We start from the raw sequence: 55,120 nt of genomic DNA, 5'->3' as shown, positions 1-55,120 counted from the left end.
GCGACGGCGGCGACGGCGCGCGCTTCCCGTGGCGCTGCTGGCTGCCCGGCGAGCCGAGCGTCTCGGCCTATCGCGCCGCCGCACCCAGGCGCCGTCAGGCCACGTAGACCTTCGTGAGGTCCTCGTGGACGGTCCACTCGGTCCGCTCCCCCGCGCGCAGCGTCACGAGGTCGCCCGCCGAGACGTCGATCGACTCGTCGTCGCCGAGCCGGATGGTCGCGCGGCCGGCGAGCACGACGAACGCCTCGTCGACCTCGACGTCGCGCGCGACGCCCACGGTCATGCGCCACACGCCGACCTCCGCCTCGCCGACGGTCGCGAGCGCGACCGAGCCCGCCGCCGGGGCGCCGCGGACCACGTCCGCCGTCGGCAGCGGCGCCACGGGCACCTCCACGTCGGCGAGGCGCACCACCCGCGTCATGAGTCGAAGCCCAGGCCGAGCGCGTCGAGCGTCTGCAGCAGCGCGTTGCGACGACCGCGGCTGTGGTCGGCGCGGTCGAGCGACCAGCGCGTCGCCTGGATGCCGGCGGACGCGAACGGCTCGGGCGGGAACGGCAGCGCGGGCTGTCGCACCATCTGCAGCTGCGTGCGCTCGGTGTCGAGGCCGGTGAGACGGTCGAGGCTCACGTCGGCCGCGAAGCGCGTCGCGGCGACCCCGAGGCCCGTGAACCCGTTCGCGTACGCGACCTTGCCGCCGCGCGCGAGGCCGTACTGGGCGCAGAAGCGCGTCGACGTGTCGATGACGCCCGCCCAGCGGTAGGCGAAGCGCACGTCCTCGAGCTGCGGGAACGTCGTGAGGAAGTGCGCCGCGAGCCTGTCGAACGACGCCTGCCGCCGCTCGTGCTCCGGGCGGATGCGGCCGCCGTAGAAGTACACGGCGTCGTAGCCGCCCCACACGATGCGATCGTCGGCGGTGAGCCGGTAGTAGTGGAACTGGTTGGCGGCGTCGGAGATGCCGCGCCGTCCGCCCCAGCCGATCGCGGCCTTCTGCTCGGCGGTGAGCGGCTCGGTCGTCAGCACGTAGTCGTAGACCGGCACGGTCGAGAGCCGGTCGCGGCGCAGCAGGCTCGGGAAGGCGTTGGTCGCGAGCATCGCGCGCGGCGCCCGCACGCTGCCGGCGCTCGTGTGCACCGTGACGCCCTCGTCGTCGGAGTCGATCGCGGTCGCCTTCGAGCGCTCGAAGATCTCGACGCCGCGCTCGAGGCAGGCGCGCGCGAGCTCCTGCACGAGCCTGCCGGGGTGCACGAGCGCCGTGCCGTCCCGGTCGAGGTAGCCGGCGAGGAAGGTGGGCGAGTCGAGCTCGGCGCGCGTCTGCTCGGCCGAGAGGAAGACGCCGCGATCCTCGATCGCCTCGGTGCGCAGCCAGTCGACCTGATGCGGCTCGGTCGCGACCGTGAGCGATCCCGTGCGCTCCCACTCCACGGCGAGGCCCAGGCGCTCGACGTCCGCGCCCATGCCGTCGAGGTTGTCCATGCCGAGCCGCTCGAGCTCGTCCATCTCGTCGGGCCAGCGGGCCTCGCCGTTCGCGCGACCATGCGTGAGCGACGCGTCGCAGAACCCGCCGTTGCGACCCGACGCCGCCCAGCCGAGCCGATGCGCCTCGACGAGCACGACCTTCGTGCCCGGCTCGCGCTCGACGGCCTTGAGTGCCGTCCAGAGCCCGAGGTAGCCGCCGCCGACGACGACGAGGTCGGCGCGCAGGTGCGCGGTGAGGCGGGCGTGGCGCGGCGCGGGCATGTCGAGCCACACCGATCCCTCGCGGGCGGGCTCGAGCGCGCGAGCGACGAGCGCGGGGTCGACGGATGCGTCGAACGTGGTCTCCATGTGCGGAGCCTAGGACAGCGGCGGCGGTCGCCGCTGCGGGCGTCAGCCGAGGAGCCGGCCGCGCGGCGCCGGCCGCAGCGGGATGCGCGCGAGCAGCAGCGCCGCGACGGTGCCCACGACGCCGAGCACCGCGAGCAGGAGGTCGAGCCCGAGCACCATGACGAGGAACGGCGGAGCGATGAACAGGACGATCGCGACGATCGTGCGCCACGCGGGCGGCGCCTCCGCGAGCGGCGGGACGCGCTCGAAGCGCACGAGCTGCAGCGACATCGCGAAGACGATCGCGAGCACGACGAGGAAGAGGGGGATGCGCTCGAGCCACCACTGCCCCGTGCCCGGCATGGACAGCGGGATGGGCAGGACGAGCTGCACGCCGATGAGCAGCATGATGACGGGCAGGTGCCACAGGTAGACCGTCATGAGGCGCGAGCCGAGCAGCAGCACGACGGCCTGGGCGGGCCGCAGCGCCATGAGCGCCGAGAGCGGCCGGTGCAGCAGCTGCAGGAGGCACGCCTGCGCGACGCCGAGCAGCAGCAGCGGCACCGTGGGCGGGAACTGGTTCGCGAGCATGTTCGAGGAGTAGTCGCCGACGCGCACGACGACGAGCAGGATCGCGTAGACGGCCACGACGACGAGCGTCAGCTGCCACCACCTGCGGGCGCGGAACCAGCCGTCGTGCATCCAGAAGCCCAGCTGCTGCACCGCGAGCCACACGAACGCGACGTTCGGCAGGCCGACGAGCATCTCGCCGCTCGCGATGCGCGCGACGTCGGTGATGCACGCGAGCGCGACGAGCACCGCGAGGGTCGCGACGGGCCTGCGCTCGTGGCAGTCGATGAGGAAGGGCGCGAGCGCCTGCACGAGCATGTAGGACGCGAGGAACCACAGCGGCGACCCGACGCCCACGGCGACGCCGTCGACGAAGCCGGGGTCGACGGGCAGCAGGGCCGCGACGCCGAGCACGAGGGCGAGGAACGCGAAGACGGGCAGCGAGGGCCGTGCGAGGCGTGCCAGGCGCACGCGCGCGAAGTCCTCGGGATCGTCGCCGCGGCGGCGGGCGCTGCCGTAGCCGGCTGCGCTCGCGAACCCGCCCACGACGAAGAACAGCGGCATGATGAGGCCGAACCACGTCGCGGCGGGGAACCAGGGCTGCACCTCGAGGGTGCGCTCGAGCGTGATGCCGTCGTCGCCGACGACGACGCCGGCGAACAGCAGGTGGACGACGATGACGAGCAGCACGCACACGACGCGCGCGAGGTCGAGCGTCAGGTCGCGCTTCGCGAGCAGGCGCTCGGCCGCGGCGCGTTCGTCGGTGGTCACGCGGTCACTCTAGGACTCCTCGCGTGTCGCGCCCGGGAGGACGCCGCGCCCGGACGTCGTCGACCCTGGCCGTCGGATACCCCCTTGGGGTATGGTGGAGGCATGGAGCAGCAGACCCACGGATACGCCGACGACAAGCAGGCGATCCTGCGCAGGCTCAAGCGCGCCGAGGGCCAGGTGCGCGGCATCGCGCGCATGGTCGACGACGACGAGTACTGCATCGACATCCTCACGCAGGTCTCGGCAGCCACGAAGGCGCTCGAGACCGTCGCGCTGCAGCTGCTCGACGACCACCTGGCGCACTGCGTCGCCGAGGCCGCGAGGTCCGGTGGCGCGGTCGCCGACGAGAAGATCCGCGAGGCGAGCCAGGCCATCGGCCGGCTCGTCCGCTCATGACGACAGGGAGCACCACCATGCAGCAGGACGTCGAGATCACCCAGGCCCCCCGCGACGCGGTCGCGTCGGGCGGATGCTGCGGCGGCGGATGCTGCGGTGGCGACGCCGCCGCGTCGGCCGCACCCGCGCAGACGCAGGACTTCGCCGTGGCCGGCATGACGTGCGGGCACTGCGTCTCCGCCGTCTCCGAGGAGCTCGGCCGCATCCCCGGCGTGCGCGGCGTCGACGTCGCCCTCGTCGCCGGCGGCGCCTCCACCGTGCGCGTCGACGCCGACCGCCCCCTCGACCTCGCCGCCGTGCGCGCGGCGATCGACGAGGCCGGCTACACGCTCGCCGACTGATGCCCACCGAGGTCGTCGACCTCGAGATCCAGGGCATGACGTGCGCGTCGTGCGCCGCTCGCATCGAGCGGCGCCTCGCACGCATGCCCGGGGTCGAGGCGACCGTGAACTACGCGACCGAGGTCGCCCACGTGACGCTGCCCGCGGGCACGACCGTCGCCGACGCCATCGCGACCGTCGAGGCCACCGGCTACGCCGCATCCCTGCCCGAGCCCGATCGCGTGCGCTCCGACGCCGGCCTCGCATGGCGGCTCGTCGTCGCCGCGACGCTCGGCACGCCCGTCGTCGCCATGGGCATGGTGCCCGCGCTGCAGGTCGACGGCTGGCAGTGGCTCTCGCTCGTGCTCGCGACGCCGATCGCCGCCTGGTCGGCCTGGCCGTTCCACCGCGCGGCCGTCGCCGCGATCCGCCACGGCGCCACCACGATGGACACCCTCGTCTCGATGGGCGTCACCGCCGCGTACGCGTGGTCGGTGTGGGCGCTCGTGTGGGGCGGAGCCGGTGCGCCCGGCATGCACATGGGCGGGCTGCTCGACGCCGGCGGCACCGCGGGCCTCTACCTCGAGGTCGTCGCCGCCGTCACGACCTTCCTGCTCGCCGGCAGGCTCATCGAGCACCGCGCCCGCCGCGGCAGCGTCGACGCGCTGCGATCCGTCGCGAGGCTCGGGGCGCGCGAGGCGACGCGCGTCGTCGGCGACGCCGAGGAGCGCGTGCCCGTCGACGCCCTCGTCGTGGGCGACCGCATCCGCGTCGTGCCGGGCGAGAAGATCGCCGCCGACGGCGTCGTCGTCGAGGGCGTCTCGACGGTCGACGCGTCGCTCGTGACCGGCGAGTCGATGCCCGTCGAGGTGACCGGGGGCTCGACGGTCGTCGGCGCGACGATCAACGGCCCCGGCGTCCTGCTCGTCGAGGCGACCGCCGTCGGCGGCGACACCGAGCTCGCGCGCATCGCACGGCTGCTCGAGCAGGCGCAGGAGGGCAAGACGGCGGTGCAGCGCATCGCCGACCGCATCTCGTCGGTCTTCGTGCCCATCGTCGTCGTGCTCGCCGTGCTGACGCTCGTCGGCTGGATCGTCGCGACCGGCGACGTGCAGCGCGCCTTCACCGCCGCGATCGCGACGCTCATCATCGCCTGCCCGTGCGCGCTCGGGCTCGCGACGCCGACCGCGCTGCTCGCCGGCACGACCACGGGCGCACGCCTCGGCATCCTCATCCGCGACGCCCGCGTGCTCGAGGCCGCGCGCCGCGTGCGCGTGCTGCTCGCCGACAAGACCGGCACGATCACCGCCGGCCGCATGCGCCTCGAGTCGACGGTGGTCGCCGACGGCGTCGACGTCGACGAGGTCGTGCGGATCTCCGCCGCCCTCGAGCGCGGCAGCGAGCACCCCATCGCCCGCGCCATCGTCGCCGCGGCGCCCGACGCCCCGCGCGCGTCGTCGGTGCAGGCCGCCGCCGGCCACGGCATCCACGGCATCGTCGCCGGCCGTGCGGCGCAGGCGGGCTCCGCCGAGTGGATCGCGCAGGCATGGTCGGCACCGGTGGCGGCTCCGCTCGCGGCGGCGATCGACGAGGCGCAGTCGCGCGGTGCGACGACCGTCGTCGTCGCGTGGGATGGCGTCGCGCGCGGCGTCCTCGCCGTGCGCGACGAGGTGCGACCCACGAGCGCCGCGGCCGTCGCGCGCCTGGACCGCATGGGCGTGCGCGTCGCGATGGTGTCGGGCGACAACGCCCGCGCCGCCCGCGCCGTCGCGACCGAGGTCGGCATCGACGACGTGATCGCCGGCGCGACGCCCGCCGACAAGGTCGCCGCCGTGCGCGCCGCGCAGGCGCACGGCAGCGTCGCGATGGTCGGCGACGGCGTCAACGACGCCGCCGCGCTCGCGGCCGCCGACCTCGGCATCGCGATGGGCACGGGCACGGATGCGGCGCAGCACGCCGCCGACGTCACGCTCGTGGGCGGCGACCTCGAGACCGCGGCGGATGCGATCGCGCTGTCGCGCCGCACCCTCGCGACCATCCGCGTCAACCTGGTGTGGGCGTTCGCCTACAACGTCGTCGCGATCCCCGTCGCGATGGCCGGGCTGCTGACGCCCATGCTCGCCGGCCTCGCGATGGCGCTCTCGAGCGTGCTCGTGGTCGGGTCGTCGCTCACGCTGCGGCTCTACCGGCCCCGCCGCTGACCCTTCGAGGGCCGCTGCGCTCCCACCCCAGGGACAGTGACCCCCCACCCGCTCCCCGAGGTGCGAGCGCACCTCAGGAACCATCACCCCCCACCCGCTCCCCGAGGTGCGAGCGCACCTCAGAGACCGTCACCCCCTACCCGCTCCCTGAGGTGCGAGCGCAGCGAGCCTCGAAGGGCTACCGCAGCGTCGCCAGCTCCACCTCAGGGACCGTCACCCCCACCCGCTCCCTGAGGTGCGAGCGCAGCGAGCCTCGAAGGGCTACCGCAGCGTCGCCAGCAGCGCGTCGACCCGCGTGGCGATGCGGTCGCGCAGCGCGCGCACGGCGCCCGAGGCGAGGCCCGCGGGATCCTCGAGGTCCCACGCCTCGGTCCGCTGCCCGTCGTGCAGCGGCGGCGCGTCGCACAGCATCGTCACGACGAGGTCGGCGCGCGAGAGCACCTCGGGCGTGAGGGGCTTCGGGAAGCCGTCGTCCGCGACGCCCGCCTCCGCGAGCGCGTCCGAGACCGAGCGCAGCACCGACGCGACCGGCCGCACGCCCGCCGACGTCGCGAGCACCCGTCTGCCCGACGCCTGCACGAGCGCCTCGGCGATGATCGACATCCCGTCGTTGCGCGTCGACAGGAACAGCACACGCGGCACCCCGGGCGCGACGCTCGCGTCGAGCGCGTCGAGCCGTGCCGCCGCGAGGTCGATCGCCCGCTGGTCGAGGCCCTCCACCGCGGGGTCGATGCTCGCGAGCAGGTCGCGCGAGTGGTGCACGAGCGTCTGGACCGTGCCGGGATCGATCGCGGCGTGCGCCTGCGCGAGCGACGCGACGGCGGCGTCGAGCGACACGGGCTCGTCGCCCGACCTGCCGCGCCTGCCCAGCACGGCTCAGCCCTGCCGCTCGGGCTCGGCCACGGGCACGTGGCGTTCGAGGAAGTCGTAGAGCTCGGCGTCGTCGACGCCGGGGAAGGTGCCCGACGGCAGCGGGGCGAGCGTGTGCTGGTGCATGCGCGCCGACGCCCACGACTTCGTGCGCCAGCGCTCGGCGATGTCGGGCTCCGGCTGCGAGCAGCACGTCTTGTCGGGGCAGCGCGACTGCTCTCGCACGGGCGTCGCCGAGCCGCGGAACCACTTCGCGGTGTCGAAGGGCACGCCGACCGTGATCGAGAACTCGCCGTCGGTGCCCGCGCCCGTCTGCGACGAGCACCAGAAGGTGCCGGCGGGCGTGTCGGTGTACTGGTAGAACTCCGTCGTCCTGCTGGCCCGGTCGAACGCGGTGCGCGCCGCCATGTGCCGGCAGACGACCTGCCCCTCGATGGCGCCCGAGGCGTCCATCGGCAGCGGCAGCCCGTCGTTCTCGTACGCGCGCATGAGCGCGCCGTCGTCGCCGACCCGCAGGAAGTGGCACTCGAGCCCGAGGTCGACGGTCGCGAGGTTCGTGAAGCGCATGGCCGCCGACTCGTGCGTGACGCCGAACGCGTCGCGGAAGTCCTCGACGGCGATGTTCCGCTCCTTCTTCGCGCGCATGAGGTAGTCGACGGACTCGCTCCTCGGCATGAGCGTCGCGGCGGCGAAGTAGTTGATCTCGAGGCGCTGCTGCAGGAACTCGCGGTACGACGTGGGCTCGGAGTGGTCGAGCAGGCGGTGCGCGATGGCCTGGAGCGCCATCGACCGCAGGCCGTGGCCTCCGGGGATCGAGGCGGGCGGCAGGTAGATCCGGCCGTGCTCGAGGTCGGTCACCGAGCGCGCCGAGTGCGGCATGTCGGTGACGTAGACGAGCTCGAACCCGATGCGCTGCGCCATGTCGGCCACGGCGCGGTGCGTCAGGGCGCCGCGCTCGTGCCCGACGGCGGCGAGCTGCTCCTCCGCGAGGGCGTCGAGCTCGGGCATCGCGTTGTCGCGCTCCTGCATCTGCCTGCGGATCGCCGTCGAGTCGCGCCGTGCCTGCTCGGGCGTCGCGATCGCCTCGCGCGAGCGCCGATCGAGCTCGCGCTGCAGGCCGACGAGCGAGCGCAGCACGTCGTCGGGCATCGTCTTCGACGCGCGCACGTGCGGCAGCCCGAGCCGGGAGTACACGGCGCCCTCCTGGAGGCGGTGCAGCTCGAGCTCGAGCCGCGAGCGCTCGGTGGGCGGCTCGTCGGAGAGCAGCTCGGTCGTCGTGACGTCGAGCGCGGTCGCGATGGCCTGCAGCTGCGAGAGGCGCGGCTCGCGCTTGCCGTTCTCCATGAGCGACAGCTGGCTGCCCGCGAGCCCCACGATGTCGCCCAGGCCGTCGAGCGTGAGGCCCGCGCGGCCGCGGTAGTGCCGGATGCGGTGGCCGAGGACTGCAAGATCGCTCACACCGAGATGGTAGCGAAAGAACGGCCGAAGATTCACCCCGAATGCCGTCGCATGGGCGCGAAACCCGGCGCAGAGTGGAAGACATGACGATCCTTCCCCCGCCCCCGTCGCCCAGCGCCTCGGCCGCGAAGGCTGCGCGCCGCCTCGTCGACGCCCCCGACGGCACCGACCCGGCTGTCGTCGAGTGGGTCGCGAGCGTCGCCCGCCTCACCGAGCCCGCCCAGGTGCGCTGGTGCGACGGATCCGACGCCGAGTTCGCGTCGCTCGTCGAGACCATGCTCGAGGCCGGCACGATCGTGCCCGTGCCGAAGCGCCCCGGCAGCTACCTCGCGCGCAGCAACCCCGACGACGTCGCACGCGTCGAGGACCGCACGTTCATCTGCTCGGTCGACGACGAGGACGCGGGCCCCACGAACCACTGGCGCGACCCGGCCACGATGCGCGAGATCCTCGGCGGGCTCTTCCACGGCGCCATGGCGGGTCGCACGATGTACGTCATCCCCTTCTCGATGGGCCCCGTCGGCGGCCCCATCTCGAAGCTCGGCATCGAGCTCACCGACTCCCCCTACGTCGTCGCGAGCATGCACGCCATGACGCGCGTCGGCGGCGGCGTGCTCGAGGCGATCGCCGCGGGCGAGGAGTGGGTGCCCGCCGTGCACTCCGTCGGCGCGCCGCTCGTGGCCGGCCAGGCCGACTCCGCGTGGCCCTGCAACACGACGAAGTACATCTCGCACTTCCCCGAGACGCGCGAGATCTGGTCGTTCGGCTCCGCCTACGGCGGCAACGCGCTGCTGGCGAAGAAGTGCTTCGCCCTGCGCATCGCGTCGGTGCAGGCGCGCGACGAGGGCTGGCTCGCCGAGCACATGCTCATCGTCCGCATGACGCACGACGACGGCCGCCGCGTCCACATCGCCGCCGCCTTCCCCTCCGCATGCGGCAAGACGAACCTCGCGATGCTGCGTCCGTCGATCCCCGGCTGGAGCGTCGAGACCATCGGCGACGACATCGCCTGGATGCGCGCGGGCGCCGACGGCAGGCTGCACGCCATCAACCCCGAGAACGGGTTCTTCGGCGTCGCTCCCGGCACCTCCGAGTCGACGAACGCCACGGCGATGGCGATGCTCGACCGCGACACGATCTTCACGAACGTCGCCCTCACGGACGACGGCGACGTGTGGTGGGAGGGCATGACGAAGGAGGCCCCCGCCTCGCTGACCGACTGGCGCGGCCAGCCGTGGACGCCCGAGTCCGGCACGCCCGCGGCGCACCCGAACGCGCGCTTCACCGTGCGCGCGACGCAGTGCCCGTCGCTCGCCGCCGACTGGGACGCCCCCGAGGGCGTGCCGATCGACGCGATCGTCTTCGGCGGTCGCCGCCCCACGCAGGTGCCGCTCGTCATGCAGGCGCGCGACTGGGAGCACGGCGTGTACGTCGGCGCGACCATCTCGAGCCAGCAGACCGCCGCCGCCGAGGGGCCCGTCGGCGCCATCCGTCGCGATCCGTTCGCGATGCTCCCGTTCTGCGGGTACGACATGGGCGACTACTTCCAGCACTGGCTCGACGTCGGCCAGCGCCTGGGCCGCGATGCGCCGGCGATCTTCAGCGTCAACTGGTTCCGCCGCGACGCCGACGGCGGCTTCCTGTGGCCGGGCTTCAGCGAGAACGCGCGCGTCCTCGACTGGATCGCCGGTCGCGTCGCGGGCACGGCAGCGGGCGTCGAGACCGCGATCGGCGTGCTGCCGGCCGAGGGCGCGCTCGACGTGTCGGGGCTCGACCTCCCCGACAGCGTGCTCGACGAGCTGCTCGCGGTCGACGCGCCGGCGTGGCTCGGCGAGCTCGTCGACGTCGACGCGTTCTTCGGCCAGTTCGAGCGCCTGCCCTTCGGTCTGCGCCGCCAGCTGAACCACGTGCGGTGGCGCCTCGAGCAGCAGACGGCGCTCGTCGCGGCCTGACGCGCCCTGCCTCCTGCAGGGCGCCCTTCGAGACGGCTCCTCGCTGCGCTCGGGGCCTGCTCAGGGAGCGGGTGGGCGACGGTACGACCCAGCCGCCCCCGCCCGCTCCCCGCACCCACCCCACCTGCGCGGGCGACCACCCCACCCGCTCCTGAGCCCGCGCCGCCTGCGCGGGCGACCACCCGCCCGCTCCCTGAGGTGCGAGCGCAGCGAGCCTCGAAGGGCCCGTGCGGCGCCCTTCGAGACGGCTCCTCGCTGCGCTCGGGGCCTCCTCAGGGAGCGGGTGGGCGACGGCACGACCCAGCCGGCGACCCACCACCCGCTCCCCGAGCCCGCCCCACCACCCGCTCCCTGAGGTGCGAGCGCAGCGAGCCTCGAAGGGTGCGACCACCCGGTGGCGCGGCGGGCTTCGAGGCTCGCTCCGCTCGCACCTCAGCCACCGGGATGGGGCGATTCGCCGAGACGGCAGCGAGCCACCTCATCCACCGGGGGCGGGGTGGCTCGCCGAGACGCCAGCGAGCCTCGAAGGGCGGGTGCGAGGATCGACCCGTGCAGCCGAATCCCCAGTACCGCGTCGACGACGCCGCGTTCGTCCGTCGGCTCGTCGAGACGCATCCGTGGGTCACGCTCGTGAGCCACCTGCCGGATGGTCCCGTGGCCTCCCACACGCCCCTCCTGCTCGACGACGCCCCCGGCGCGAACGCGGGCGACGACCTGACGTTCGTGACGCACCTCGGGCGAGCCGACGCTCGGCTCCACGGCCTCGTGGGCGGCGACGCCCCCGGCCGCGGCACGATGCTCCTCGTCGTGCAGGGCGACCACGACTACGTCTCCCCCTCCTGGTACCTCGGTGCCGACGCCGGCAACGTGCCGACGTGGAACTTCGAGGCCGTCCACGCCGTGTGCGACGTCGAGGTCGTCTCGCACGCCGAGAACGTCGCGACCCTCGAGCGGCTCGTCGCGCACTTCGAGGGCGACCGTCCCGGCGCCCGGCGGCTCGACGTGACCGACGAGGTCGAGATGGGTCTCGCGATGGGCACGAGCGGCCTGCGGCTGCGCGTGCGGTCGTGGACGGCGAAGTCGAAGCTGTCGCAGAACAAGTCGGTCGAGACCCGTCGGAGCGTCGTCGCGCACCTGCGCGAGATCCACCCGGGGCTCGCCGCCCGCATGCAGGACGTGCTCGAGGCCGATCTCGCCACCACCCCAACCGAACCGCCCACCTCTGCGTCGTAGGGGGTAGGGATGGCTGCGCACTGGGAGCACGTCGTGACACGACTGGTCGCGGAGCGCGGGCCTGCCCTCACGAGGTACGCCGCCCTGCTGTGCGGCGACGACGAGGAGGCGAGGGACCTGGTGCAGGATGCGCTCGCGGCGACGTTCGGTCGCCTGCGGAACGGGTTCGAGGTCGAGCAGGCCGAGGCCTACGTGCGCCGCGCCATCGCCAACCGCTTCCTCGACCGTGCGCGGCGCAGGCAGCGCTGGCAGCGCATCCGCCCCCTCGTCGTCCCGCACGAGCGACTCGACTCCGGGTCGACGCGCACGGGCGCGCACCTCGACATGGCCGCACGGCTCGAGCGGCTCAGCCCGCGCGAGCGGGCGTGCATCGTGCTGCGCTACTACGAGGACCGATCGGTCGACGAGACCGCGAGGGAGCTCGGCATCGCGCCCGGCTCGGTGAAGCGGTACGTGAGCGACGCGATGGGCAAGCTGCGCACGCAGCTCGCCGACGAGGAGTCGGGCTCCGGCGGCGGCCCGCACCGTCGCGACGCGAGCGGGAGGGAGGCACGATGAGGGACGACGAGCTGCGCGATCGCCTGCACGCGATGCCCGAGCCGACGGCGAGGATCGACGTCGACGCCGTGGTCGCCGACGCCCGCCGGCGTCGCCGGCCCAAGGTCGTGGGCGTCGCGGTGGCATCGGTCGCGGGCTGCCTCGCGCTGCTGTCGCCCGTCGTGCTGCCGTCGATCCTCGGCTCCGGGGCGTCGACGGCGACGATGCAGGAGGCGGGCGTCGCGGAGCAGGGGGCGCCGGATGCTCCTGCCGCCCCGGGCAGCGACGCGGCCACCGCCGAGGAGCCGGGCATCCTGGGCGAGCCCGCTCCGTCCGGCCCGCCGGTCGCCGCGTGCGCGGCGGTGCCGATCTCGAGCGTCGCCGCGGGCCTGCTCGTCGTCGTCCGCGACGACGACGGCGACGGCGTGGGCACCGTGGACGTGCAGAACGTCGGCGACGCCCCCGTCGACGTCGCGATCGGCGAGGCAGGACTCGGGCAGCGCGCCGGCGACGTGCTCGTCGTCGCGCCGGACGTCGATGCCGCCTCCGTCGCGCAGGTCGCGCCGACGACGCTGCAGCCCCTCGCATCGGCGTCGTTCGACGCGACCGTCCTCCCGGCGACGTCGTCCTGCGGTGCGACGGCGGGGACGGCCGAGGGCGACGAGGCGGTCGCGGTCGCGGTCGGCGTCGTGGCGCTCGCCGTCGACGGCATCGTCGTCGCGCAGCCCGTCGTCGTCGACTGATCGACGTTCGCTGTCAGCATCCGTCTCCCCCGGCATCCCACGGCTCCGTCCAAGACCCGGCCGGTAGGCTCGCGCCGAAGGTGACGCCTCGAGGGGGGATGGATGCGCAGCAGCATCGTCAAGGGATTCGTGGCGGCCGGCATCGCCGGCGCGGCCATGCTGTCGCTGAGCGCGGGCGCGCTCGCGACGGAGGATCCGGTCGACCTGGGCGGCGACGTGTTCGTCGACGAGTCCGGGCAGCTCTCGGGAGACGCGGGCGAGATCGAGCAGGCGCTCGCGGCGGCGAACGCGTCGTCCGACGTGCAGGTCTCCGCCGTCGTCGTGTCGTCGTTCGACGGGCTGAGCCCCGAGGAGTGGTCGAACGAGTCGGCCGTGACGTCGGGCCTGTCCGACTCGTCGGTGCTGCTGTCGATCGCCATCGACGATGGGCAGTACGCGTACTCGATCGGCTCGGGCGTCGATCGGAGCGAGGAGCAGCTCGCCGATGCCGAGGACGACGCCCTCGTGCCCGCGCTGAACTCCGGCGACGTCGCCGGCGGCATCGTCGCCTATGCCGAGCGCATCGCCGAGGACGCGGCGCCGCCCAGCCAGGTCGCGCTCGGCACCGGTGCCGCGGTCGTCGGCGGCCTCGCGGTCGTCGGCGCCGGCGTCTTCGTCGGCACCCGCATCGCGAAGCGCCGCAAGGGACGGCGGGAGCAGCAGCAGGAGCTCGAGCAGCAGCAGCTGAGCCTCGACCAGCTGCGCCAGCGCGCCGACATCGCGCTCGTGCAGCTCGACGACACCGTGCAGCAGTCCGAGCAGGAGCTGCAGTTCGCCATCGCGCAGTTCGGCGCCGAGCCCGTCGCGCAGTACCAGCAGGCGCTCGAGCGCGCGAAGGGCGGCCTCCAGGAGGCCTTCACCCTGCAGCAGCAGCTCGACGACGCCTTCCCCGACACCGACCAGGAGCGGCACGACTGGTCGAGCCGCATCCTGCAGATCGCCGAGGGCGCCACGGCCGAGCTCGCGAGCCACGCCAAGGGGTTCGAGGAGCTGCGCGACCTCGAGCACACCGCGCCGCAGGCGCTCGAGGCGGTCGCGACCGCCCGCACCCGCCTCGACGCCCGCATCGCCGACGCCCGGCGCATCCTCGACCGCCTCGACGACCGCTACACGGGTGCCTCCATCGCCCCCGTGCAGCAGAACATCGACGGCGCCGAGCGCCTGCTGCCGGCGATCGACGAGGCCGTCGCGCAGGGCCGGGCGGCGGGAGGCGGCCAGGCGGCCGTCGCCGTGCACGCCGCCGAGGCCGCGCTCGCGCAGGCCCAGTCGCTCCTCGCAGGGGTCGAGCGCGCCGGCGACGACCTCGCCGCGAGCGAGCAGCAGCTGCGCGCCCTCGTCGACGACACCGTGAACGACGTCGCCGTCGCGCGATCGCTGCCGAGGGGCCGCACCGATCTCGCGCCCATCATCCAGCTCGCCGAGCAGGCGGTCGCGGATGCGCGGCGCACGCCCGTCGACGTCGCCGAGGTGCTCCCCCGCCTGCAGCGCGCGAACGACACGCTCGAGCAGGCCACGGGGCAGTCGCGCGACGAGTCGCAGCGGCAGGGCCGTGCGACGTCGTCGCTGCAGGGATGGCTCGCGTCGGCCAGGCAGAACATCGACGCCGCCGAGCAGTACCTCTCGACGCGGCGCATCGCCGTCGGCTCGCAGCCTCGCAGGCTCCTCGCCCTCGCCCAGGAGGACCTCGCGCAGGCGCTGCGCATGCAGCAGTCCGACGTGGTCGCGGCGACCGATGCCGCTCGGCGCGCCTCGGAGCGGGCCGAGGAGGCGCTGCGCGCCGCCGACGACGACATCTCCGGCTACGGCGGCGGCTCCCGCAACCCGTACTACCGCGGAGGCGGTGGTCGCGGGCGACGCGACCGCGACGGCTTCGACGCCGGCGACGCGATCGGCGGCATCGGCGGAGGCATGGGCAACGTCGGCGGCGCCGTCATGGGCGGCGTGCTCGGCTCGGTGCTCGGCAACATCCTCATGGGTGGCTCGCACCACGGCGGCGGCGGCGACTGGGGTGCCTCGGCATCCGGCGGCGACGGCGGCTTCTTCGGCGGGGGCGGCGACGGCGGCGGGTTCAGCGGCGGCGGCGGCGACTTCGGCGGCTTCTTCGGCGGCGGTGGCGGCTTCGGCGGCTTCGACGGCGGCGGCGGCGACTTCTAGCCCACCGGGTCCGGCGGGCCCGTCCTCACATCCATCCACGGCATCCAGACCACACGGCACTCGAAAGGGAGACCATGTCCAAGCAGTCCATCCTCGGTCGCATCGCCCAGCTCGCGCGAGCGAACGTCAACGCACTCCTCGACCAGGCCGAGGACCCGCAGAAGATGCTCGACCAGCTCGTGCGCGACTACACGAACTCGATCGCCGAGGCCGAGCAGGCCATCGCGCAGACGATCGGCAACCTGCGCATGCAGGAGCAGGACTACCAGGAGGACGTCCGCGCCTCGCAGGACTGGGGTCGCAAGGCGCTCGCCGCGAGCCAGAAGGCCGACCAGCTGCGCAGCGAGGGCTCGTCCGACGCCGACAAGTTCGACAACCTCGCGAAGGTCGCGCTCTCGAAGCAGATGCAGGCCGAGTCGGAGGCCCGCGCGGCCGAGCCGTCCATCCAGTCGCAGACGCAGGTCGTCGACAAGCTGAAGTCCGGCCTCGACACGATGAAGCAGAAGCTCGACGAGCTGAAGTCGAAGCGCTCCGAGCTCATCGCCCGCCAGAAGACCGCGCAGGCGCAGTCGCAGGTGCACGACGCCATCAAGTCGATCGACATCATGGACCCGACGAGCGAGATCGGCCGCTTCGAGGAGAAGATCCGTCGCGAGGAGGCGAAGGTGCTCGGCCAGCAGGAGCTGTCGGCGTCGAGCCTCGACGCGCAGTTCGAGGCGCTCGAGAACCACGACCGCGACACCGAGATCGAGGCGCGCCTCGCCGAGCTGAAGCGCGGCCAGCAGCAGGCCGTCACCTCGGGCTCGCAGCAGTCGGCGCTGACCGACGGCTCCGTCGACGCCGAGGTCGTCGACCGCTGACGATCGACGCATGAGCGAGGGGGCGAGCCTGCGGGCTCGCCCCCGTCGTCGTCCGCACGTGCCGCCTGGTCCCCGCGAGGCGCCTGGACGTTCCGAGGTACGCATCCCGTCACGAGGTGCCGAGATCGCAGCACCCGGCGTCGAGATGCGTACCTCGCGACGGGTGCGGGGCGCGCTGCACGTGCCCGCTGCGACGCGGACGAGCGGGCGGCGCAGGTCAGTCGGGGTCGGCGCCCAGTGCGCGGTAGACCTGGTCGAGGCGTTCGGCGGATGCCTGCCACGTGCGTCGCTCGACCTCGATGCGTGCGCTCGCCGAGAGCTCGGACAGGCGCACGGGGTCGTCGATGAGCCGGCGGCACGCCGCCGCCCACGCCACGGGATCGCGGCCTGCCACGAGCACGCCCGTCGTGCCGTCGACGACCGACTCGGGCAGCCCGCCCACGTCGGCGGCGACGACGGGGGTGCCGCACGCGGCCGCCTCGAGCGCGACGATGCCGAACGTCTCGGCACGGCTCGGCACGACGACGAGGCTCGCCGCCCCCATGAGCCGTGCGAGCTCCGGCCGGTCGAGCGAGCCGATCCGGCGCACGCGATCCTCGACGCCCAGCTCGATGGCCGTCGCCATGAGCTCGTCGACGAACGCCTCGTCGCCGGGCGGCGCCTCGCCGGCGATCGCGAGCACCGCGTCGTCGAGGTGCTCGAGCATCCGCACCGCGAGGTCCTGCCCCTTCGTCGGCTGCACGCGTCCTGCGACGACGACGAGCGCCTCGTGGTCGCGCACCCCGAGCCGCGCGCGCACGTCGTCGCGCACGTCGAACCCCGGAGGCGTGAAGGCGTCGGCGTCGACGCCCGGCCGCACGAGCCAGATGCGGGACGCGTCGACGTGCAGCCCGTCGATGACGACGTCGGCCTCGGCGTTCGACACGGCGACGACGGCGTCGGACTCGAGCGCGAGGTAGCGCTCGGTGAGCCTGCGACGTTCGGGCTCGGAGGCGCCGCCGGCCTCCTTCTGCAGCGCGAGCGTGTGGAAGGTCTGCACGAGCGGGATGCCGAGCGCGAGGCACACCGGCAGCGATGCGAGCCCCGAGAGCCAGTAGTGGGCATGGATGACGTCGTACGGCTCGGCGGCGTCGATCGCGACGCGCTGCAGCTCCTCGCCGAACTCGTCCGCGAGGTTCGGCAGGTCGTGCTTGCGCACAGCGCCGCCGCCCGTCTCGAGCGCGTAGAGGGTGACGCCGGGTGCGAGACGCTTCGTCCAGCGCGTGCCCGGCGCGCGCGTGAAGAGGTCGACCTGATGGCCGCGCGCGGCGAGCGCTCGTGCCGTCTCGAGCACGTAGACGTTCATGCCACCCGCGTCACCCGCGCCGGGCCTGTCGGCAGGCGAGGTGTGCATCGACACCATCGCGATCCGCATGGGGCGAGCGTAGTCGGAGGCGTCGCCGCCGGTCGAGGCTCCCCTGCGCACCCGAGGTGCAGGCGGCGGCGCGCGGCGGTAGCGTCTGGCGCATGGGACTGCGCTCGATCGGCCACGCCACGGGTCGGGCCGCGCACGCGGCGCTCGAGCCCGCGCGGCGGGCGCTGCTGTCGGATCGGATGACCGAGCCCGGATACCGGCTCGCGACGCGCGCGGCGCTCGCGTGGGGGCGGCTGCTCGGCGGCGACGTGCGCACCGCGGGCGAGCTGCACGTCGTCTCGGGCCTGCCCGCATGGGCGTTCGGCCGGGGTGGCACGACCGTCGGCGCGACCTTCCTGACGAGCACGAACGTGTCGCCCGGCATCCTCGCCCACGAGGAGGTGCACCGGCAGCAGTGGCGCCGCTACGGCCTCGCCTTCATCCCGCTGTACTACGCGGCCGGCATCGAGGCCACGACGAACCGCTTCGAGGTCGAGGCCGGGCTCGAGCTGGGCGGCTACGCCCCGAGGCAGCGCGAGCGGCGCACGCGGCGCACCCCGAAGGCGTCGTAGCCGGAGGCTGCCCGGATCGTCGGCGACCAGGCAGGCGTGCCGTGCGATCGGGCCCGCTGTCGTCGAACGGTCGCGTCTTGCGCCGACCGGTCACGTCCTGCGCCGACCGGTCACGTCCTGCGCCGACCGGTCTTCTCCTGCGCCGACTGGTCACGTCCTGCGCCGAGTGGTCACCTCTTGCGCAGACTGGTCACCGTTGCACCTCGACTGGTCACCACTGCACCTCGAGACTCCTGCAACAGGTGCAACGGCGACCAGTCGACGTGCGACGGTGACCAGTCGAGGTCCGACAGTGACCAGTCGAGGTGCAATCGTGACCAGTCAGGGTGCGACGGTGACCAGTCCGGCAGCCGGGCCCGTCAGGCGAAGCGCGCGAGGGTTCGCTGCTCCCAGGGGATGCGCCGCTCGAGCTGACGGCCGATCGCGAGGAGCGTCGCCTCCTCGCCCGGGCGGCCGATGAGCTGCGCACCCATCGGCAGGCCCTCGGCCGTCACGTGCACGGGCAGCGTGATGGCCGGCAATCCCGCGACGTTCACGAACGACGTCTGCGGCGTGTGCCGCACCTGCTGCTGGAACGACCCCTCGGGGTCGTCGCCGTACCAGTCGAGGGGGCGCGGCGGCAGCGCAGCCGTCGGCGTGAGGACGGCGTCGAACGGGGCGAAGGCTCCCACGATCGTGCGCTCGAACGCCGTGGCCTGCGAGACGGCACGGCCGACGTCGACGGCGGTGAGTCGACGTCCCTCCTCCACGAGCCAGCGCGTCAGCGGCTCGACGAGCGACAGCTGCCGGTCGTCGAACGGCACGCTCGCCGCCCCGAACTGCCAGATGCGGGCGAAGACCTCGGCGTACCCGGGCAGCGGCGGCATCGCGAGCTCCTCGAGGGCGTGGCCCGCGCGATCGAGCTCGCGCACCGCGACCGCGATGGCGTCGCGCGCCTCCTGCGCGATGACGACGTCGACGGCGTCGTCCCACGGCGTGCCCTCGAGCACCGCGATGCGGTAGCGGCCCTCGCCGCGCATCGCCGCGGCGAGCAGCGAGCCCTGGTCGTGCTCGGGCGAGCGCAGCGTCGTGCGGTGCGGCACGACGCCGTTCACGCGACCGAGCATCGCCTCCATCAGCAGGGCGGCGTCGATGACGGTGCGCGCGATGGGGCCCGCGACCGACAGGCCGCCGATCTGCCCGACGCCCGAGTGCGCCGGCACGCGGCCGCGCGACGGCTTGAGCCCGACGAGTCCGCAGACGGCGGCGGGGATGCGGACCGAGCCTCCGCCGTCGCTCCCGGGTGCGAAGGGCAGCAGTCCCGCCGCGACCGCCGCAGCCGCACCGCCCGAGGAGCCGCCGGCACCCAGGTCGGGACGCCCCGGCAGGGTCGTGTGCCCGGTGAGGGCGCTCGAGGTGTGCCCGGCGAAGCCGAGCTCGGGCGTCGCCGTCTTGCCGAGGCTCACGCCGCCGGCCTCGTCGAGCACGACGGCCATCGGATCCGAGACCGTCGGCACGAAGCCCTCCCGCGCACGCGAGCCGAACTGGGTGCGCACGCCCGCGCGCTGCACGAGGTCCTTGTCGGCGAACGGCAGGCCGAGGATGACGGGTGTGCGGTCGTCGGCGGCGTCGATGGCGTCGGCGCGGGCGAGCGCCGCCTCCGGCGTCACGGTGACGAACGCGTTCGACGCGTCGGCGTCGATGCGTGCGAGGAAGTGCTCGGCCACCTCGCGGGCCGACACGCGCCGGCGATGCAGGGCATCCCACAGGTCGATGGCCGAGAGCTCATGCAGCGCCGTCACGTGGTCGAGCCTAGGGGCGCCCTTCGAGGCTCGCTTCGCTCGCACCTCAGGGAGCGGGGCGGGGGCTCGCACCTCAGGGAGCGGGGTGGGGGCTCGGGGCGCCCTTCGAGGCTCGCTCCGCTCGCACCTCAGGGAGCGGGGCGGGGCTCGCACCTCAGGGAGCGGGGTGGGGGCTCGGGGCGCCCTTCGAGGCTCGCTTCGCTCGCACCTCAGGGAGCGGGGCGGGGGTCGCACCTCAGGGAGCGGGGCGGGGGTCGCACCTCAGGGAGCGGGGTGGGGCTCAGGGAGCGGGGCGGGGAGCGGGGCGGGCAGGCTAGGAGTAGCGGCTGCCGCGCCGCCGCTGCCGCGCGCGCTCGGTGCGCTCGCGCATCTGGTCGCGGGAGACGTAGTTCGTGAGCTCGCGGAACGGATCGCGCCCGTGGTACCTCGGCACCTCGGCCAGGAGCGCCGCGACGGCCTTGCCGAGCTCCCAGTACTCGCCGATGCGGGTGCCTCGGCCCGGGTCGACGTGGCGGAGCCGCGCCTGGAAGCGCAGCTCGCCTCGCACGTCGATCTGCGTGACGAAGCCGCGCGTGACCCCGGCGACCGACACCATCCACAGCCCGGGTCCGATGCTCGTGACGACGGCCTGGAGGCTCGAGGCGGCGGCGGCCGCCTGCAGGTCGGCGGAGACGCGCGCCGCCTTCCACTCGTCGTAGGTCGTCATGGTCGCGAGCATCGCACCGGGCACCGACATCGGGCACCGACTCGGGCACCGACTCTCTCGCCGCGCAGGCCCGGCGGGCACCCTGGTCGCGCCCGCCGTCGGCCCTGGGTACCACGGCATCCACCGCAGGCTCAGCCGCTCGGCCGATGTGCCGCGACGGCCACGCGGCCAGGCTGGATGCATGATCACCGCAGAGCACCTCACCAAGCGCTACGGCGCGAAGACCGCCGTCGACGACGTCGGCTTCGTCGTCCGCCCCGGCCTCGTCACCGGCTTCCTCGGGCCCAACGGCGCAGGCAAGTCCACGACGATGCGCATGATCGTCGGCCTCGACCGCCCCGACTCCGGATCCGTCACGATCGGCGGCTCCGCCTACCGCGACCTCCGTTCGCCGCTGACCGAGATCGGCGCGCTGCTCGACGCGAAGGCGTGGCACCCCGGCCGCACCGCCGAACGGCACCTGCTCGGCATGGCCGCGACGCACGGCATCGGCAAGGCCCGCGTCCGCGAGGTGCTCGAGGTCACGGGCCTGGAGTCCGTCGCCCGCAAGCGCGTCGGCGGCTTCTCGCTCGGCATGGGCCAGCGGCTCGGCATCGCCGCGGCGCTGCTCGGCGACCCCCACACGCTCATCCTCGACGAGCCCGTCAACGGCCTCGACCCCGAGGGCGTCGCCTGGGTGCGCCGCCTGCTGCGCTCGCTCGCGGCCGAGGGTCGCGCGGTCCTGCTCTCGTCGCACCTCATGAGCGAGATGGCGCAGGTCGCCGACCGCGTCGTCGTGCTGGGGCGAGGGCGCGTGCTCGCCGACCAGTCGATCGACGAGATGCTCGGCGGCCAGGGCGGCCCGGTCGTGCTCGTGCGCGGCGCCGGCGTCGACCGGCTGCCGCATCTGCTCGCCGCCGACGACGTCACCGTGACGCAGGTCGCCCCCGACGCCGTCGAGGTGTCGGGCGTCGCCGCGCCGCGCATCGCCGAGGTCGCCGTGGGCGCAGGCATCGGCATCGAGGAGCTCGCTCCCCGCAAGGCGACGCTCGAGGAGCGCTACATGGCGCTCACGAGCGACGCCGTCGAGTACAGGACGGAAGGCACCCGATGACCGCCACCACCCCCACCGCCGACGCACCCGAGGCGCGTCGCGCGACCTTCCGCGAGTCGCCGCACCGCGTCACCTTCGGCGGCGTCGTGCGCGCCGAGTGGATCAAGCTCACGAGCGTCCGCTCCGTCGGCTGGGCCATCGCGATCGCCGTCGTCATCACGGCGGGCTTCGGTGCGCTCGCCGCGTTCGCGACCTTCGCGACCGCTCCCGAGGGTGCGATCGAGCAGGGGCTGCTGTCGGACATCCCCGTCGCGGCGCTCGGCACCGCCGGCATCCTCGTGTCGCAGCTCGTGTTCGCGATCGTCGGCGTCATCGTCATCACCGGCGAGTACGGCTCCGGGCAGATCCGCTCGACGCTCACCGCCGTGCCGACGCGCCTGCCCGTGCTCGGCGCGAAGGCGCTCGTCGTCGGCATCGTGACGTTCGTCGCGAGCGCCATCTCGCTCGCGGTCGGCATCGGCTCGACGATCGCGATCGCGGCCGGCTACGGCATCCCCGTCGACGACATGGGCCTCGACGTCTCCGTCCTGTACACGGTGCTCGGCGGTGCGGTGTACCTGGCGCTGCTGACCGTGTTCGCGCTCGCCGTCGGCACGCTCGTGCGCTCCGGCGCCGGTGCGATCGCCATCGCGCTCGGCGTGCTGCTCGTGCTGCCGACCGTCGTGGGCCTCGTGCCCTTCGAGTGGGTGCAGGAGGCGTCGCCGTACCTGCTGCCGAACTCGGGCCTCGTGATCTCGATGCCGAACGCCGAGATGGACGGCGACTTCTGGCGCGCCCTCGTCGTCACGATCGCCTGGCCGGCCGTCGCCCTCGCGGGCGCCGCGGCCGCGCTCGTGAGGCGCGACGCGTAGGGTCGACCTCGATGACGACCGCGCACGGTGCCCCCGACGGCGACGTCGGGGGCACCGTCGCGCTCCCCCGCCCGCCGGGCGTGCTGCGCCGCTTCACCGCTCGGCATCCGCGACTCGTCGACTGGACGCTCGTCGTCGGCTCGCAGCTGCCGATCCTCGCGGTGGGCTTCGTGCTCGCCGCCTTCGAGCCGGCGCAGCGCATCGAGGGCGTCCTCATGCTCGCCGCGTCGATCGTCGCGGGCGCAGCGCTGCTGTGGCGCAGGCGGTTCCCGCTCGTCGTCACGATCGTCGTCGCGGCGATGCTCGCCATGCCGTCGTCGGCGGCCGCGGGCGCGTTCATCGCCGTGTACGTCGCGCTGTACTCGCTCGGCGCCTACGCGCGCACGGCGCACGTGTGGATCGGGGTCGGCGCCGCCTCCGCGGGCTCGCTGCTGTCGACGCTCGTCGTGCCGTCCGCCGACCGCCTCGACATCGGCCCCGTCGTGTCGATCAACCTCGTCGGGATCGCCTCGTTCGTCGTCGCGGTGCTGCTCGGCACCTCGGTGCGGGCCCGTCGCGCGTACGTGGCGGCGCTCATCGGGCGTGCCGACGACATCGCGCGCGATCGCGACCAGCAGGCGCAGCTCGCCGTCGCGGCCGAGCGGGCGCGCATCGCCCGCGAGATGCACGACGTCGTGAGCCACGGCCTCACGGTGATGGTGACGCTCGCCGAGGGCTCGGCGGCGCAGGCCTCGCGCGACCCCGATCGCGCCGCCGACACGATGCGTCGCGTCGCCGACACGGGCCGCGACTCGCTCGCCGAGATGCGCAGGCTGCTCGGCGTGCTGCGCGAGCCCGGCGTCGAGGATGCGCAGCGCGCACCGCAGCCGGCCGCAGGCGACCTGCAGGCCCTCGTCGCGTCGTTCCGCGACGCCGGGATGCCGGTGCGGCTCACGACGTCGGGTGCGGCGATCGCCGACCAGGCGCTCGCGCTCACGGTGCACCGCATCGTGCAGGAGTCGCTGACCAACGTCATGCGCCACGCGTCCGACGCCGCCCGCGTCGAGGTCGCCGTGCGCCACGACGGCAGCGTCGTCGACGTCGAGGTCGTCGACGACGGCACGGGCGCGCCCGCGACGACGACGGGTGCGGGGCGCGGGATCGTCGGCATCCGCGAGCGCGTCGCGATGTTCGACGGCGCCGTCGACGCCGGCCGTCGCGAGCCGACGGGGTGGCGCGTCGCTGCGAGGCTGCACGAGGCCGGCCGCATCGCAGCCGTGCCGGAGGCGCCGCTCGCGCTGCAGGCCACGGCGCCGCACGCCGCCGACGCGTCCGCCGCGGACGCGGCCGCACCCGAGACCATCGTCCCCGACCACCGCATGGAGCAGCCATGACCATCCGCATCGCCCTCGTCGACGACCAGGAGCTCGTGCGCCTCGGCTTCCGCATGGTGCTCGAGGCCGAGCCCGACGTCGAGGTCGTCGGCGAGGCGAGCGACGGCGCTGCCGCCATCGCCCTCGCGGCGCGCGGCGGCGTCGACGTCGTGCTCATGGACGTGCGCATGCCCGGCGTCGACGGCATCGCCGCGACCGAGCGCATCACGGCGGCCGGCGCGCTGCCGAAGGTGCTCGTGCTCACGACGTTCGACCTCGACGAGTACGCCTACGCAGCGCTGCGCGCCGGTGCGAGCGGCTTCCTGCTGAAGGATGCGCGCCCCGCCGAGCTCGTGGCCGCCATCCGCGCCGTGCACGCAGGCGACGCCGCGCTCGCCCCGACGGTGACGCGTCGCATGCTCGAGCACTTCGCGTCGTCGGGCCCGAGCTCGGCCGACGCCTCGGCGCTCGACGTCCTCACGCCGCGCGAGCGGGAGTTCCTCGTCGCGATCGCCGAGGGCCTCACGAACGACGAGCTCGCTCGGCGCTTCGTGCTGTCCGAGTCGACCGTCAAGACCCACGTCGGCCGACTCCTGCGCAAGCTCGACGCCCGCGACCGCGTGCAGCTCGTCATCCTCGCCTACGACCAGGGGCTCGTGCGCCGCTGACCCGTCCGGCCGACGCCAGGGTCGAGCCTCAGCGCCGCCGCTTCAGCGGCTTGACCATCGTGATCGTGCCGAGCCAGCGGCCGAACTTGCGGCCGACCTTGCCCATGCGGCCCGTCTCGCGGAAGCCGAGGCGCTCGTGCAGGCGCACCGAGGCATCCGCCTTCTCGTCGGCGATGACGGCGATCATCTCCTTGCATCCCGTCGCGGTGGCGGCGTCGATGAGCGCGACGAGCAGCGCCTTGCCGAGCCCCCTGCCGGTCGAGGCGGGCGACAGGAAGATCGAGTGCTCGACGATCTTGCGGTAGGCGCTCCGAGGCTTCCACGGCTCCGCGAGCGCGTAGCCGATGATCGTGTGCGTCCCCGACTCGGCGACGAGGAACGGCAGCCGCAGGCGCTCGAGGACGTCGAACGTGCGCCGCCACTCGGCGATGGTCTTCGGGCGATCCTCGAGCGTCACCGACGAGTTCAGCACGTAGTGCGAGTGGATCGAACGGATGGCGGGGATGTCGCGGATCGTCGCCGGGCGGATCGTGAAGGAGAACTCCGGCTCGGCGCGCACGGTGCGCAGATGCCTCGGCAGCACGCGCCGGCGGTCGTACTCCTCGGGCAGCATCACTACTCCAGTCGCCAGTCGATCGGGTCGGCGCCCTGCTCGCGCAGGAGCTCGTCGACGCGGGAGAACGGCTTGGAGCCGAAGAAGCCGCGCGACGCCGACAGCGGGGACGGATGCGGGCTCGACACGATGGGGGTGCTGCCGAGCATCGGGGCGAGCGCCTGCGCCTTCGCACCCCACAGCACGGCGACGAGCGGGCCGCCGCGGTGCGCGAGGGCCGAGATCGCCTGCTCGGTGACGGCCTCCCACCCCCAGCCTCGATGCGCGTCGCTCGCGCCCTCGCTCGTCGTGAGCACGCGGTTGAGCAGGAGCACGCCCTGGTCGGCCCACCGGGTGAGGTCGCCGTGCGACGCGGGCGGGATGCCGAGGTCGTCCTCCAGCTCCCGGTAGATGTTCTGCAGGGATCGCGGCACGGGCCGCACGTCGGCGTCGACCGAGAACGACAGGCCGACGGCATGCCCGGGCGTCGGGTACGGATCCTGCCCGACGACGAGCACGCGCACGTCGGCGAGCGGACGCTCGAAGGCGCGCAGGACCCGCGCGCCGTCCGGCAGGTACCGGCGGCCCGCCGCGGTCTCGGCGCGCAGCCGCTCGCCGAGCTGCCGGATCTGCGGCTCGACGGGGGCGAGCGCCTCGGCCCAGCCCGCGTCGACGAGCTCGGCCAGCGGCGCGATCATCGGCCTCCCAGCACCGCGACCTGCACGTGCGGGCCGCTCTTCGAGCACACGAACACGTTGCCCTCGCCGGCGGCGACGAGCGCGGAGGCGCCTGCGACGAGCGACGTGCGCTCGTCGATCGCGACGGCGCGGTCGGCGAGCTCGGCGTCGACGATCGCGACCGCTCGGCCGAGCGTGCCGTGCTGCGACGCGTGCACGTCGACGACGACGTCGACGAGCCCGAGGCCCTCGGCGAGCGTCACCTCGTCGAGCCCCTCGCCCGCGTGCTCCTGCGTCACCTCGACGCCGCCGATGCGCCAGCCGCCCAGCAGCGCGACGTCGCCGGCGATCATCGCGCCGGCCGAGAAGCCCGCGTACGGGGTGCCGTCGGCGACGAGCTCGCGGATGGCCTGCGCCGCCGGCATGATCGCGGCGTGGTAGCCGGGCGTCAGCCCGCCGCCGACGAAGATGCCGTCGGCGCCCGCGAGGTCCGACGCCTCGAGGGCGCGGTCGGCCGCGAGCTGCACGAACCGCACGTCGCAGTCGTGCGTGCCGAGGTCGTCCCGGTAGTCGGCGTGCCACGCCTCGCCCTCGGCGGCCGTCTCGGCCCACAGCACGACCGCGATCGTCGGCCGGCCGTCGGCGCGGTCGCGCGCCTCGGCGACGAAGCGGCCCGTCCAGGCCGTCTCGTCCTCGGCCCAGCCGCCACCGATGAGGTGCACGCTCATGCTGCGGCCCCGCCCGCGACCTCGGCGAACGCCTCGTCGTAGATCTCGAGCGCGCGGTGCGCCTCGTCGTCGGTGACGACGCACGGCGGCACGACGTGGATGCGGTTGTCGGCGGCGAACGGCAGCAGGCCGCGCCGCAGCAGCGCACCCTTCAGCGCCCCGATGACGTCGGCGCCGACCGGCGTGCGCGTCTTGGCGTCCGACACGAGGTCGAGCGCCCAGAACACGCCGACGCCACGCGCCTCGCCGATCATCGCGTGCCGCTCGGCGAGCGCTGCGAGGCCCGGGCCGAGCACGTCCTGGCCGATGCGACGCGCGTTGTCGACGATGCCCTCGCTCGCCATGGCGTCGAGCGTCGCGACGATCGACGCCGCCGCGAGCGGGTGGCCGGAGTAGGTGAGCCCGCCGGGGAAGACGCGGCTCGAGAAGGTCTCGTGGATCTCGGGGCTCACGACGACGCCGCCCACGGGCACGTAGCCCGAGTTGACGCCCTTCGCGAAGGCGATGAGGTCGGGGCGCACGTCGTGCGCGTCGTGCGCGAACCACTCGCCCGTCCGCCCGAAGCCCGACATCACCTCGTCCATGATCAGCATCGCACCGAAGCGGTCGGCGAGCTCGCGCAGGCCCGCGAGGTACCCGGGAGGCGGCACGATGACGCCCGCGGTGCCGGGGATGGCCTCGACGAGGATCGCGGCGACCGACTCGGGGCCCTCGGCCTCGATGACGCGGCGCATGTGGTGCAGGGCGCGCTCGCACTCCTGCTCGACCGACGCCGACCAGAACTCGCTGCGGTAGAGGAACGGCCCGAAGGCGTGCACGTGGCCGCGCGCGTACTCGTTGGGCACGCGCCGCCAGTCGCCCGTCGCGACGACGGCCGCGCCGGTGTTGCCGTGGTACGAGCGGTACAGCGACACGACCTTGTCGCGACCCGTGTGGAGGCGCGCCATGCGGATGGCGTTCTCGATCGCGTCGGCGCCGCCGTTCGTGAAGAAGACGCTCTGGAAGCCGGGCGCGTGCGCGAGCACCGCCGCGGCGGCCTCGCCGCGCACGAGGTTCGTCGTCGCGGGTGCGACGGTCGTGAGCACGTCGGCCTGGGCCTTGATCGCCGCGACGACCTTGGGATGCTGATGGCCGATGTTCGCGTTGACGAGCTGGCTCGAGAAGTCGAGGTACTCGCGTCCGTCGTGATCCCACACCCGCGTGCCGAGGCCGCCGGCGATCGCGAAGGGGTTCGTCTGCCCCTGCACGGACCACGAGTGGAACACGTGGGCGTCGAGCGCGCGTGCGCGGTCGCCCGCCGCCGGGTCGGACGCGATGGCGTCGTTCAGGACCGTGTCGGTCATGGATGCTCCTTCGAACCATGCTGGCGGGTGCGCCGGGAGGGGCGGGGTCTCCCCCGCCCTCCCACGCTAGGTCATGCGCGGGCTCGCGGGGCCTACTGGCCGCCCTCCGCGAGCTCGACCTCGAGGGGCGCGTAGCCCTCGCCCGTGACGTCGACGCCGTCCTCCTCGAGGTTCGCGAGCGCCGCCTCGACGTACGTCGTGTCGTAGGCGGTGTCCGGCGGGTCGGTCGTGATGACGGTCGAGCCGTCCTGGTTGGGCGTGCTCATCGAGATGTCGACGGTCTGCGCCCACGCGTCCTCGTCGATCGAGCCGATGCCGGACGTCGAGGGCCAGATGAGGCCGTTGACCTCGTTGACCATCCACAGCTGGTGCGAGGCGCCGAGCTGGCTGCCGGCGTCGACGACGATCTGCGCCGCCTCCTCCGGGTTGTCGCGCGCGTAGATCCAGCCGAGGATCGACGCCTGGATGAAGGCGGTCGTCGTGTCCTGGAAGGACTCGTCCTCGAGCTGCTCCGTGTTCGCCCAGATGGCGTCCTGCAGCATCGCGGTGCCGACCTCGTTCCAGTCGAGCACGGTGAAGTCGTCCTCGGTGTAGAGCTCGCCCGTGGCGGGATCCACCGTCTCGAGCAGCTGGGCGTACTCGTTGTAGACCATCGCCTGCGCGGCGTCGATGTCGCCCGAGAGCAGGCCCGACATGTCGAACGCCTGCTGCACGAGCGTGACGTCGGACATGGGGTCGAGGCCGCCCTCGCCGAGGCCCGCGAACAGCTCGAACTCGTTGCCGAAGCCCCACGAGCCCACGTTCGCGCCCTCGAGGTCCTCGACCGAGTCGATGCCGGCATCCGCGAACGACACCTGCAGCGTGCCCGAGCGCTCGAAGATCTGGGCGACGTTCGTGATGCCGGCGCCCGCCTCGATGCTCGCGAGCGCCTTGGGCACCCACGCGATCGCGAAGTCGGCCTGGCCGTCGGCGAGCACGGTCTGCGGCACGATGTCCGCGCCGCCCTCGACGATCGTCACGTCGAGGCCGAGGTCCTCGTAGAAGCCCTGGTCGACGGCGGCGTAGTAGCCGGCGAACTGGCCCTGCGCGAACCACTGCAGCTGGAGGGTGACGGGCGTGAGCCCGTCCTCCCCCTCCTGCGGCACGTCGCCGCCCCCGCCTGCCGAGCAGGCGCCGAGGACGAGGGCGGTGGCGGTGGCGGCGGCCGCGAGGCCGATCCTTCTGGGTGTGCGGTGCATGGTGTTCCCCTCTCAGGTGCTGGCTGCTCGGCGGCGGGATCGCTCGAGCAGCAGGGTGGCGACGTAGAAGAGCAGGCCGAGGACGACGGCGGCGAGCACGTAGCTCCACGCGCGGGCGTAGCCGGATTGGGCGGCGGCGGAGGCGATGCGCGATCCGAGCCCGTTCTGGAGGCCGCCGAAGTACTCGGCGACGACGGCGGAGATCACCGCGAGGGACGACGCGACGTTGAGGCCCGTGAAGACGTACGGCAGCGCGCCCGGCAGCGTGAGGTGCCACGTGATCTGCCAGCCGGAGGCGCCGTTCGCACGCAGGAGGTCGCGGTGCACGGGGTCGGAGCGGCGCAGGCCGCGCAGCGTGTTGACGAAGATCGGCACGAACGCGGCGATGCCGACGACGACCTGCCTCGGCGTCTCGCTCGCGGCGCCGAGCATCGTGCCGAGCACGGGCGCGAGCGCCACGATGGGCACGACGGCGATCGCCGCGACGAGCGGCTCGACGATCGACTGCAGCCAGCGGATGCGCGACGCGAGCGCCGCCATCGCGATGGCGAGCACCGCGCCGCCCACGAGGCCGACGAACGCGTTCGTGCCGGTCGCGAGCCCGGCCGCGACGAGGCCGGGCAGGATGATCGCGACCTGCGCGCCGATCGCCGAGGGCGCGGGCAGCAGGTACGGCGGGATGTCGAGCAGCGCGACGGCGCCCTCCCACACGGCGAGCAGCACGAGCCCCAGCGCGATCGGCGCCAGCACCCGCACCGTCGTCGTCATCGCGTCTCGACCCCTCGCGCGCCCGGCGCGGCGCCCTCGCGGCCGTGCAGCGCCTCGCGCACGGCTGTGACGGACGCGAAGAACGCGTCGGCCTCGCGGATGTCGTCCGCGCCGTCCATCGCCCGACGCTCCACGTCGACGACGTCGGTGATGCGCCCGGGCCTCGGGCTCATGACGACGACGCGGTCCGACAGGTAGACGGCCTCGGGGATCGAGTGGGTCACGAACACGACGGCGGCGCCGGTCTCGCCCACGATGCGGCGCAGCTCGCCCTGGAGGCGCTCGCGCGTCATCTCGTCGAGGGCGCCGAACGGCTCGTCCATGAGCAGCAGCCGCGGATGCTCGGCGAGGGCGCGCGCGATGGCGACGCGCTGCTGCATGCCGCCGGAGAGCTGGTCCGGGTGCTGCTCGGCGAACTCGGCGAGGCCGACGAGGTCGAGCAGCTCGGTCGATCGCGCTCGCCGAGCCGCGGCGGCCGTGCCGTGCAGCTGCAGCGGCAGCTCGACGTTCTGCCGGACGGTGCGCCACGGCAGCAGCCCCGACTGCTGGAAGGCGATGCCGTACGCGTGCTCGAGCCGTGCCTTCCGTGCCGCCATGCCGAACACGTCGACCTCGCCAGCCGTCGGCGCATCGAGGTCGGCGATGAGCCGCAGCAGCGTCGACTTGCCGCATCCGGACGGGCCGATGAGCGAGACGAACTCGCCGTCGGCGACCGTGAGGTCGACGGCGTCGAGCGCCCGCACCTCGGCCCTGCGCGTCGAGAAGACCTTCGTCGCCCCTCGCACCTCCACGGCGTTCATGCGGCCTCCAGCCGTCGATAGCGCGAGAGCGCGAGCCCCGCGAGGGTCACGAGGCCCGCGACGGCGAGTCCCATGAGCACGGCGCCGAAGATGGGCGCCCAGCCGCGTGCCGGATCCGACGAGCCCGCCTGCGCGTACTCGACGATGAGCCTGCCGATGCCGCCGCGCGAGCCCGTCGAGACCTCGGCGACGACGGCGCCGACGATCGCGGCCGCCGCGGCGAGCCGCAGCGCGCTCAGCAGGTAGGGCACGGCCGACGGCAGCCGCAGGTGCCGCAGCGTCGCCCACCACGAGGCGCCCTGCGAGCGCAGCAGGTCGACCTGCGCCGCCGTGGGCGACTGCAGGCCGCGCAGCGCGCCGACGGCGACGGGGAAGAACGCGAGGTAGGAGGCGATGACGGCGACGCTCATCCATCGCTCCCACCCGTCGATGCGACCGCCCCACGACACCACGATGGGTGCGAGCGCGATGAGCGGCACCGTCTGGCTGAGGATGAGCCACGGCAGCATCGCCGCCTGCGCGATCGGCAGCGCCTGCATGACGAGCGCGAGGCCGAACCCGACGATCGCGCCGACGAGGAGGCCGACGATCGCGGTCGCCGCCGACGTGAGGCACGCGGCGAGCACCGCCTGCAGGACGAGCTCGTCGGAGCCGTTCCGCACGGGCGCGAACGCACGGCCGAGCATGTCCCACACGTGCGGCATCGCGAGGTCGGTCGTGCGCGGCAGCACCGAGACGTCGCCGACGCTCCAGCCCTCCGCCGGCCCGATCGCCTTGTACGCCTCCCACAGCACCGCGAGCGCCAGCACGCCGACGAGACCGAGGAGCAGCGGTCGCAGCGACGCGAGGCGCGGGCGCGTCACGACTTCGCCGCGACGTGCTCGGCGAGCGCCGGGATGACGTGCTCGCCGTACTGCCGGAGGGTCTCCTCCTTGTCGTCGTGCATGACGTAGGCGGCGAACTGGTCGACGCCGAGGTCGGCGAGCTCGCGCAGCTTCGCGACGTGCGCCTCGACGGGCCCCAGCAGGCAGAAGCGGTCGACGATCTCGTCGGGCACGAAGTCGACGTGGTCGTTGCCCGCCTTGCCGTGGCTGTTGTAGTCGTAGCCCGTGCGCCCGGCGATGTAGTCGGTGAGCACCTGCGGCACGGCGCCCGAGTCGCCGTAGCGGGCGACGATGTCGGCCACGTGGTTGCCGACCATGCCGCCGAACCAGCGCGACTGCTCCCGTTGGTGCTGCAGGTCGTCGCCGACGTACGCGGGGGCGGCGACGCAGATCGTCACGTCGTCGGGGTCGCGGCCCACGTTCGCCGCCGCATCCCGCACGGTCTCGATCATCCAGCGGGCGACGTCGACGTCGGCGAGCTGCAGGATGAAGCCGTCGGCGACCTCGCCGGCGAGCTGCAGCGCCTTCGGCCCGTACGCCGCGACCCACACCTCGAGCTCCGAGCCGCGCGACCACGGGAACCGCAGCGTGGCGCCCCTGTGCTCGACCGAGCGCGACGATCCGAGCTCGCGGATGACGTGCACGGCCTCGCGCAGCGTCGCGAGCGTCGTGGGTGCGCCGTTCGTGACGCGCACCGCCGAGTCGCCGCGGCCGATGCCGCAGACCGTGCGGTTGCCGTACATCTCGTTGAGCGTCGCGAAGACGCTCGCCGTCACGGTCCAGTCGCGCGTCGCGGGGTTCGTGACGAAGGGCCCGACGGTGATCCTGCGGGTCGCACCGAGGATCGCCGAGTGGAGCACGTACGGCTCCTGCCACAGCAGGTGGCTGTCGAAGGTCCACACGTGGCTGAAGCCGTGGGCCTCCGCGAGCTGCGAGAGCTGCACGACCCGCGCCGAGGGCGGGTTGGTCTGGAAGACTGCGCCGAAGTCCATGGATCAGGCCAGGTACTGCGACAGGCCGCGCTTGACGAAGCGCCCGTCGCCCTTGGCGCCGAGGTAGGCGCCGTCGTCGACGATGACCTTGCCGCGTGCCATGACGGTGTCGACGTGGCCGTCGATCTCGTAGCCCTCCCACGCCGAGTGGTCCATGTTCATGTGGTGGGTCTTCTCCAGGCCGATCGAGGTGTGGCCGTTCGGGTCGTAGAGCACGATGTCGGCGTCGGCGCCGGGCTGGATGACGCCCTTGCGGCCGTGCATGCCGAACATGCGCGCCGGCGTGGTCGACGTGAGCTCGACCCAGCGCTCGAGCGTGATCCTGCCGGTCACGACGCCCTGGTACATGAGGTCCATGCGGTGCTCGATCGAGCCGATCCCGTTGGGGATCGCGCGGAAGTCGCCGCGTCCGAGCTCCTTCTGGTCCTTCATGCAGAACGGGCAGTGGTCGGTGGAGACCATCTGGATGTCGTTCGTGCGCAGCGCCTGCCACATGTGGTCCTGATGCCCCTCCTCGCGGCTGCGCAGCGGCGTCGAGCACACCCACTTCGCGCCCTCGAGCTCGCCCCACTCGGCGCTCGTGGCACCGAGCTGCTCCTCGAGCGACAGGTACAGGTACTGCGGGCACGTCTCGCCGAAGACCTGCTGGCCCTGGTCGCGCGCCCACGCGAGCTGCTGCACGGCCTGCTTCGCGCTCACGTGCACGACGTAGAGGGGCGCGCCGGCGTAGTTGGCGAGCATGATCGCGCGGTGCGTCGCCTCCTCCTCCATCTGCCAGGCGCGGGCGATGCCGTGGAAGTACGGTCCCTGCCTCCCCTGCGCGACGAGCTGCTCGGCGATGACGTCGATCGCCGGGCCGTTCTCGGCGTGCATCATCGTCATGAGGCCGGTCTCGGCCGACACCTGCATGGCCTTGAGGATCTGCGCGTCGTCCGAGTAGAAGACGCCCGGGTAGGCCATGAAGAGCTTGAAGCTCGAGATGCCCTCGTCGACGAGGCCCCGCATGGCCCTCAGGGAGTCGTCGTCGACGCCGCCGACGATCTGGTGGAAGCCGTAGTCGACGGCGCACTCGCCGGCGGCGAGCTCGTGCCAGGCGGCGAGCCCGTCCTGCAGGCGCTCGCCCGTCTTCTGCACCGCGAAGTCGACGATCGTCGTCGTGCCGCCCCAGGCCGCCGCGCGCGTGCCGGTCTCGAACGTGTCGGACGCGAACGTGCCGCCGAAGGGCAGCTGCATGTGGGTGTGGGCGTCGATGCCGCCGGGGATGACGTAGCGCCCGGTCGCATCGATCACGCGATCGACGGAGCCCGTCAGGTCGTGGCCGAGCAGGGTCGAGCCCGGCTCGAGCACGGCGCGGATGGTCTCGCCGTCGACGAGCACGTCGGCGAGGACGCGCCCCGTGGAGGAGACGACGGTGCCGCCGGTGATGAGGGTGGTGCTCATGCGCTCCCCCTCACGGCTTCGCGATCGCAGCGTACGAGTCGGGCCGACGGTCGCGGTAGAACTGCCAGTCGTCGCGCATCTGCTGCACGAGGTCGAGGTCGAGGTCGCGCACGAGCAGCTCCTCGTGCTCGCTCGAGCCCTTCTCGCCGACGAAGTTCCCCCGCGGGTCGATGACCTGGCTCGTGCCGTAGAAGTCGACGGCGAGGTCGCCGTACTCGTTGTCCTCGCGGCCGACGCGGTTGGGCTGCAGCACGAAGTAGCCGTTGGCGACGGCGGCGGCGGGCCCCTCGACCTCCCACAGGCGGTTCGACAGGCCGGGCTTCGTCGCGTTGGGGTTGAAGACCATGTGGGCGCCGTTCAGGCCCAGCTCGCGCCACCCCTCGGGGAAGTGGCGGTCGTAGCAGATGTACGTGCCGACCTTGCCGACGGCGGTGTCGAAGACGGGGTAGCCCTGGTTGCCGGGCCGGAAGTAGAACTTCTCCCAGAACCGGTCGAGGTGCGGCAGGTGGTGCTTGCGGTACGTGCCGAGGATCGAGCCGTCGGCGTCGACGACGACGGTCGTGTTGTAGTAGACGCCCGTCTGCTCCTCCTCGTAGATCGGCAGGATCGACACCATGCCGAGCTCCTTCGCGAGCGCGGCGAAGCGCTGCACGATCGGTCCGTCGACGGGCTCGGCGTAGCGGTAGTACCTCTTGTCCTGCGTGATGCCGAAGTACGGCCCGTAGAAGAGCTCCTGGAAGCAGATGACCTGGGCGCCCTGCGCGGCCGCCTCCCGTTGGAACGCCTCGTGGCGATCCAGCATGGACTCCTTGTCGCCCGTCCACGTGGTCTGGGTGATCGCTGCCGTGACGATGGTCATCCTGGGCTCCGCTCCGTTGCGTGAACTCTGATCCTCCGACGTTTCCCCGGTGTTACGCCAGGGTGACGGACCCGATCGTGATCTTCGGATGCGCGTCGCGCGTTCTCCACAGGCCCGACCGCGTTCGAACGTACGTTCGAATGCGCGGTATCGTCGTGGCATGCGAGCGGAGCAGGAGACGACCGAGACGGCGGTCGTCGACGCGCTCGTCGACGACTCGCTGGCGACGTCGTCGCTGCTCGATGCGGAGATGCTCGCGGCCCTCGACGAGCTCGCCGCCCGGCGGCGCTCGATCGATGCGGCGATCGTCGAGGTCGTCGGCGAGGCCGCGGCGCGCTGCGAGCGCGTGCCCGTCGCCGAGTCCCTCGTGCGTGCAGGCGGGCACCGATCGCTCGTCGAGGCGGTCGAGCACCGGCTCGGGATGCGCCGCGGCGAGGCGCGGTCGATCTGCGAGGTCGCGGAGGCGACCCGCGCCCGCGCGTCGCTGACGGGCGCATCGATCCCGGTGGCGCGGCCGCACGTCGCCGCGGCGCTCGGCGCCGCGACCATCACGGTCTCGCAGGCCGAGCAGATCGTCGCAGGGCTCGCAGCGACGGGCGGCAGGGTCGCGGCCTGCGACCTCGAGCGCGCCGAGTCCGAGCTCGTCGCCGCGGCCACCGGTGCCGGCGGCGAGACGCCGGTCCCGCCGGCGCTGCTGCGCTGCCAGGTCGCCACGTGGGTCGACTTCCTCGATCCCGACGGCGCCGAGCCGAGCGAGGAGCGGCAGCGCGAGCTGCGCTCGCTCTCCTTCTCGTCTCGACGCGACGGCATGCTCGTGGCTCGCATGCTGTGCACGCCCGAGCAGGGCGAGGTGCTGCAGACCGCCCTCGACGCCCATGTCGCGCCCCGCCGGGTGCGCGTCGACTGCGCAGACGATGGCAGCGAGCCCGATGGAGACGAGGCCGCGTGCGACGGCCGATCCATCGAGCAGCGCCGCATCGACGCCCTCGTCTCGATCGTGGCCTCCCACGCCGCGACCACCGCGCCGCGCACCGGCGGCGGTGCGCCCACGCTCGTCGTGACGACGACCCTCGCCGATCTCGAGGGCCGCGCCGTGCGCCCTGCCGATCGTGCGCACGTGCAGCGCTCCGGCGCACCGGCGACCGCCGCCCTCGTCGCGCGCATCGTGTGCGACGGCCTCGTGCACCCCGTGCTCGTCGGAGACGACGACGGCGAGCCCCTCCGCCTCGGCCGTGCGCGAAGGCTGTTCTCGCCCGCGCAGCGCCGCGCGATCGCCGCTCGCGACCGCGGCTGCCGAGCACCGGGATGCAGCGCGCCACCTGGATGGTGCGAGGCGCACCACGTCACGCCGTGGAGCCTCGATGGCCCGACCGACGTCGACAACGGGATGCTGCTGTGCGCGTTCCATCACCACGAGGTGCACCGCGAGGCGCTCGTGATCGAACGCGCTCCTGCAGGCAGCGGGCGGCGCTGGCACGTTGGGGCGACGTCGCCCCATCGCGCTCGCGATGGGCGACGACGCTCGTCGCCGCAGCGACGGCGGCCTGCACCGCTGTCGACGGCGTGATCCCGGGCTGGGCGGTGCGCGGCGCGCGTCCAGCAGCGCGGTGCATGCTCGTCGGCATGCGCCAGCGCACCCGCATCCTCGTCGCCGTCGGCGCCGTGCTCGCGCTCGTGCTCGCCGGCGTCGGCGTCGGCTGGTGGGCGACGCGACCGGCGACGGGGATCGGCGCGATCGCGGATGCGCCGCCCTTCGTCGCGTGCGCCGAGCGCGAGGGCGTCGACGTGGCGGATGCCGCGTCGTGGACGCCCGACCGTCAGCGTGCACTGCTGTCGACGTGGGCGGGTGCCGCGTGCGTGCTCGAGGCGACCGACGACGCCCGGCTCGAGCACGTCGTCGCCGAGGCGCTGCCCCCCATCGGCGCCGGCGACGCCGCCGACGACGTGCGCGAGCTGCGGGCGGGCGTGCTCATGGCGCTCGTCGCCGACGCCGAGGCATCCGTCGCATCCGCCGAGCTCGTCGATGCCGTCGGCCGCATCCTCGGGGCTGCGCGGTCGAACGACGACGCCTGGTGGCTCGACGACGACGAGCGGCTCGACCAGGCGTCGCTGGCGACCGGCATCCAGCTCGCGGCGGCGTTCGAGATCGTCGCCCGCGACGGCGACGTGCTCGGCGGGTACGAGTCGTTCCTGGCCGAGCAGGGGCTCGCCGACGACGCTAGCGGCCGCATCCTCTTCCTGCAGGGCGAGCGCGAGGACGGCACGCCGCTGTGGGAGCGGGTCCGCGACGTCGAGCAGGGCATCGACGACCGCGTCGACGACCTGATCGGCTGATCCGCCGACCGCCGCGGCGCGTGGTGCAGGGCGCCGCCGTGCGCGGCTAGGCTGACGGATGCGCCGGGCACCATCTCCGCGCGCGAACCCGTTCCTCCAGTTCGCGCCAGCATGCCCGGAAGGTCTCCCGATGCGCCGCTCCATCCCCGCCGTCGCCCTCGTCGCCGCCCTCGCCCTCGCCGGGTGCTCCTCCAGCGACGCCCCCGCAGCCCCGTCGTCCGACGCGCCCCCGGCCTCCGCCGACGCCGCGACCTCCGTGACGAACTGCGGCGTCGACGCCGCGTTCGAGACGCCGCCCGAGCGCGTCGTCACGATCAAGTCCTCCACGACCGAGGCGCTCATCGCCCTCGGGCTCGCCGACCGCATCGTCGGCACCGCCTTCCAGGACGGCCCGCTGCCCGACGGCCTCGACGTCGACGAGCCGCTGCCCGTCATCGACGAGCGCATGCCCGGCGCGGAGTCGGTGCTCGCGCTCGAGCCCGACCTCATCTTCTCCGGCTGGGAGTCGGCGTTCGCCGCCGACGCCGTCGGCACGCGCGCCGAGCTCGCCGAGCTCGGCGTCGCCACCTACGTGTGGCCCACCGCCTGCATGAGCGCCGACGCCCCCACCGAGGTCACGTTCGACGACATCGCCGCCGAGGTCGAGCAGATCGCCGACATCTTCGACGTCGACGCCTCGGGCGTCCTCGCCGACCAGGAGGAGATGCTCGCGGACATCGCGCCCGACGACCGCGACCTCACGGCGCTGTGGTGGTCGTCCGGCACCGAGACGCCCTACGTCGGCGCCGGCCAGGGTGCGCCCGAGCTCATCATGGACACCGCGGGGCTCACGAACATCGCCGACGACCTCGAGGGCGGCTGGTCGCCCTACGGCTGGGAGTCGGTGCTCGCCGCCGACCCCGACGTGCTCGTGATCGTCGACAGCGACTGGAACACCGCCGCGAACAAGATCGCGTACCTCGAGGCCGACCCCACGCTGTCGCAGCTCACCGCCGTGCAGGAGCGCCGCTACGTCATCGTGCCGTTCGCGGCGTCGGAGGCGGGCGTCCGCACGGCCGAGGCCGCGGCGTCGGTCGCGCTGCAGGTCTCCGAGATCGCCCTCTGACGAGGCGGCGACGCGCATGATGGCGGCGAGGCGACGACGGATCGCGATCGGCGCGATCGCGCTCGCCGTCGCGACCCCGCTGCTCGCGACCCTCGCCGTCGTGCTGGGCGCCGCCGACCTCTCGTTCGGCGACGTCTGGGCGACGATCGGCGCGCACCTCGGCATCGGGCAGCCCGTGCTGACCCCCATCGAGGACGGCATCGTGTGGCAGCGCCGCGTGCCGCGCGTGCTCACGGCGATCGCCGTCGGCGCGGGGCTCGCCGTGTGCGGGGCCGTCATGCAGTCGGTCACCCGCAACCCGCTCGCCGACCCCTACCTCCTCGGGCTGTCGAGCGGCGCGTCGCTCGGCGCCGTGTGCGCCCTGCTGCTCGGCGTCGCCATCCCGCTCCCCATCGCGGCCTTCGGCGGCGCAGCGCTCGCGCTCGCGCTCACCGTCGGGCTCGCGACCGGCATCGGCCAGGTGACCCCGACGCGCACGGTGCTCGCAGGCCTTGCGGTGTCGTCGATGCTCGGCGCGATCACGAGCCTCATCATCTTCTGGACCGTCACGGGCGACTCGTATCGCGAGATCCTCGGCTGGCTGCTCGGCACGCTCGCCGCCGCCAGGTGGGAGGCCGTCGCGCTCACGTGGATCGGCCTCGTCGCGATCGTCGTGCCCATCGTGCTCGTCGCCCGCAGGCTCGACGCGTTCGCGTTCGGCGACCGGCACGCGGCGTCGCTCGGCATCCACCCCGGCCGCACGCGACTGCTGCTGCTCGCGGCGACGGCGCTGCTCACGGGCATCCTCGTGTCGGTGTCCGGCGCCATCGGCTTCGTCGGGCTCATCGTGCCGCATGCCGTGCGGCTGCTCACCGGGCCCGGGCACCGGGCGCTGCTGCCCCTGTCGGCGCTCGCCGGCGGCATCGTCCTGCTGGTGGCCGACACGATCGCGCGCACGGCCTTCGAGCCGCGCGAGCTGCCGGTCGGCATCGTGACGGCGCTCGTGGGGGCGCCGGCGTTCGCGGCGATCCTGCTGCGCAGGCGGGTCGAGACGTGACGCTCGAGGCGCGCGGCATCGTCGTCGACGTCGACGGCAGCACCCGCATCCTCCACGGCATCGACGTCGTCGTGCCCGGCACGGGGCTCACGGCGCTCGTCGGGCCGAACGGCTCGGGCAAGTCGACGCTGCTGCGCCAGCTCTCGGGCGTCGAGCGCCCCACGCACGGCACGGTCCTGCTCGACGGCGCCGACCTGCACGCGCTGGGCCGCCGCGAGCGCGCTCGGCGGATCGCGGTCGTCGAGCAGGAGGCGGCGAGCGAGCTCGCGCTCACGTGCCTCGAGGTCGCGATGCTCGGTCGCATGCCGCATCAGGGCCTCCTGGGTGCGACGAGCCGCGAGGACCGGGTCGTCGCGACGGAAGCGCTGCGTCGCGCCGGCGCCGACGCCTGGGCGGAGCGGTCGTTCGCGTCGCTGTCGGGCGGCGAGCGGCAGCGCGTGCGGCTCGCGGCGGCGCTCGCGCAGCAGCCGCGCATCCTCGTGCTCGACGAGCCGACGAACCACCTCGACGTGCGAGCGTCGCTCGAGACGATCGCCCTGCTGCGGACGCTCGCCGACGACGGCGTCACGGTCGTCGCCGCGCTGCACGACCTCACCCTCGCCGGCTGGGCCGACCACGTCGCGCTGCTGGCCGACGGCAGGCTCGCCGCGTCCGGGCCCGTGGCCGAGGTGCTGACGGCCGAGCGTATCGCCAGCGTCTACGACGTGCGCGCCCACGTGGGGCCCGATCCGCTCACGGGTCGACTCGCCGTGACGGTCGCGCTGCCCTGACCCGGCTGGCGCATCCACCGCTCGCACGGGTGACGCATGAGGTCGCCTGGCACGCTGGCACGATGCCCACTCCCCAGCGCCTGCTCACCGCCTCCGCCTCCGTCGCCGCCTCCGGCGCCATCACGCTCGTGCCGATCGGGCGCATGTCGCAGGGTGCGCAGCGCGGCCTGGGCGCCGCGCTGACGGTCGTGCCGACGGCGATCATGGCCGGCGTCGCGCGGCGCAGGCTCGGCGAGCGGCCGGATGCGCGACGCATGGCGATCGCCGCCGGCGCGGTCGCCGGCGTCGCCGCGACGTCGCTCGCGCTGTGGGAGGCGAGCGTGGCGCTCGACCAGGCGATCGAGCGCGGCCTCGTGCGCCGCGGCGTGCGTCGTCCGCGCGTCGCGATGGCCGTCGGCGTGGCAGCGCTGTCCGCCGCCGGCGAGGTCGTCGACGCCCTCGGATCGCGCCGAGCCCGCTGAGCCGCGCGCACCCCGACGCGCGGCGTCAGCGCAGGGCGTCGACGCCCTCGTCGTGGTGCTGCGGCTGCCACACGCGCACGAGGCTCGGCGGCACCAGCAGGCGCAGGGTGCGCTGTCGGCGCGGGATCGAGCGCCGGATGCCGGCGAGCACCGCTCGCGCGTCCGCGGCGTGCGACGTGGACGCCTCGCCGGCGAAGCGCTCGCGCTCGGCCGCGTCGCGCAGCCGGTCGAGCGCCCGTCGCTCGCGCTCCCGCAGCGGCAGCGCGCCGACGGCAGCCGCGATCTCGCCGGGCGTGTGCGACGTCTGCAGGCGCCTGCCCGCGTCGGCGAGCGACGCCTGCACCTCCCAGAGCGCACCGCCGGCGCCCTCGGCGAGCCTCCGCCGCCGCAGCAGCGCGCGCACGAGCGCCGGGGCGAGCACGACGAGCACGAGCGCGAGCCCCGCGAGCACGGGCGGCAGCACGCGATCCCAGCGCACGCCCTCCCCCGCGCCGGGCGCGCCCGACGCCGTCGGGGCCGCGCCGGGCTCGGTCGACGGCGACGCGCTCGGCGTCGCCGACGCGTCCGGGCTCGCGGAGGGCGCCGCGGCCGTCGGCGAGGGCAGCGTGGGCTGCTCGGTGGCGCCGGCCTCGTCCCCGTCGTCGGCGGAGGCGACCGTGCCGCCGGTCGCGATCGCCGGCGTCGTGTCGAACGGCACCCACCCGTAGCCGTCGAACCACAGCTCGGCCCATGCGTGCATGTCGTTCGTCGTCACGGTGAACGTGCCGTCTGCCTCCGGATCCGTGCCCGGCAGGAAGCCGATCGACACGCGCGCGGGGATGCCGGCGGCGCGCGCGAGGATCGCCATCGACGATGCGTAGTGCACGCAGTAGCCCGACCTCGCGCCCATGAACGACTCGAGCGCCGACCACTGGCCGCCCTCGGTCGTGCCGAAGCCGTCGAGCGGCACGCGCTCGGAGTACTCCCACGAGTCGTCGGTGAGGTAGCCCTCGAGCTGCCGCGCGCGGTCGATCGGTGCGGCGTCCTCGTCGACGATCTCCGCGGCGAGGTCGGCGAAGAAGGCGGCGTCCTCCGGCACCTCGACCGCGTCCTGCGCTCCGGTCGCGCTCGGCGAGACCCCCGGCTCGATGGGCGTCGGCCGCAGGCTCGCGACCCTGTACGCCTGGTCGTTGAGCGACACGATGCGGTCGGGATCGGTGAAGCCGATCGACTGCGACGCCGGATCCCAGCGCCACGTGCCCGAGAAGTCGCCCGTCGACGTCGCCTGCACGGGGATCGGCACGTTGCCGATGAAGGCGCGGCCGAGCGTGACCTGGGTCGTGATCGGCGTGCCCGGTCCGACGGCGCCGAGGTCGGCGAACGACGTCGTGAGCTCGCCCCGCTCCTCCACGAAGCCCTGCGGGCCGATGCCCTGCAGCGCCGTCAGCCGCATGCGCGTGGGCAGGCCGTCGCTCGGCGCGTAGTCGAAGATGCGCACGGGCGCGCCGCGCTGCAGGTCGGCGGCGAGGTCGATGCCCGTCGAGAGCATCGGCGGTCCCGACGCGGCGCCGACGCCCGTCGTCGCGCCCTCGAGCCAGCCGGGCCATGCGATGTCCGCGTCGCGCGGGCTCGGCAGCACCGCGGGTGCCGCGACCGCCGCGATCGCGACGAGCACGCCGGCCATGACGGCGCGTCCGCGCACGCGCCCGGCCTGCCCGAGCACGAGCACCGCGACCATCGCGGCCGCGATCGGCGCGAGCGAGACGGGGTCGACCTCGAGCCGGAAGGCCATGGGCACGACCACCGGGAGGAGCAGGGGTGCCGCGGCGAGCGCGGGCGCGCCGAGCGCGAGCATGCCGTCGACGAGCAGCACGAGCAGCAGCACGGCGAGGAGCACGATCGCCACGACCTCGAAGGTCGCGGCGAAGGGCACCTCGGGCGCGTAGAGGATCTGCGTGACGCCGTCGAGGAGGGCGGCGCCGGACGCGGCGAGCGACTCGCGCGTCGGCACGACGCCGAGCCACGCCTCGGCGGGAGCCGTCGCGACCGTGAGCCACGGCACCGCCAGGACGACGGCGGGCAGCCAGGCGAACCAGCGCGCCCCGAGCAGGCGGGCGAGCACGAGCACGGTCGCGAGCACGACGGCGAACGCGACGGCGACCGTCTGCCACCCGCCGTCGAGCACCGTGAGCAGGGGTGCGAGCGACAGCGGCACGCCACCGGCGACGAGCGCGCCGTGCAGCCAGATCCGACCGACGCCCGCGCGCCGCGCGCGCGGCGGCGGGTCGACGTGCGGGTCGATCGGGGGCGCCATCGCCGGTGCGGACGTCATCGCGACCTCCGGACCTCGTGCGGATGCCCGCCCGACCACCGCATGTGCCGCACGAGGCGCGGCACGGAGCGCTCGTCGTCCGTCACGCTCCAGACCGTCGACCCCGGGGCGAGGCCCGCGACGACGCGTCGCAGCACGCCGCTGCCGCGGCCCGCGACGACGAGCGCGGGCCCGTCGATGCGCGGCTCGCCCGCCAGGTGGCGCGTCTCGAGGCGCGCGCATGCGTCGAGCAGGCCGACGCGACCGCGCAGGCTCGTCTCGTCGAGCTGCGCCGCCCCCGTCTCGAGCACGTCGATCTGCAGGCCCTGACCGGCGACCGCGAGGCACAGCGACGCGAAGGCGCGCACGCCCTCGTCGAACTCGTCGTCGTCGCGCCATCCGTCCGCGAGCGTGTCGAGCACCACGACGACCCGCGGCGTGGCAGGCGGCTGCTCCTGGCGCACCATGAGGTCGCCGTGCCGCGCCGTCTGGCGCCAGTGGATGCGGCGCACGGGATCGCCGGGCCGGTAGCCGCGCACGATCTGGTCGACGAGGTCGCCCTGCCCGACGCGGCTCGTCGCGGCATCGATGCCGTGGCCGAGCACGGCCGTCGCGGCGAGCGGCACGACGCGCGGGCCGACGACGAGCTCGCCCGGCGACGCGAGCCTGCGCGTCGACAGCCAGGCGCCGAGCGGATCGCGACGGCGCACGCGCACGGGCCCGAGCCGGTGGACGCCGCGGTGCGGCGCGTGGACGCGCAGCACCGTCTCGGCGCCGTCGAGGCGATCCCATGCGAACGAGACGGGGTCGAGCGAGGTCTGCGCGCGCCACCATCCCTGTCCGTACGCCTCGGGCAGCCGCACGGGCACGTCGAGGTCGACGCCCTCGACGGCGATCGACGGCGGATGCCACGCGACGTCGCGGCCCGGGGGCGCGACGAGCAGGAGCACGAGCCCTGCGACGACGACGCCGCCCGCGAGCACGGCCGGCACGAGCAGCGCGCCCTGCAGCGTCCAGTAGGCGGCGACGCCGAGGCCCGCCGCGGCGCACGCGAGCGCGAGGCCGCGCACGGTGGGCCGCAGCCGCATCAGCGCGCCCTGGGCGCCGGCGTCGTGTCGAGCACGCGGTCGACGACGCGGAGGGCGTCGTCGATCGTGGCCGCCTGGTCGTGCAGCAGGATGCGGTGCGGCAGCACGCGGCGAGCGAGCAGCTTCACGTCGTCGGGCGAGAGCCAGTCGCGACCCTCGAGGTACGCGCGCGCCTTCGCGGCGCGCAGCAGCTGCAGCGTCGCGCGCGGGCTCGCCCCGACGCGCACGACCTGCTGCTCGCGCGTCGCCCGCACGAGCCGCACGGCGTACTGCTCGACGAGCTCGTGCGCGCGCACGGCGTGCGCGGCGTCGACCTCGTGCAGGAACGCGTCGCTCGAGACGACGGTGTCGAGGTCCGCGAGGGGCGTGTGCGTCTTGCGGGCCTGCACCATGCGCAGCTCGGCGGACTCGTCGGGGTAGCCGAGCTGGAGCCGCACCATGAACCGGTCGCGCTGCGCCTCGGGCAGCGCGTACGTGCCATCCATGTCGATGGGGTTCTGCGTCGCGATGACCATGAACGGCCTGGGCAGCTCGTGCGTCACGCCGTCGACGGTGACCTGCCCCTCCTCCATGCACTCGAGCAGCGCCGACTGCGTCTTCGGGCTCGCACGGTTGATCTCGTCGGCGATGACGACGTTCGAGAAGACGGGACCGGGCGTGAACTCGAAGCGGCCGGCGCGCTGGTCGTAGATCGACACGCCCGTGATGTCGCTCGGCAGCAGGTCGGGCGTGAACTGGATGCGGTGGACGCTGCCGCCGATCGCCGCGGCGAACGCGCGCGCGAGCTGCGTCTTGCCGACGCCGGGGACGTCCTCGAGGAGGATGTGGCCCTCGGCGAGCAGCACCGTCAGCACGGTGCGGATCTCCTCGGGCTTGCCGTCGATCACGGTGCCGACGGCACCCTCGACGGCGTCTGCGAAGTCGGTCATCACACCCCCTGGGCGGCCGAGTCTGCCACGGGCCCCTGTGGGGATTCGGTGCCGGGCGCCGTGCGGATCGCGCCGTCGGCCGTCGACTCGGCGCGCCCCGCCGCGAGCCCTGCCGCGAACCCCTCCGCGTGCGCCTCCGCCGACCCGAGCCGGAACATGTCGCTCTCGGCGTCGCGCACGAGTCGTCGCGCCCCCGGCTCGTCGAGGCCGCGCACGTGCCGGGCGAGGCCGCGCACGATCGTGACGGGGCGTCCGCTCGTCTTGCCCGCGACGAGCTCGGCGGTCGACGCGATCTCGTCGGCGATCGCCGCGGCGCTCACGACGAGCGGGCGACCGTGCGTGTCGACGCTGCCGGCGAGCGGCTCGATGACCCGGATGCCGGCGGCGCCGATGGCGACGTCCGTCTGCCCGGCGCGCCACGGTCGTCCGAACGTGTCGGTGACGACGACGCCGAGCGCGACGCCGAAGCGCGCGCGCAGCGCCGTCGCGATCGCGAGCGCCGAGGCGTCGGCGTCGACCGGCAGCAGCAGGATCGTGCCGTCGGGGGTGTTCGAGGCGTCGACGCCCGCGGCGGCCATGACGAAGCCGTTGCGATCCTGCACGATGCGCGTGACGCCGCCCGGGTGGGTGCGGCTCGCGACGACGCGCACCGTCTCGTCGGTGATGGCCTGCTCGCGATCGGCGGCGAGCCGCATGCGCCCCTCGGCCTTCGACACGACCTTGCTCGTCACGACGACGACGTCGCCGTCCGAGGGATCGTGCGGTGCGATGGCGTCGCCCACGATGGCCGCGAGGTCGTCGCCCGCGGCGATCTCGCCGATGCCGTCGACCGACCAGGCCTCGAGGCGCGTCACCCTGCTGCCGGCGTCACGCGCGCTGCAGGAACGTCGCCACCGCCCGCGGCACGTACGGGCTGACGTCGCCGCCGAGCTCGGCCACCTGGCGGACGAGGCTCGAGGACACGTGCGCGTTCTCGGGGTTCGGCAGCAGGAAGACCGTGTCGACGCCCGCGAGGTCGCGGTTCACGATCGACATGGGCGTCTCGTACGCGAGGTCGATCTGCGAGCGGATGCCCTTGACGAGCACCTCCGCGCCGACCTGCTGGCAGTAGTCCACGAGGAGCCCCATCGACCACGTCGCGACCGTGATGTCGCCCTCGACGCGCGCCTCCTGCAGCGAGCGCTCGATGAGCAGCTGCCGATCCGGGGCGGGGAGGAAGGCATCCTTGTCGGGATTGTGCACCACGAGCACGTGCACCTCGTCGAAGATGCGCGCGGCGCGCGAGATGACATCCAGGTGACCGAGGGTCACGGGGTCGTAGGAGCCGGGCACGACGGCGATGCGGGGCATGGGACGAGCCTATCGGAGCCGATGTGTCGAGCATGTTGCGGGCGCGCCGCGGGTGGCCGCGGCCTACGCCGAGGTGAGCGCGGCGCGCGCCTCGGGGTCGAGGCGGCGATGCACCGCGAGGCGCAGCGCCGCGTGCCGCTCGAGCCGCGGATCGTCGGCGAGCACGCCGAGGGCCGACTCGCGCGCCGCCTCGATGACGGCCCGGTCGCGCGTGACGCGCAGCAGCCGCAGGCTCGAGCGCCCGCCCGACTGGGCCGTGCCGAGGACGTCGCCCTCGCGTCGGTGCTCGAGGTCGACCTCCGCGAGCGCGAAGCCGTCGAGCGTCGCGGCGACCGCCTCGACGCGCTCGCGTGCGAGCGTGCCCTCCTCGGCCGTCGTGCGCAGCAGGCAGAGCCCCGCGTGCGCGCCCCGACCGACGCGGCCGCGCAGCTGGTGCAGCTGCGACACCCCGAAGCGATCGGCGTCGAGCACGACCATCGTCGTCGCGTTCGGCACGTCGACGCCCACCTCGATGACCGTCGTCGCCACCACGACCCCGACGTCGCCGGCGACGACGGCGCGCATGACGGCGTCCTTCTCGTCGGATGCCATCGCGCCCGTCAGCGACTCGACGCGCGCATCCTGCAGGCCGGGATGCGTGCGCAGCAGCCGCGTCCACGTCTCGACGTCGGCGAGCACGGCGGGGCCGCCCTCCTCGTCCTCGCTCGGCATGCCGCGCTCGACGTCGCCCGGGGCGATGGCGGGGCACACGACGAACGCCTGCCTGCCCTTCGCCACCTCCTCGGCCACGCGGTGCCAGATGCGCTGCTCGACGGCGCGCGACGCCTCGGGGCCCACGACGTGGGTCTGGATCGGCGAGCGGCCGGGCGGGAGGGTGCGGATGGTCGAGACGTCGAGGTCGCCGAACGCCGTCATCGCGATCGTGCGCGGGATGGGCGTCGCGGTGAGCACGAGCGTGTGCGGCGCGACGCCCTTCTGCCGGAGCGTCTCGCGCTGCTCGACGCCGAAGCGATGCTGCTCGTCGATGACGACGAGGCCGAGGTCGGCGAACTGCACGCGGTCGGCGAGCAGCGCGTGCGTGCCGACGACGATGCGCGACTGCCCCGCGACGATCGCGAGCAGCGCCCGACGCTGCTCGGCGGCCGGCATCTGCCCCGTGAGCAGCACGGGATGCAGCTCGGCGGCGAGGTCGGGGCCGAGCGTCGCGACGATCGAGCGCAGGTGCTGGCTCGCGAGCACCTCCGTCGGGGCGAGCATCGCCGACTGCCCGCCGGACTCCGCGACCGCGAGCATCGCCCGGATCGCCACGAGCGTCTTGCCCGATCCGACCTCGCCCTGCACGAGGCGGTGCATCGACGTGCCGCGAGCGAGGTCGGCCTGCACCTCGTCGCCGACCGTGCGCTGGTCGGGGGTGAGCTCGTATGGCAGCGAGGCGTCGAGGGCTTCGAGCAGCCGCCCGGCGACGCGCTCGGTCGACGGCAGCGACTGCATCCAGGCGCGGGTGGCGAGCAGGTAGGTCTCGAGCAGGAACGCCTCGTGCCACCGCAGCGTGTGCTGCGCCGCATGCCCCGCGGCCTCCGTGTCGGGGCGATGCGTGCGCTCGAGCGCCGTCGCGAGCGGCAGGAGCCGGTGCGCGCGGCGCACGTCGTCGGGCACGGGGTCGGCGACGGTGCCGAGGTCGTCGAGCACCTGGCCGATGAGCGCGCGGATGTCCTTCGACGGCAGCGTCGACGTGGCGGGGTAGACGGGGATGACCTCGTTCGCCCACGCCGTCGGGTCGGCGCCCGCCTCCTCCTCGAAGGGCTCGAACTCCGGATGCGTCAGCTGCCGCTGGTCGCGGAAGACGCCGACGGTGCCCGAGAACATCGCGGTGACGCCGCGGCGCAGCTGCCCCTCGATCCAGCGCTGGTTGAAGAACGTCAGCTGCAGCACGTCGGTGCCGTCGGAGATGTCGACCGTCGTGACGACGAGCGGCCTGCCGCGGCGATCGCGCCTGCCCGTCTCGCGCGTGCCGACCGAGCGCACCTCGGCGACGACCGTGACGTGATCCCCCACCTCGAGCGCCGAGAGGTCGGTGAGCTGGCCGCGCGTGACGTAGCGGCGCGGCACGTGGAGGAGGAGGTCGCCGACGCGCTCGTGCCGGAAGGCGCGCTTGAGCCGATCTGCGGTCTTCTGCCCGACGGCGATGCGCAGCGATCGCTCGAGGCCGTCGGGCACGGCGCCGTCGGCGCTCGGCTCGGCGGCGGGTCGTGCGGTCACGCAGGCCAGCGTAGGCGACGCGTGCGACGGCGACGGCGGCGCCGTCCGGATGGCTGCGACCGGACGATGCGGGAGGATGGAGGGGTGACGCGCATCATCGCCGGGATCGCAGGCTCGCTGACGCTCAGGGTGCCCGACGCCGGCACGCGCCCCACCTCGGACCGCGTGCGCGAGGCGATCTTCTCGGCGCTCGACGCGCGCGACCGCTGCGACGACGCCCACGTGCTCGACCTCTTCGCGGGCTCCGGCGCGCTCGGCCTCGAGGCCGCGAGCCGCGGCGCTGCGTCCGTCGTGCTCGTCGACTCGGCCAGGCAGGCCGCGACGATCGCGAGCCGCAACGCCGAGGCGGTCGCGAGGGCGGGCGCGGCGCGCGCGCAGGTCGTGCAGCAGACCGCCGCCGCCTACCTCGCGCAGACGAGCCGCACCTTCGACCTCGTGCTCGTCGACCCGCCCTACGACCTCCCGCCCGGGCAGCTCTCCGCGGTGCTCGAGGCGCTCGTGCCCGTCCTCGCCGACGACGCCCTCGTCGTGCTCGAGCAGGCCAGGCGCACGGGTGCTCCCGAGCTGCCGGGCGACCTCGAGCTCGCCCGCACGCGCACGCACGGCGACACCGCGATCCACTGGCTCGTCCGCCGCGAGGCGTAGCCGCGCCCTCCGGGATCAGGTGGCGAAGGGATCCCAGCCGCGGTCCGGCAGCGGCTCGCCGTCGAGCGTGACGCCCGCGCCGTCCTCCACGACGCCGATGACGAGGACGCCCTCGGGCAGCTCGGCGTCCTCGGGCAGGGTCGCGAGCAGCGCGTGGTCCTCGCCGCCGTGCAGCACGTGCTCGAGCGGAGCGGCGAAGCCTCGCAGCGGCGCCGATCGCAGGGCGATGCGCACGCCCGACGCCGCCGCGATCCTCGACGCGTCGAGCGCGAGCGCGTCGGAGACGTCGAGCATGGCCGTCGCGCCCGCGTCGGCGAGCACGGTGCCGAGGCCGATGGGCGGCACGGGCGCCAGCTGGGCCTCGAGCGCCCGGGGGTGCTCGCGACGCAGCGCGCGGGCCGACTCTGCATCCTCGACGCCGTCGACGATCGCGTGCGCGAAGAGCAGCGCGATGCCCTCCCCCGCCGAGCCGAGATCGCCGGCGACGACGACGACGTCGCCCGCCTGGGCGCCCGAGCGCAGCACGGGACGGCGGCCGTCGAGCGAGCCGAACGCCGTGACGGCGATGACGGCGCGCTCGGAGGTCGTGAGGTCGCCGCCGACGACGCCGCAGCCCGGCGCGAGCACCTGCACGGCCTCGGCGAGGCCGTCGGCGAACGACTCGAGGTCGGCGACGGGCGTCGCGCCCGGGACCGCGAGCGCGACGACGAGCGCCGTGGGTCGCGCGCCCATCGCGGCGACGTCGGCGAGGTTCGTCGCGACGGCCTTCGCGCCGAGGTCGCGCCACGTCGACCATGCCGCGCGGAAGTCGGGGCCCTCGAGCATCGTGTCGGTCGTCACGACGAACGCGCCGTCGGCGCGCACGACCGCCGCGTCGTCGCCGGGGCCGACGATCGTGCTCGCGCCGACGGGCAGCCTGGGGAGGATGCGGGCGAGCGCGCCGCGCTCGCCGACCTGCGCGACGGTGGCGTCGGCGGGCGCAGCGAGGGTGGAGACGTCGGTCGCGGGCACGCCTCGACGATAGCCTGAGGACGATGCGCCGCACCTCGATCGCCCTCGCCCTCGCAGGCCTCGCGGCGGCGACGCTCTCCGCGTGCACCTCCACGGTGTCGCTCCAGGTCGCCGACGACGCGACGGACCCGCTCTGCGCATCCGTCATCGTGTCGCTGCCGGAGACGATCGGCGCGAGCGAGCCCGGCGGCCCGTTCGACGAGCGGCCGACGGACGCGCAGGCGACGGCCGCCTGGGGCGATCCCGCGGCCGTGACCCTGCGCTGCGGCGTGCCCGTGCCGGATCCCTCGACCGCGACGTGCGCGACGGTCGGCGGCGTCGACTGGATCGACGTGACGGCGGAGGGCTCCGAGGTGCGCACGCTCGTGACGTACGGTCGCGAGCCGGCGGTCGAGCTCGTCATCGACCCCGAGCGGCTGTCGGCGTCTACCGCCCTCGGCGACGTCTCGAGCGCCGTCGATCGCACCGACGAGGTCGGCGCGTGCATCTCGCCCGCCGACGCTCCGTGACCCGTCGCCGCCCGGTGGCCCGCCGCCGCTGTCGGCGGTCCGTGCGAGGCTGACGGCATGGCGATCGACTTCACCGCGATCGACTTCGAGACCGCGAACGGCTCGCCGGCGTCCGCCTGCTCCGTCGGGCTCGTCAAGGTGCGCGACGGCCGCATCGTCGATCGCGCCTCCTGGCTCATCCGTCCGCCGCACGGGCACGACGAGTTCCTGCACTGGAACGTGCGCATCCACGGCATCCGCGCGCACGACGTCGCGGGCGAGCCGCGCTGGGTCGACCAGCACGACCGCCTGCTCGCGTTCGCCGGCGACGACGTGCTCGTCGCGCACAACGTCGGCTTCGACAAGGGCGTGCTCAAGGCCGCGTCCATCGCGAGCGGGCTCGCGGTCCCCGAGACGCGCTGGGCGTGCTCGCTGCGCATCGCGCGCAAGACCTACCACCTCGAGTCGTACCGCCTGCCCGTCGCGGCGATGGCCGCGGGCTTCGAGGACTTCCAGCACCACGACGCCGCGGCCGACGCCGAGGCGTGCGCCACGATCGTGACGCACGCGGCGACGCGGCACGGCGCCACCGACCTCGAGCACCTCGCGCGCATCTGCACGACGCGCATCGAGCGCCTGGGGCCCGTCGCCGAGCGGCAGACGATCGAGCGCGAGCCCGCCGAGGCCTGGTGGAGGCCGTGACGGGCTGATCGCTCGGCGCGTCGCGCGCCGATCCGGCGCGGCGGGGCGCGGCAGCCCTCCCGTGTCTGCGGTCCTCGCCACACTGGACCCATGGACCTCGGCATCGCCCTCGCACTGCTCGTCGCCCTCCTCGTCGGAGGGGCGGCCGGCTGGCTCGTCGCCACGCTCGCGACGCGGTCGCGCGCATCCGAGGCGGCGGTCGCCGAGCAGCGCGAGCAGCTCGTGCGGCAGCAGGAGGCGCACGAGCGCGACCGCGTCGACGCCGAGCTCGCCGCGCTGCGCTCGTCGCACGAGGCGCTCGCCGCCCAGCACCGCGACGCCGTCGACGCCCGCGACGCCGCGCAGCGCGAGCGCGCCGGCCTGTCCGCGACCGTCGACGCGCTGCGCGAGCGGCTCGAGGTCGCCCGCGCCGCCGCCGACGAGTCGACGCAGCGCGAGCGTCGCGAGTCGCGCGTCGCCGAGCAGATCGCCCCCATGAAGGACGCGGTGACGCGCCTGCAGACGCAGCTCGTCGAGCTCGAGCGCCAGCGCAGCGAGCAGCACGGCACCATCGCGCAGCAGCTGCACCAGTCGCTGCAGTCCGAGGAGCGCCTGCGCCAGACGGCCGAGTCGCTCGCGAGCGCGCTGTCGTCGAACTCCACGCGCGGCGTGTGGGGCGAGACGCAGCTGCGCCGGGTCGTCGAGTCGGCCGGCCTCCTCGAGCGCGTCGACTTCGACACCCAGTCGTCGTTCACGGCCGACGAGCGCCGCCTCCGCCCCGACATGGTCGTGCACCTGCCCGGCGGCAAGCACCTCGCCCTCGACGCCAAGGTGCCGTTCCGCGCCTACCTCGAGGCGTCGCGCATCCCGCTCACGGCGTCCGACGAGGAGCTCGCGCGTCGCGCGTCGCTCATGCAGGAGCACGTGAAGGCCATCCGCAGCCACGTCGACCAGCTCTCGAGCAAGCAGTACTGGGCGGGCATCGGGCCGAGCCCCGAGTTCGTGGTCGCGTTCATCCCGTCGGAGTCGCTCGTCTCGGCGGCGCTCGAGGCCGACCCGTCGATCATGGAGTACGCGTTCGGCAAGCGCGTGGCGCTCGCGAGCCCCGTGTCGCTGTGGTCGCTGCTGAAGTCGGTCGCCATCACGTGGAGCCAGGCGGCCGTCGCCGAGGATGCCGCACGCGTCCACGAGCTCAGCCAGGAGCTCTACGACCGCATCGCCACGATGGCCGGTCACGTCGAGAAGGTGCGCTCGTCGCTCGAGTCGTCGGTGAAGCACTTCAACGCGTTCTCGTCGTCGCTCGAGTCGCGCGTGCTCGTCTCGGCGCGCAAGATCGCGCGCCTCGACGCCCCGAAGCAGATCGCCGAGCCCACCGAGATCGAGCACACCCCGAAGACCCTGACGGCCGCCGAGTTCACCGACATGGCGATCGAGCCGCAGCAGGAGCAGCACCCGACGCACGCCGACCTGGCGATCGACGAGCTGCTGCGCGACGAGTCGACCCGCGCCGCAGCGCCCGCCGCCGCCGACGACGACGAGGCGACGCGCGCGAGCTGACGCGTCCCCGCGGACGCGCTCCCGCGGGCGCGCTCCACGCCCTCCGCCCGCCGCCCTCGACTCTGCAGCGCCGACCCGCCCCGCGCCGCACCTCGCGAACGCACCGCGTTCCGAGGTACGCACCTCGACACCAGGTGCCGATATCTCCGTACCTACCGTCGAGGTGCGTACCTGGCGATCGAGCGGCGAGGGGGACGCAGTCGACCTCGGCGAGGTGCGGCTGCTGCACCCGGGTGCGGTTGCAGCCGCACCTCGGCGCAGCAGGCGCACCTGGCGGTGCGGCGGGGGCCGGGGGTCAGGCGAGGATGTCGGGCTCCGTCGCCGCACGCACCTCGTCGAGGGTCACGCCGGGGGCGAGCTCGACGAGCCGCAGACCCTCGTCGGTGACGTCGAGCACGGCGAGGTCGGTGATGATGCGGTCGACGACGCCGCGACCGGTGAGCGGCAGCGAGCACTCGGACACGATCTTCGGCGTCCCATCCTTCGCGACGTGCTCCATGAGCACGATGACGCGCTTGGCGCCGTGGACGAGGTCCATCGCGCCCCCGGGGCCCTTCACCATCTTGCCGGGGATCATCCAGTTCGCGAGGTCGCCCGTGGCCGACACCTGCATGGCACCGAGGATGGCGGCGTCGATCTTGCCGCCGCGGATCATGCCGAACGACGTCGCCGAGTCGAAGAACGACGTGCCCGGCAGGGTCGTGACGGTCTCCTTGCCGGCGTTGATGAGGTCGGGGTCGAGCGCATCCTCGGTCGGGTACGGGCCGACGCCCAGGATGCCGTTCTCGCTCTGCAGCACGACGGTGCGGCCGGCGGGCACGTGGTTGGGCACGAGCGTGGGCAGGCCGATGCCGAGGTTCACGTACGCGCCGTCCTCGAGCTCCTGGGCTGCGCGCGCTGCCATCTCGGTGCGGGTGAGCGCCATGGTCATGCCTCCTGGACGGTGCGTCGCTCGACGCGCTTCTCGATGTCGGGACCGACCTCGACGACCCGGTGCACGAACACGCCGGGCAGGTGGATCCGGTCGGGGTCGAGCTCGCCGGGCTCGACGAGCCGCTCGACCTGGGCGATGCAGACCCGGCCTGCCATGGCCGCCAGCGGCGAGAAGTTGCGCGCGGACTTGTTGAAGATGAGGTTGCCGTGCCGGTCGCCCACGGCTGCGTGCACGAGCGCGAAGTCGGTGCGGATGGCCTCCTCGAGCACGAAGTCGCGCAGCACGCCGTCGACCTCGAACTGCTGGACCTGCTTGGGCTTCGACGCGACGGCGACCGAGCCGTCGGCGGCGTAGACCTGCGGCAGCCCGCCGTCGGCGACCTGCGTGCCGACGCCCGTCTGCGTGAAGAACGCGGCGATGCCGCTGCCACCGGCACGGAGGCGCTCGGCGAGCGTGCCCTGCGGCGTCAGCTCGAGCTCGAGCTCGCCCGAGAGGTAGCGACGCGCGAACTCCTTGTTCTCGCCCACGTACGACGACGTCATCTTGTCGATCTGCCCGTTGGCGAGCAGCAGCCCGAGGCCCCAGTCGTCGACGCCGCAGTTGTTCGACGCGACCTTGAGTCCCGTGACGCCGCGCTCGACGAGCGCCTCGATGAGTCCCATGGGATTGCCGCACAGCCCGAATCCGCCGACGGCGAGCGTCGCGCCGTCGCCGACGTCGGCCACCGCCTCCGCCGCCGTCGCGACCGTCTTGTCGAAGCTCATGGCCTCTTCCCTCCTGCGGCCTCGTGGGCCGCGTGCTCGCTGCCCCGGACGTCGGCGTCGGTGCCGGCGTCGAGCAGGATCGTGCAGCGCGTCATCGCGCGCTGCCTCCGCGACCCATCGTGCCCGATGCGAGCGTCACCGTGCCAGCGCGCGACGTCTCCGGCGACCCGCGGCCCGCCTCACGTGAGCGCTCAGGGATTCCAGGAGCACGCTGCGGTGAGGCCCGCCAGGTAGACCGTGGCCGTCCCTTGCAGCACGGGCGACGACCACCCGCCCAGCTCGCGGGTGAGCCGGAGGGTGTAGGTCGCGCCCGTCACCGAGCCGAGGAGGGTGGTGACCGGGATCTGCGTCGCGCCAGACCCCGCCGTGTACGTCGTCACGGCGTTCGTCGCGACGTTCGTCGCAGTGAGGACGTAGCCTGCGGCGACGCCGCCGGCGGGCTGGGTCCAGCGCACCGTGAAGCTGCCGAGGCCGGTCGGGCAGTCACGCTTGACCGGGCCGACGAGGTTCGTCGATGACAGTCCGGCGACGCTCCCGTGCTCGCTGTCGTTCCACGCAGCCTCGGTCGCTTCGACGGCCGTGAACGCCGGGAGGAGGAGCATCGTCGCGATCGCGAGCAGTGCCAGTCGGACACGAGCGAACGCGGTCACGTGAGCGCCCGCTCTCGAGCGCGACGGGCGACCGCAGCCACGACGATGCCGGTCGCGATGGCGACGATCGCGAGACCGAACGCAGCGACGACGCCCGAATCCTGCCCCGTCGTCGGCAGGGATG

Annotated in this window: 55 protein-coding genes (2 of these 55 only partly in view); 25 read left to right on the top strand and 30 right to left on the bottom strand. The window is 74.0% G+C overall.

The window, feature by feature from the left end; translation table 11 throughout:
* Window positions 1–107, top strand: partial view of a DNA-3-methyladenine glycosylase gene (locus tag ABD249_RS10310; RefSeq protein WP_344343213.1) — the end only. It extends 538 nt beyond the left edge of the window; 107 of the gene's 645 nt are visible here — the last part of the coding sequence; its start codon lies off the left edge, out of view; its stop codon occupies window positions 105–107.
* Here ABD249_RS10310 and ABD249_RS10305 read toward each other — a convergent pair.
* From ABD249_RS10305 to ABD249_RS10295, 3 genes are read right to left on the bottom strand one after another with little or no spacing between them, the layout of a single operon-like run.
* Window positions 95–421 carry a cupin domain-containing protein gene (locus ABD249_RS10305; RefSeq protein WP_344343211.1) on the bottom strand — a complete coding sequence of 109 codons (327 nt, stop codon included), beginning with the start codon at window positions 419–421 and terminating at the stop codon, window positions 95–97. The two genes, ABD249_RS10310 and ABD249_RS10305, sit on opposite strands and share 13 nt — an antisense overlap.
* Entirely contained in the window at window positions 418–1,824 is a 1,407-nt protein-coding gene (locus tag ABD249_RS10300) for an NAD(P)/FAD-dependent oxidoreductase (RefSeq protein WP_344343209.1), read from the bottom strand. The genes ABD249_RS10305 and ABD249_RS10300 overlap by 4 nt, the downstream gene beginning before the upstream one ends.
* 42 nt (window positions 1,825–1,866) lie before the next feature.
* Entirely contained in the window at window positions 1,867–3,144 is a 1,278-nt protein-coding gene (locus ABD249_RS10295) for an acyltransferase family protein (protein ID WP_344343208.1), read from the bottom strand.
* 102 nt (window positions 3,145–3,246) lie between these two features.
* Here ABD249_RS10295 and ABD249_RS10290 point away from each other — a divergent pair, with 102 nt between their 5' ends.
* From ABD249_RS10290 to ABD249_RS10280, 3 genes are read left to right on the top strand one after another with little or no spacing between them, the layout of a single operon-like run.
* A complete protein-coding gene (locus ABD249_RS10290; protein WP_344343206.1) occupies window positions 3,247–3,540 on the top strand; it encodes a metal-sensitive transcriptional regulator in 294 nt (97 codons plus the stop codon).
* A 17-nt stretch (window positions 3,541–3,557) separates the two neighbouring features.
* A complete protein-coding gene (locus tag ABD249_RS10285) occupies window positions 3,558–3,881 on the top strand; it encodes a heavy-metal-associated domain-containing protein (RefSeq protein ID WP_344343204.1) in 324 nt (107 codons plus the stop codon).
* Window positions 3,881–6,061, top strand: a complete 2,181-nt coding sequence (locus tag ABD249_RS10280) for a heavy metal translocating P-type ATPase (protein ID WP_344343202.1) — start codon at window positions 3,881–3,883, stop codon at window positions 6,059–6,061. Before ABD249_RS10285 ends, ABD249_RS10280 begins: the two co-directional genes overlap by 1 nt.
* A 261-nt stretch (window positions 6,062–6,322) precedes the next feature.
* Here the strand turns inward: ABD249_RS10280 and ABD249_RS10275 are convergent, their stop codons facing one another.
* Together ABD249_RS10275 and ABD249_RS10270 are read right to left on the bottom strand one after the other, a co-directional pair.
* Window positions 6,323–6,934 (bottom strand): arsenate-mycothiol transferase ArsC, encoded by a 612-nt coding sequence (locus tag ABD249_RS10275; protein ID WP_344343200.1) that lies wholly within the window; start codon window positions 6,932–6,934, stop codon window positions 6,323–6,325.
* Between the two features lie 3 nt (window positions 6,935–6,937).
* Window positions 6,938–8,389: a helix-turn-helix domain-containing protein gene (locus tag ABD249_RS10270; protein ID WP_344343198.1), complete on the bottom strand. Its 1,452-nt coding sequence runs from the start codon at window positions 8,387–8,389 to the stop codon at window positions 6,938–6,940.
* A gap of 83 nt (window positions 8,390–8,472) precedes the next feature.
* On the opposite strand from ABD249_RS10270, the gene ABD249_RS10265 reads away from it, so the two are divergent.
* The 6 genes from ABD249_RS10265 (at window position 8,473) to ABD249_RS10240 (ending at window position 15,907) form a co-directional block, all read left to right on the top strand.
* The gene (locus ABD249_RS10265; protein WP_344343196.1) at window positions 8,473–10,341 is read left to right on the top strand and encodes a phosphoenolpyruvate carboxykinase (GTP); all 1,869 of its coding nucleotides are present in this window, start codon (window positions 8,473–8,475) and stop codon (window positions 10,339–10,341) included.
* 549 nt (window positions 10,342–10,890) lie between these two features.
* Complete coding sequence (locus tag ABD249_RS10260; RefSeq protein WP_344343194.1) at window positions 10,891–11,574, top strand: FMN-binding negative transcriptional regulator; 684 nt, start codon at window positions 10,891–10,893, stop codon at window positions 11,572–11,574.
* A 9-nt stretch (window positions 11,575–11,583) separates the two neighbouring features.
* Window positions 11,584–12,132 carry a sigma-70 family RNA polymerase sigma factor gene (locus ABD249_RS10255; RefSeq protein WP_344343192.1) on the top strand — a complete coding sequence of 183 codons (549 nt, stop codon included), beginning with the start codon at window positions 11,584–11,586 and terminating at the stop codon, window positions 12,130–12,132.
* Window positions 12,129–12,854: a hypothetical protein gene (locus tag ABD249_RS10250; RefSeq protein ID WP_344343190.1), complete on the top strand. Its 726-nt coding sequence runs from the start codon at window positions 12,129–12,131 to the stop codon at window positions 12,852–12,854. Before ABD249_RS10255 ends, ABD249_RS10250 begins: the two co-directional genes overlap by 4 nt.
* Window positions 12,855–12,956: 102 nt before the next feature.
* On the top strand, window positions 12,957–15,047 hold the full coding sequence (locus ABD249_RS10245) for a TPM domain-containing protein (RefSeq protein WP_344343188.1): 2,091 nt from the start codon (window positions 12,957–12,959) through the stop codon (window positions 15,045–15,047).
* A gap of 74 nt (window positions 15,048–15,121) precedes the next feature.
* Entirely contained in the window at window positions 15,122–15,907 is a 786-nt protein-coding gene (locus ABD249_RS10240; protein ID WP_344343186.1) for a PspA/IM30 family protein, read from the top strand.
* A gap of 217 nt (window positions 15,908–16,124) precedes the next feature.
* On the opposite strand, the gene ABD249_RS10235 is transcribed toward ABD249_RS10240, so the two are convergent.
* On the bottom strand, window positions 16,125–17,321 hold the full coding sequence (locus ABD249_RS10235) for a glycosyltransferase (protein ID WP_344343184.1): 1,197 nt from the start codon (window positions 17,319–17,321) through the stop codon (window positions 16,125–16,127).
* A gap of 92 nt (window positions 17,322–17,413) precedes the next feature.
* On the opposite strand from ABD249_RS10235, the gene ABD249_RS10230 reads away from it, so the two are divergent.
* Window positions 17,414–17,872: a hypothetical protein gene (locus ABD249_RS10230; protein ID WP_344343182.1), complete on the top strand. Its 459-nt coding sequence runs from the start codon at window positions 17,414–17,416 to the stop codon at window positions 17,870–17,872.
* A 359-nt stretch (window positions 17,873–18,231) separates the two neighbouring features.
* Here ABD249_RS10230 and ABD249_RS10225 read toward each other — a convergent pair whose 3' ends face one another.
* Both ABD249_RS10225 and ABD249_RS10220 read right to left on the bottom strand, forming a co-directional pair.
* Window positions 18,232–19,653 carry an amidase gene (locus tag ABD249_RS10225; protein ID WP_344343180.1) on the bottom strand — a complete coding sequence of 474 codons (1,422 nt, stop codon included), beginning with the start codon at window positions 19,651–19,653 and terminating at the stop codon, window positions 18,232–18,234.
* Between the two features lie 313 nt (window positions 19,654–19,966).
* Window positions 19,967–20,359 carry a hypothetical protein gene (locus tag ABD249_RS10220; protein WP_344343178.1) on the bottom strand — a complete coding sequence of 131 codons (393 nt, stop codon included), beginning with the start codon at window positions 20,357–20,359 and terminating at the stop codon, window positions 19,967–19,969.
* A gap of 181 nt (window positions 20,360–20,540) precedes the next feature.
* Between ABD249_RS10220 and ABD249_RS10215 the strand changes: the two genes are divergently transcribed.
* The 4 genes from ABD249_RS10215 to ABD249_RS10200 are packed head-to-tail and all read left to right on the top strand — an operon-like array spanning window position 20,541 to window position 24,323.
* Window positions 20,541–21,452, top strand: coding sequence for an ABC transporter ATP-binding protein (locus ABD249_RS10215; protein ID WP_344343176.1), 912 nt, complete (start codon window positions 20,541–20,543; stop codon window positions 21,450–21,452).
* On the top strand, window positions 21,449–22,303 hold the full coding sequence (locus tag ABD249_RS10210; protein ID WP_344343174.1) for an ABC transporter permease: 855 nt from the start codon (window positions 21,449–21,451) through the stop codon (window positions 22,301–22,303). The genes ABD249_RS10215 and ABD249_RS10210 overlap by 4 nt, the downstream gene beginning before the upstream one ends.
* 11 nt (window positions 22,304–22,314) lie before the next feature.
* Window positions 22,315–23,676, top strand: a complete 1,362-nt coding sequence (locus tag ABD249_RS10205; RefSeq protein WP_344343172.1) for a sensor histidine kinase — start codon at window positions 22,315–22,317, stop codon at window positions 23,674–23,676.
* On the top strand, window positions 23,673–24,323 hold the full coding sequence (locus ABD249_RS10200; RefSeq protein ID WP_344343170.1) for a response regulator: 651 nt from the start codon (window positions 23,673–23,675) through the stop codon (window positions 24,321–24,323). Before ABD249_RS10205 ends, ABD249_RS10200 begins: the two co-directional genes overlap by 4 nt.
* A 28-nt stretch (window positions 24,324–24,351) precedes the next feature.
* On the opposite strand, the gene ABD249_RS10195 is transcribed toward ABD249_RS10200, so the two are convergent.
* From ABD249_RS10195 to ABD249_RS10145, 11 genes are all read right to left on the bottom strand, one after another.
* Window positions 24,352–24,936, bottom strand: a complete 585-nt coding sequence (locus ABD249_RS10195; RefSeq protein ID WP_344343928.1) for a GNAT family N-acetyltransferase — start codon at window positions 24,934–24,936, stop codon at window positions 24,352–24,354.
* Between the two features lie 2 nt (window positions 24,937–24,938).
* Complete coding sequence (locus tag ABD249_RS10190) at window positions 24,939–25,613, bottom strand: uracil-DNA glycosylase (RefSeq protein ID WP_344343168.1); 675 nt, start codon at window positions 25,611–25,613, stop codon at window positions 24,939–24,941.
* Window positions 25,610–26,320, bottom strand: a complete 711-nt coding sequence (locus ABD249_RS10185) for a Type 1 glutamine amidotransferase-like domain-containing protein (RefSeq protein WP_344343166.1) — start codon at window positions 26,318–26,320, stop codon at window positions 25,610–25,612. The genes ABD249_RS10190 and ABD249_RS10185 overlap by 4 nt, the downstream gene beginning before the upstream one ends.
* A complete protein-coding gene (locus tag ABD249_RS10180; protein ID WP_344343164.1) occupies window positions 26,317–27,663 on the bottom strand; it encodes an aminotransferase class III-fold pyridoxal phosphate-dependent enzyme in 1,347 nt (448 codons plus the stop codon). The genes ABD249_RS10185 and ABD249_RS10180 overlap by 4 nt, the downstream gene beginning before the upstream one ends.
* A 92-nt stretch (window positions 27,664–27,755) precedes the next feature.
* Window positions 27,756–28,901 carry an ABC transporter substrate-binding protein gene (locus ABD249_RS10175; protein WP_344343162.1) on the bottom strand — a complete coding sequence of 382 codons (1,146 nt, stop codon included), beginning with the start codon at window positions 28,899–28,901 and terminating at the stop codon, window positions 27,756–27,758.
* 12 nt (window positions 28,902–28,913) lie between these two features.
* Window positions 28,914–29,669 carry an ABC transporter permease gene (locus ABD249_RS10170; RefSeq protein ID WP_344343160.1) on the bottom strand — a complete coding sequence of 252 codons (756 nt, stop codon included), beginning with the start codon at window positions 29,667–29,669 and terminating at the stop codon, window positions 28,914–28,916.
* A complete protein-coding gene (locus ABD249_RS10165; protein WP_344343158.1) occupies window positions 29,666–30,469 on the bottom strand; it encodes an ABC transporter ATP-binding protein in 804 nt (267 codons plus the stop codon). Before ABD249_RS10165 ends, ABD249_RS10170 begins: the two co-directional genes overlap by 4 nt.
* Entirely contained in the window at window positions 30,466–31,332 is an 867-nt protein-coding gene (locus tag ABD249_RS10160; protein ID WP_344343156.1) for an ABC transporter permease, read from the bottom strand. The genes ABD249_RS10165 and ABD249_RS10160 overlap by 4 nt, the downstream gene beginning before the upstream one ends.
* Window positions 31,329–32,345 (bottom strand): TIGR03842 family LLM class F420-dependent oxidoreductase, encoded by a 1,017-nt coding sequence (locus ABD249_RS10155; RefSeq protein WP_344343154.1) that lies wholly within the window; start codon window positions 32,343–32,345, stop codon window positions 31,329–31,331. The genes ABD249_RS10160 and ABD249_RS10155 overlap by 4 nt, the downstream gene beginning before the upstream one ends.
* A 3-nt stretch (window positions 32,346–32,348) precedes the next feature.
* Window positions 32,349–33,785: a dihydropyrimidinase gene (gene hydA, locus ABD249_RS10150; RefSeq protein WP_344343152.1), complete on the bottom strand. Its 1,437-nt coding sequence runs from the start codon at window positions 33,783–33,785 to the stop codon at window positions 32,349–32,351.
* Window positions 33,786–33,795: 10 nt separating this feature from the next.
* Window positions 33,796–34,644, bottom strand: a complete 849-nt coding sequence (locus ABD249_RS10145; protein WP_344343150.1) for a nitrilase-related carbon-nitrogen hydrolase — start codon at window positions 34,642–34,644, stop codon at window positions 33,796–33,798.
* Window positions 34,645–34,804: 160 nt separating this feature from the next.
* Here ABD249_RS10145 and ABD249_RS10140 point away from each other — a divergent pair, with 160 nt between their 5' ends.
* The 6 genes from ABD249_RS10140 (at window position 34,805) to ABD249_RS10115 (ending at window position 40,350) form a co-directional block, all read left to right on the top strand.
* Window positions 34,805–36,211 (top strand): HNH endonuclease signature motif containing protein, encoded by a 1,407-nt coding sequence (locus ABD249_RS10140; protein ID WP_344343148.1) that lies wholly within the window; start codon window positions 34,805–34,807, stop codon window positions 36,209–36,211.
* 56 nt (window positions 36,212–36,267) lie between these two features.
* The gene (locus tag ABD249_RS10135; protein WP_344343146.1) at window positions 36,268–36,978 is read left to right on the top strand and encodes a hypothetical protein; all 711 of its coding nucleotides are present in this window, start codon (window positions 36,268–36,270) and stop codon (window positions 36,976–36,978) included.
* A gap of 130 nt (window positions 36,979–37,108) precedes the next feature.
* Window positions 37,109–38,083 (top strand): ABC transporter substrate-binding protein, encoded by a 975-nt coding sequence (locus ABD249_RS10130; RefSeq protein WP_344343144.1) that lies wholly within the window; start codon window positions 37,109–37,111, stop codon window positions 38,081–38,083.
* A gap of 16 nt (window positions 38,084–38,099) precedes the next feature.
* On the top strand, window positions 38,100–39,119 hold the full coding sequence (locus ABD249_RS10125) for a putative F420-0 ABC transporter permease subunit (RefSeq protein ID WP_425546316.1): 1,020 nt from the start codon (window positions 38,100–38,102) through the stop codon (window positions 39,117–39,119).
* Entirely contained in the window at window positions 39,116–39,889 is a 774-nt protein-coding gene (locus ABD249_RS10120; protein WP_344343142.1) for an ABC transporter ATP-binding protein, read from the top strand. The genes ABD249_RS10125 and ABD249_RS10120 overlap by 4 nt, the downstream gene beginning before the upstream one ends.
* A 62-nt stretch (window positions 39,890–39,951) precedes the next feature.
* Entirely contained in the window at window positions 39,952–40,350 is a 399-nt protein-coding gene (locus ABD249_RS10115; protein ID WP_344343140.1) for a hypothetical protein, read from the top strand.
* A gap of 25 nt (window positions 40,351–40,375) precedes the next feature.
* Here the strand turns inward: ABD249_RS10115 and ABD249_RS10110 are convergent, their stop codons facing one another.
* The 6 genes from ABD249_RS10110 to ABD249_RS10085 all read right to left on the bottom strand — a co-directional run bounded on the left by ABD249_RS10110 (window position 40,376) and on the right by ABD249_RS10085 (window position 48,266).
* Window positions 40,376–42,661, bottom strand: a complete 2,286-nt coding sequence (locus tag ABD249_RS10110; protein ID WP_344343138.1) for a transglutaminaseTgpA domain-containing protein — start codon at window positions 42,659–42,661, stop codon at window positions 40,376–40,378.
* Window positions 42,658–43,728, bottom strand: a complete 1,071-nt coding sequence (locus ABD249_RS10105; RefSeq protein ID WP_344343136.1) for a DUF58 domain-containing protein — start codon at window positions 43,726–43,728, stop codon at window positions 42,658–42,660. Before ABD249_RS10105 ends, ABD249_RS10110 begins: the two co-directional genes overlap by 4 nt.
* The gene (locus ABD249_RS10100) at window positions 43,728–44,657 is read right to left on the bottom strand and encodes an AAA family ATPase (RefSeq protein WP_344343134.1); all 930 of its coding nucleotides are present in this window, start codon (window positions 44,655–44,657) and stop codon (window positions 43,728–43,730) included. The genes ABD249_RS10105 and ABD249_RS10100 overlap by 1 nt, the downstream gene beginning before the upstream one ends.
* Window positions 44,657–45,511, bottom strand: coding sequence for a coenzyme F420-0:L-glutamate ligase (cofE, locus tag ABD249_RS10095; RefSeq protein ID WP_344343132.1), 855 nt, complete (start codon window positions 45,509–45,511; stop codon window positions 44,657–44,659). Before cofE ends, ABD249_RS10100 begins: the two co-directional genes overlap by 1 nt.
* 13 nt (window positions 45,512–45,524) lie before the next feature.
* On the bottom strand, window positions 45,525–46,007 hold the full coding sequence (gene coaD / locus ABD249_RS10090) for a pantetheine-phosphate adenylyltransferase (protein ID WP_344343129.1): 483 nt from the start codon (window positions 46,005–46,007) through the stop codon (window positions 45,525–45,527).
* 63 nt (window positions 46,008–46,070) lie between these two features.
* Window positions 46,071–48,266: an ATP-dependent DNA helicase RecG gene (locus tag ABD249_RS10085; RefSeq protein ID WP_344343127.1), complete on the bottom strand. Its 2,196-nt coding sequence runs from the start codon at window positions 48,264–48,266 to the stop codon at window positions 46,071–46,073.
* An 84-nt stretch (window positions 48,267–48,350) separates the two neighbouring features.
* On the opposite strand from ABD249_RS10085, the gene rsmD reads away from it, so the two are divergent.
* The gene (gene rsmD / locus ABD249_RS10080) at window positions 48,351–48,911 is read left to right on the top strand and encodes a 16S rRNA (guanine(966)-N(2))-methyltransferase RsmD (protein WP_344343125.1); all 561 of its coding nucleotides are present in this window, start codon (window positions 48,351–48,353) and stop codon (window positions 48,909–48,911) included.
* A gap of 15 nt (window positions 48,912–48,926) precedes the next feature.
* Here the strand turns inward: rsmD and thiL are convergent, their stop codons facing one another.
* Window positions 48,927–49,922: a thiamine-phosphate kinase gene (gene thiL / locus ABD249_RS10075; RefSeq protein WP_344343123.1), complete on the bottom strand. Its 996-nt coding sequence runs from the start codon at window positions 49,920–49,922 to the stop codon at window positions 48,927–48,929.
* A gap of 23 nt (window positions 49,923–49,945) precedes the next feature.
* Between thiL and ABD249_RS10070 the strand changes: the two genes are divergently transcribed.
* The 3 genes from ABD249_RS10070 (at window position 49,946) to ABD249_RS10060 (ending at window position 52,648) form a co-directional block, all read left to right on the top strand.
* Complete coding sequence (locus tag ABD249_RS10070; RefSeq protein ID WP_344343121.1) at window positions 49,946–50,431, top strand: DUF3515 family protein; 486 nt, start codon at window positions 49,946–49,948, stop codon at window positions 50,429–50,431.
* A 57-nt stretch (window positions 50,432–50,488) separates the two neighbouring features.
* A complete protein-coding gene (locus ABD249_RS10065; protein WP_344343119.1) occupies window positions 50,489–51,112 on the top strand; it encodes an exonuclease domain-containing protein in 624 nt (207 codons plus the stop codon).
* 90 nt (window positions 51,113–51,202) lie between these two features.
* On the top strand, window positions 51,203–52,648 hold the full coding sequence (locus ABD249_RS10060) for a DNA recombination protein RmuC (RefSeq protein WP_344343117.1): 1,446 nt from the start codon (window positions 51,203–51,205) through the stop codon (window positions 52,646–52,648).
* Window positions 52,649–52,943: 295 nt separating this feature from the next.
* Here ABD249_RS10060 and ABD249_RS10055 read toward each other — a convergent pair whose 3' ends face one another.
* The 4 genes from ABD249_RS10055 to ABD249_RS10040 all read right to left on the bottom strand — a co-directional run.
* The gene (locus tag ABD249_RS10055; protein ID WP_344343924.1) at window positions 52,944–53,573 is read right to left on the bottom strand and encodes a CoA transferase subunit B; all 630 of its coding nucleotides are present in this window, start codon (window positions 53,571–53,573) and stop codon (window positions 52,944–52,946) included.
* 2 nt (window positions 53,574–53,575) lie between these two features.
* The gene (locus tag ABD249_RS10050) at window positions 53,576–54,346 is read right to left on the bottom strand and encodes a CoA transferase subunit A (RefSeq protein WP_344343115.1); all 771 of its coding nucleotides are present in this window, start codon (window positions 54,344–54,346) and stop codon (window positions 53,576–53,578) included.
* A 191-nt stretch (window positions 54,347–54,537) separates the two neighbouring features.
* Complete coding sequence (locus ABD249_RS10045; RefSeq protein ID WP_344343113.1) at window positions 54,538–54,996, bottom strand: hypothetical protein; 459 nt, start codon at window positions 54,994–54,996, stop codon at window positions 54,538–54,540.
* Window positions 54,993–55,120: the final stretch of a hypothetical protein gene (locus tag ABD249_RS10040; protein WP_344343111.1), read on the bottom strand. Its footprint extends 487 nt past the window's final position; only the last 128 of its 615 coding nucleotides appear in the window; the start codon falls outside the window, past its right edge; the stop codon is at window positions 54,993–54,995. The genes ABD249_RS10045 and ABD249_RS10040 overlap by 4 nt, the downstream gene beginning before the upstream one ends.

Source organism: Agrococcus versicolor, assembly GCF_039531815.1.
Taxonomy (GTDB): Bacteria; Actinomycetota; Actinomycetes; order Actinomycetales; family Microbacteriaceae; genus Agrococcus; species Agrococcus versicolor.
The sequence above is the reverse complement of the archived record's forward strand: the minus strand, read 5'-3'. Positions and strand labels throughout refer to the sequence as shown.

Excerpts from the sequence above, each read along its gene's own strand:
- coaD (WP_344343129.1), bottom strand. The coding sequence starts at position 46,007 with ATGCCCCGCATCGCCGTCGTGCCCGGCTCCTACGACCCCGTGACCCTC.
- ABD249_RS10140 (WP_344343148.1), top strand. The coding sequence starts at position 34,805 with ATGCGAGCGGAGCAGGAGACGACCGAGACGGCGGTCGTCGACGCGCTC.
- ABD249_RS10100 (WP_344343134.1), bottom strand. The coding sequence starts at position 44,657 with ATGACCGACTTCGCAGACGCCGTCGAGGGTGCCGTCGGCACCGTGATC.
- ABD249_RS10220 (WP_344343178.1), bottom strand. The coding sequence starts at position 20,359 with ATGACGACCTACGACGAGTGGAAGGCGGCGCGCGTCTCCGCCGACCTG.
- ABD249_RS10055 (WP_344343924.1), bottom strand. The coding sequence starts at position 53,573 with ATGGCGCTCACCCGCACCGAGATGGCAGCGCGCGCAGCCCAGGAGCTC.
- ABD249_RS10240 (WP_344343186.1), top strand. The coding sequence starts at position 15,122 with ATGTCCAAGCAGTCCATCCTCGGTCGCATCGCCCAGCTCGCGCGAGCG.
- ABD249_RS10200 (WP_344343170.1), top strand. The coding sequence starts at position 23,673 with ATGACCATCCGCATCGCCCTCGTCGACGACCAGGAGCTCGTGCGCCTC.
- ABD249_RS10145 (WP_344343150.1), bottom strand. The coding sequence starts at position 34,644 with ATGACCATCGTCACGGCAGCGATCACCCAGACCACGTGGACGGGCGAC.
- ABD249_RS10070 (WP_344343121.1), top strand. The coding sequence starts at position 49,946 with ATGCGCCGCACCTCGATCGCCCTCGCCCTCGCAGGCCTCGCGGCGGCG.
- ABD249_RS10215 (WP_344343176.1), top strand. The coding sequence starts at position 20,541 with ATGATCACCGCAGAGCACCTCACCAAGCGCTACGGCGCGAAGACCGCC.
- ABD249_RS10195 (WP_344343928.1), bottom strand. The coding sequence starts at position 24,936 with ATGCTGCCCGAGGAGTACGACCGCCGGCGCGTGCTGCCGAGGCATCTG.
- ABD249_RS10305 (WP_344343211.1), bottom strand. The coding sequence starts at position 421 with ATGACGCGGGTGGTGCGCCTCGCCGACGTGGAGGTGCCCGTGGCGCCG.
- ABD249_RS10230 (WP_344343182.1), top strand. The coding sequence starts at position 17,414 with ATGGGACTGCGCTCGATCGGCCACGCCACGGGTCGGGCCGCGCACGCG.
- ABD249_RS10290 (WP_344343206.1), top strand. The coding sequence starts at position 3,247 with ATGGAGCAGCAGACCCACGGATACGCCGACGACAAGCAGGCGATCCTG.
- ABD249_RS10050 (WP_344343115.1), bottom strand. The coding sequence starts at position 54,346 with ATGAGCTTCGACAAGACGGTCGCGACGGCGGCGGAGGCGGTGGCCGAC.
- ABD249_RS10205 (WP_344343172.1), top strand. The coding sequence starts at position 22,315 with ATGACGACCGCGCACGGTGCCCCCGACGGCGACGTCGGGGGCACCGTC.
- ABD249_RS10060 (WP_344343117.1), top strand. The coding sequence starts at position 51,203 with ATGGACCTCGGCATCGCCCTCGCACTGCTCGTCGCCCTCCTCGTCGGA.
- ABD249_RS10130 (WP_344343144.1), top strand. The coding sequence starts at position 37,109 with ATGCGCCGCTCCATCCCCGCCGTCGCCCTCGTCGCCGCCCTCGCCCTC.
- ABD249_RS10155 (WP_344343154.1), bottom strand. The coding sequence starts at position 32,345 with ATGGACTTCGGCGCAGTCTTCCAGACCAACCCGCCCTCGGCGCGGGTC.
- ABD249_RS10185 (WP_344343166.1), bottom strand. The coding sequence starts at position 26,320 with ATGAGCGTGCACCTCATCGGTGGCGGCTGGGCCGAGGACGAGACGGCC.
- ABD249_RS10135 (WP_344343146.1), top strand. The coding sequence starts at position 36,268 with ATGCGCCAGCGCACCCGCATCCTCGTCGCCGTCGGCGCCGTGCTCGCG.
- ABD249_RS10125 (WP_425546316.1), top strand. The coding sequence starts at position 38,100 with ATGATGGCGGCGAGGCGACGACGGATCGCGATCGGCGCGATCGCGCTC.
- ABD249_RS10105 (WP_344343136.1), bottom strand. The coding sequence starts at position 43,728 with ATGCGGCTGCGGCCCACCGTGCGCGGCCTCGCGCTCGCGTGCGCCGCG.
- ABD249_RS10265 (WP_344343196.1), top strand. The coding sequence starts at position 8,473 with ATGACGATCCTTCCCCCGCCCCCGTCGCCCAGCGCCTCGGCCGCGAAG.
- ABD249_RS10165 (WP_344343158.1), bottom strand. The coding sequence starts at position 30,469 with ATGAACGCCGTGGAGGTGCGAGGGGCGACGAAGGTCTTCTCGACGCGC.
- ABD249_RS10210 (WP_344343174.1), top strand. The coding sequence starts at position 21,449 with ATGACCGCCACCACCCCCACCGCCGACGCACCCGAGGCGCGTCGCGCG.
- ABD249_RS10065 (WP_344343119.1), top strand. The coding sequence starts at position 50,489 with ATGGCGATCGACTTCACCGCGATCGACTTCGAGACCGCGAACGGCTCG.
- hydA (WP_344343152.1), bottom strand. The coding sequence starts at position 33,785 with ATGAGCACCACCCTCATCACCGGCGGCACCGTCGTCTCCTCCACGGGG.
- ABD249_RS10300 (WP_344343209.1), bottom strand. The coding sequence starts at position 1,824 with ATGGAGACCACGTTCGACGCATCCGTCGACCCCGCGCTCGTCGCTCGC.
- ABD249_RS10285 (WP_344343204.1), top strand. The coding sequence starts at position 3,558 with ATGCAGCAGGACGTCGAGATCACCCAGGCCCCCCGCGACGCGGTCGCG.
- ABD249_RS10255 (WP_344343192.1), top strand. The coding sequence starts at position 11,584 with ATGGCTGCGCACTGGGAGCACGTCGTGACACGACTGGTCGCGGAGCGC.
- ABD249_RS10110 (WP_344343138.1), bottom strand. The coding sequence starts at position 42,661 with ATGACGTCCGCACCGGCGATGGCGCCCCCGATCGACCCGCACGTCGAC.
- ABD249_RS10245 (WP_344343188.1), top strand. The coding sequence starts at position 12,957 with ATGCGCAGCAGCATCGTCAAGGGATTCGTGGCGGCCGGCATCGCCGGC.
- ABD249_RS10250 (WP_344343190.1), top strand. The coding sequence starts at position 12,129 with ATGAGGGACGACGAGCTGCGCGATCGCCTGCACGCGATGCCCGAGCCG.
- ABD249_RS10175 (WP_344343162.1), bottom strand. The coding sequence starts at position 28,901 with ATGCACCGCACACCCAGAAGGATCGGCCTCGCGGCCGCCGCCACCGCC.
- ABD249_RS10180 (WP_344343164.1), bottom strand. The coding sequence starts at position 27,663 with ATGACCGACACGGTCCTGAACGACGCCATCGCGTCCGACCCGGCGGCG.
- ABD249_RS10235 (WP_344343184.1), bottom strand. The coding sequence starts at position 17,321 with ATGCGGATCGCGATGGTGTCGATGCACACCTCGCCTGCCGACAGGCCC.
- ABD249_RS10170 (WP_344343160.1), bottom strand. The coding sequence starts at position 29,669 with ATGACGACGACGGTGCGGGTGCTGGCGCCGATCGCGCTGGGGCTCGTG.
- ABD249_RS10190 (WP_344343168.1), bottom strand. The coding sequence starts at position 25,613 with ATGATCGCGCCGCTGGCCGAGCTCGTCGACGCGGGCTGGGCCGAGGCG.
- ABD249_RS10115 (WP_344343140.1), top strand. The coding sequence starts at position 39,952 with ATGCCCACTCCCCAGCGCCTGCTCACCGCCTCCGCCTCCGTCGCCGCC.
- ABD249_RS10280 (WP_344343202.1), top strand. The coding sequence starts at position 3,881 with ATGCCCACCGAGGTCGTCGACCTCGAGATCCAGGGCATGACGTGCGCG.